General features: G+C 45.4%; 36 protein-coding genes and 1 other RNA gene (2 of these 37 running past the window's edge). 16 read left to right on the top strand and 21 right to left on the bottom strand.

Annotated elements, in window-relative coordinates; genetic code table 11:
* The 4 genes from ONT19_RS08110 to ONT19_RS08095 form a co-directional block, all read right to left on the bottom strand.
* Window positions 1-1,586, bottom strand: partial view of a DUF349 domain-containing protein gene (locus ONT19_RS08110; RefSeq protein ID WP_118078741.1) — the 5' portion only. 184 nt of this gene lie to the left of the window's left edge; only the first 1,586 of its 1,770 coding nucleotides appear in the window; it begins with the start codon at window positions 1,584-1,586; the stop codon falls past the left edge of the window.
* A gap of 235 nt (window positions 1,587-1,821) precedes the next feature.
* Complete coding sequence (locus ONT19_RS08105) at window positions 1,822-2,748, bottom strand: magnesium transporter CorA family protein (protein WP_022121433.1); 927 nt, start codon at window positions 2,746-2,748, stop codon at window positions 1,822-1,824.
* Window positions 2,749-3,066: 318 nt separating this feature from the next.
* A complete protein-coding gene (locus ONT19_RS08100; protein ID WP_264952762.1) occupies window positions 3,067-4,530 on the bottom strand; it encodes an aminoacyl-histidine dipeptidase in 1,464 nt (487 codons plus the stop codon).
* Window positions 4,531-4,625: 95 nt separating this feature from the next.
* A complete protein-coding gene (locus ONT19_RS08095; protein ID WP_006847157.1) occupies window positions 4,626-5,618 on the bottom strand; it encodes a lysylphosphatidylglycerol synthase transmembrane domain-containing protein in 993 nt (330 codons plus the stop codon).
* Between the two features lie 228 nt (window positions 5,619-5,846).
* On the opposite strand from ONT19_RS08095, the gene rsmA reads away from it, so the two are divergent.
* The 4 genes from rsmA to ONT19_RS08075 are packed head-to-tail and all read left to right on the top strand — an operon-like array spanning window position 5,847 to window position 9,159.
* Entirely contained in the window at window positions 5,847-6,656 is an 810-nt protein-coding gene (gene rsmA / locus ONT19_RS08090; RefSeq protein WP_264952763.1) for a 16S rRNA (adenine(1518)-N(6)/adenine(1519)-N(6))-dimethyltransferase RsmA, read from the top strand.
* A gap of 12 nt (window positions 6,657-6,668) precedes the next feature.
* Window positions 6,669-7,229 (top strand): ribosome recycling factor, encoded by a 561-nt coding sequence (gene frr, locus ONT19_RS08085; protein ID WP_006847159.1) that lies wholly within the window; start codon window positions 6,669-6,671, stop codon window positions 7,227-7,229.
* Window positions 7,230-7,263: 34 nt separating this feature from the next.
* Entirely contained in the window at window positions 7,264-8,196 is a 933-nt protein-coding gene (gene rsgA, locus ONT19_RS08080; RefSeq protein WP_264952764.1) for a ribosome small subunit-dependent GTPase A, read from the top strand.
* A 48-nt stretch (window positions 8,197-8,244) separates the two neighbouring features.
* Window positions 8,245-9,159, top strand: a complete 915-nt coding sequence (locus ONT19_RS08075) for a helix-turn-helix domain-containing protein (RefSeq protein ID WP_153092010.1) — start codon at window positions 8,245-8,247, stop codon at window positions 9,157-9,159.
* A 64-nt stretch (window positions 9,160-9,223) separates the two neighbouring features.
* Here ONT19_RS08075 and ssrA read toward each other — a convergent pair.
* Window positions 9,224-9,621: a transfer-messenger RNA gene (gene ssrA, locus ONT19_RS08070) on the bottom strand.
* A 171-nt stretch (window positions 9,622-9,792) separates the two neighbouring features.
* Here ssrA and ONT19_RS08065 point away from each other — a divergent pair.
* On the top strand, window positions 9,793-11,226 hold the full coding sequence (locus tag ONT19_RS08065; protein WP_264952765.1) for a PepSY domain-containing protein: 1,434 nt from the start codon (window positions 9,793-9,795) through the stop codon (window positions 11,224-11,226).
* Window positions 11,227-11,367: 141 nt separating this feature from the next.
* On the opposite strand, the gene ONT19_RS08060 is transcribed toward ONT19_RS08065, so the two are convergent.
* Window positions 11,368-13,197: a VapE domain-containing protein gene (locus ONT19_RS08060; RefSeq protein ID WP_228114621.1), complete on the bottom strand. Its 1,830-nt coding sequence runs from the start codon at window positions 13,195-13,197 to the stop codon at window positions 11,368-11,370.
* A 535-nt stretch (window positions 13,198-13,732) separates the two neighbouring features.
* On the opposite strand from ONT19_RS08060, the gene ONT19_RS08055 reads away from it, so the two are divergent.
* The 3 genes from ONT19_RS08055 (at window position 13,733) to ONT19_RS08045 (ending at window position 16,666) form a co-directional block, all read left to right on the top strand.
* On the top strand, window positions 13,733-14,461 hold the full coding sequence (locus tag ONT19_RS08055; protein WP_264952766.1) for a restriction endonuclease subunit S: 729 nt from the start codon (window positions 13,733-13,735) through the stop codon (window positions 14,459-14,461).
* A 45-nt stretch (window positions 14,462-14,506) separates the two neighbouring features.
* Window positions 14,507-15,499 carry a site-specific tyrosine recombinase/integron integrase gene (gene xerA, locus ONT19_RS08050; protein ID WP_228114619.1) on the top strand — a complete coding sequence of 331 codons (993 nt, stop codon included), beginning with the start codon at window positions 14,507-14,509 and terminating at the stop codon, window positions 15,497-15,499.
* 63 nt (window positions 15,500-15,562) lie between these two features.
* Window positions 15,563-16,666 carry a restriction endonuclease subunit S gene (locus ONT19_RS08045; RefSeq protein ID WP_264952767.1) on the top strand — a complete coding sequence of 368 codons (1,104 nt, stop codon included), beginning with the start codon at window positions 15,563-15,565 and terminating at the stop codon, window positions 16,664-16,666.
* On the opposite strand, the gene ONT19_RS08040 is transcribed toward ONT19_RS08045, so the two are convergent.
* The 9 genes from ONT19_RS08040 to ONT19_RS08000 all read right to left on the bottom strand — a co-directional run bounded on the left by ONT19_RS08040 (window position 16,590) and on the right by ONT19_RS08000 (window position 31,428).
* Complete coding sequence (locus ONT19_RS08040) at window positions 16,590-17,189, bottom strand: restriction endonuclease subunit S (RefSeq protein WP_217759420.1); 600 nt, start codon at window positions 17,187-17,189, stop codon at window positions 16,590-16,592. The two genes, ONT19_RS08045 and ONT19_RS08040, sit on opposite strands and share 77 nt — an antisense overlap.
* 10 nt (window positions 17,190-17,199) lie before the next feature.
* The gene (locus ONT19_RS08035) at window positions 17,200-18,318 is read right to left on the bottom strand and encodes a PDDEXK nuclease domain-containing protein (protein WP_153083475.1); all 1,119 of its coding nucleotides are present in this window, start codon (window positions 18,316-18,318) and stop codon (window positions 17,200-17,202) included.
* 4 nt (window positions 18,319-18,322) lie between these two features.
* A complete protein-coding gene (locus ONT19_RS08030) occupies window positions 18,323-19,987 on the bottom strand; it encodes an HsdM family class I SAM-dependent methyltransferase (RefSeq protein ID WP_153083474.1) in 1,665 nt (554 codons plus the stop codon).
* A 5-nt stretch (window positions 19,988-19,992) separates the two neighbouring features.
* Window positions 19,993-23,163 (bottom strand): HsdR family type I site-specific deoxyribonuclease, encoded by a 3,171-nt coding sequence (locus tag ONT19_RS08025; RefSeq protein WP_153083473.1) that lies wholly within the window; start codon window positions 23,161-23,163, stop codon window positions 19,993-19,995.
* Between the two features lie 11 nt (window positions 23,164-23,174).
* Window positions 23,175-23,372, bottom strand: coding sequence for a helix-turn-helix transcriptional regulator (locus ONT19_RS08020; RefSeq protein ID WP_119228285.1), 198 nt, complete (start codon window positions 23,370-23,372; stop codon window positions 23,175-23,177).
* Window positions 23,373-23,760: 388 nt separating this feature from the next.
* Entirely contained in the window at window positions 23,761-24,273 is a 513-nt protein-coding gene (locus tag ONT19_RS08015; RefSeq protein ID WP_264952768.1) for a TlpA family protein disulfide reductase, read from the bottom strand.
* A gap of 211 nt (window positions 24,274-24,484) precedes the next feature.
* Complete coding sequence (locus tag ONT19_RS08010; protein WP_264952771.1) at window positions 24,485-26,959, bottom strand: glycoside hydrolase family 127 protein; 2,475 nt, start codon at window positions 26,957-26,959, stop codon at window positions 24,485-24,487.
* 11 nt (window positions 26,960-26,970) lie between these two features.
* On the bottom strand, window positions 26,971-29,415 hold the full coding sequence (locus ONT19_RS08005; protein WP_264952772.1) for a family 43 glycosylhydrolase: 2,445 nt from the start codon (window positions 29,413-29,415) through the stop codon (window positions 26,971-26,973).
* A gap of 27 nt (window positions 29,416-29,442) precedes the next feature.
* Window positions 29,443-31,428, bottom strand: coding sequence for a glycoside hydrolase family 97 protein (locus ONT19_RS08000; RefSeq protein WP_264952773.1), 1,986 nt, complete (start codon window positions 31,426-31,428; stop codon window positions 29,443-29,445).
* Between the two features lie 278 nt (window positions 31,429-31,706).
* Here ONT19_RS08000 and ONT19_RS07995 point away from each other — a divergent pair, with 278 nt between their 5' ends.
* From ONT19_RS07995 to ONT19_RS07985, 3 genes are all read left to right on the top strand, one after another.
* The gene (locus tag ONT19_RS07995; protein WP_437183479.1) at window positions 31,707-34,607 is read left to right on the top strand and encodes a beta-L-arabinofuranosidase domain-containing protein; all 2,901 of its coding nucleotides are present in this window, start codon (window positions 31,707-31,709) and stop codon (window positions 34,605-34,607) included.
* Between the two features lie 292 nt (window positions 34,608-34,899).
* A complete protein-coding gene (locus ONT19_RS07990; RefSeq protein WP_264952774.1) occupies window positions 34,900-38,124 on the top strand; it encodes a SusC/RagA family TonB-linked outer membrane protein in 3,225 nt (1,074 codons plus the stop codon).
* 13 nt (window positions 38,125-38,137) lie between these two features.
* Window positions 38,138-40,189 (top strand): RagB/SusD family nutrient uptake outer membrane protein, encoded by a 2,052-nt coding sequence (locus tag ONT19_RS07985; protein ID WP_264952775.1) that lies wholly within the window; start codon window positions 38,138-38,140, stop codon window positions 40,187-40,189.
* Between the two features lie 107 nt (window positions 40,190-40,296).
* Here ONT19_RS07985 and ONT19_RS07980 read toward each other — a convergent pair whose 3' ends face one another.
* Complete coding sequence (locus tag ONT19_RS07980) at window positions 40,297-41,223, bottom strand: Rpn family recombination-promoting nuclease/putative transposase (RefSeq protein WP_118078725.1); 927 nt, start codon at window positions 41,221-41,223, stop codon at window positions 40,297-40,299.
* 237 nt (window positions 41,224-41,460) lie between these two features.
* Here ONT19_RS07980 and ONT19_RS16390 point away from each other — a divergent pair, with 237 nt between their 5' ends.
* From ONT19_RS16390 to ONT19_RS07965, 3 genes are all read left to right on the top strand, one after another.
* Window positions 41,461-41,715, top strand: a complete 255-nt coding sequence (locus ONT19_RS16390; protein WP_437183483.1) for a hypothetical protein — start codon at window positions 41,461-41,463, stop codon at window positions 41,713-41,715.
* Window positions 41,716-41,771: 56 nt separating this feature from the next.
* Complete coding sequence (locus ONT19_RS07970; RefSeq protein WP_437183480.1) at window positions 41,772-43,919, top strand: DPP IV N-terminal domain-containing protein; 2,148 nt, start codon at window positions 41,772-41,774, stop codon at window positions 43,917-43,919.
* Window positions 43,920-44,125: 206 nt separating this feature from the next.
* Entirely contained in the window at window positions 44,126-48,214 is a 4,089-nt protein-coding gene (locus ONT19_RS07965) for a hybrid sensor histidine kinase/response regulator transcription factor (protein WP_264952776.1), read from the top strand.
* 88 nt (window positions 48,215-48,302) lie between these two features.
* Here the strand turns inward: ONT19_RS07965 and ONT19_RS07960 are convergent, their stop codons facing one another.
* Window positions 48,303-50,282: an OPT family oligopeptide transporter gene (locus ONT19_RS07960; RefSeq protein WP_217759405.1), complete on the bottom strand. Its 1,980-nt coding sequence runs from the start codon at window positions 50,280-50,282 to the stop codon at window positions 48,303-48,305.
* Window positions 50,282-51,154, bottom strand: a complete 873-nt coding sequence (locus ONT19_RS07955; protein WP_022121584.1) for an aldose 1-epimerase family protein — start codon at window positions 51,152-51,154, stop codon at window positions 50,282-50,284. The genes ONT19_RS07960 and ONT19_RS07955 overlap by 1 nt, the downstream gene beginning before the upstream one ends.
* A 229-nt stretch (window positions 51,155-51,383) precedes the next feature.
* On the opposite strand from ONT19_RS07955, the gene ONT19_RS07950 reads away from it, so the two are divergent.
* A complete protein-coding gene (locus ONT19_RS07950) occupies window positions 51,384-52,265 on the top strand; it encodes a DMT family transporter (RefSeq protein WP_022121585.1) in 882 nt (293 codons plus the stop codon).
* 110 nt (window positions 52,266-52,375) lie between these two features.
* Here ONT19_RS07950 and ONT19_RS07945 read toward each other — a convergent pair whose 3' ends face one another.
* The 3 genes from ONT19_RS07945 to ONT19_RS07935 all read right to left on the bottom strand — a co-directional run bounded on the left by ONT19_RS07945 (window position 52,376) and on the right by ONT19_RS07935 (window position 56,612).
* On the bottom strand, window positions 52,376-53,287 hold the full coding sequence (locus tag ONT19_RS07945) for a LysR family transcriptional regulator (protein ID WP_117586008.1): 912 nt from the start codon (window positions 53,285-53,287) through the stop codon (window positions 52,376-52,378).
* 178 nt (window positions 53,288-53,465) lie between these two features.
* Window positions 53,466-54,917 carry a threonine/serine ThrE exporter family protein gene (locus tag ONT19_RS07940; RefSeq protein ID WP_264952777.1) on the bottom strand — a complete coding sequence of 484 codons (1,452 nt, stop codon included), beginning with the start codon at window positions 54,915-54,917 and terminating at the stop codon, window positions 53,466-53,468.
* Between the two features lie 6 nt (window positions 54,918-54,923).
* The gene (locus ONT19_RS07935) at window positions 54,924-56,612 is read right to left on the bottom strand and encodes a putative transporter (protein ID WP_118189829.1); all 1,689 of its coding nucleotides are present in this window, start codon (window positions 56,610-56,612) and stop codon (window positions 54,924-54,926) included.
* A 275-nt stretch (window positions 56,613-56,887) separates the two neighbouring features.
* On the opposite strand from ONT19_RS07935, the gene mnmA reads away from it, so the two are divergent.
* Window positions 56,888-57,671, top strand: the 5' portion of a protein-coding gene (gene mnmA, locus ONT19_RS07930; protein WP_040552972.1) for a tRNA 2-thiouridine(34) synthase MnmA. It continues 296 nt past the right edge of the window; the window shows 784 of its 1,080 coding nt (coding positions 1-784); its start codon is at window positions 56,888-56,890; the stop codon falls past the right edge of the window.

Raw genomic sequence — 57,671 nt, 5'->3', positions numbered from 1 at the left:
AAGAGTTTGCCACGCTCATTGCCGAGTGCATTGCCGCCTTCCTTGGCAACATTCTTCAAGTTGTTCTTGAAGTTGTCGAAGTGGCGCTTTGCGTTGGTGGCATGAAGTTTCTCGTAGGCTGCATCGATAGCCTCATGATACTCTTTATAGACCTTGTCTTTCTCTTTGAAAGGAACGTGTCCGATTGCACTGTATTGCTTGGCAAGATCTTTGAGTTTCTTCTGGAAATCGTTGTCTGAAATCTCTGCAACTACAAGTTCCTTGAGCTGGGCAATGATGTTGCGCTTCTTGTCCAGATTGGCATGTTCCTCGCTGCGTGAACCAGCATTCTGCTTGTTGCGGGCTTCAAAGAACTTGTTGCAGGTATCCAGAAATTCCTTCCAGAGCAATTCGCCTTGTTTATGAGGTACGGTACCCACCTTCTTCCATTCTTTCTGAAGAGCGATGAACTTGTCGCCAGTCTTCTTCCAGTCTGTACTGTCAGCCAGTTCCTTTGCCTTGTTTACGAGTTGCTGTTTCTTTTCGAGATTGGCAGAGTAGGTATCTTTCAATCCTTTGAAGAATTCTGCCTTCTTGTTGAAGAATTCATCGTTGGCGATGCGGAAACGCTCGAAAATCTTGACGTTCATCTTCTGAGGGGCAAAACCGATAGTGCGCCACTCTTTCTGAATCTCTATGATTTCCTGGGTAACCTTCTCCCAGTCCTTAGCAGTCTTGTATTCTCCTTGGTTGGCAGCCTCTACCTTTTCGCAGAGGGCAGTTTTCTTGGCGAGGTTTTCCTCTTCCTTGGCACGCAGGTCTTCGAAGTGCTGCTGGTGCTTCTTGTTGATAACAGTGCTGGCAGCCTTGAAACGCTCCCAAATCTGTTCTCTCAACTCCTTGGCAACAGGACCAATCTCACGATATTGCTGATGGAGGTCCTGAAGCTGGTGGAAGGCAGAAATAACATCCTCTTCCTCATTGAGTTTCTCTGCAGCCTCGCAGAGTTTGGTCTTGGCTTCAAGATTCTTCTTGAAATCATATTCGCGGGCTTCGCTGTTCAACTTGAGCATGTCGTAGAACTGCTCTACATAGAGCTGGTAGTTCTTCCATACCTCGTTTGCCTTGTCTGCAGGGATGTTCTTGATTTCCTTCCATTCCTGCTGCAAGGCCTTGAAGTCCTGATATGATTTGTTGGCCTCCTCCGGTGAGGTGGTCATGGCCTTTATCTTTTCGATAATTTCCTCTTTTTTGCGGAGATTATCTTGTTTTTCTTCTTCTTGTGCCAGGAAGATCTTGGCTCTTTTCTCCTTGATGAGTTGCATCTCAGCCTTGAAGGCTTCTTCGGTGTCATCCGGTAGAAGAATATACTTCTCTGGGTCACCGCCTTTTGCGAGATACTCTTTCATCTGTGCGTCTCTTTCTGCGAGATGAATCTTGTAGAAAGTAGTCTTGAGTAGGTCGAGTTCCTCCTTGTTTGGATTTTCGCTGCTATGAGCGATTTCCTTTACTCTTTCGAGCACTTCCTGCTTGGTGGCATAAGCCTTCTTGGCAGGGTCTTCCAGGGTGCTCTGCTGCAACAGAGCTTTTTCTTGAGAGTCCATCATGTCACTTTGTTTAGTTTATGATTCGAGTTTCTTGGGCCGGTAGTCGCTTATCCGCAATTCGACCCCATACAAAATTATATTATTAATAAGTTGCAAACTTAAAAAAAAAAATCGAATATCTTGCCATGATATTCGATTTTTTAATTTTTTTTGTATTTATAATTGCCTTTTTCTTGCTAATCATCGTTTTATGTGCTCTTTCAGGCTACTTAATGCATATCAGAGTGGTATATGCTTAGAGCAGGCGCTTGTATCTGAGGAAGCCCCATGAAAGTGCAGAAACGAGCACGGAGATAACCAGGGCAATGGCAAATCCGTAATGGCTGTCTTCCATACCGTTGATTAAGTTCATACCGAACAATGAGGAAATCAGCGTAGGCAACATCATGACGATACTGATACTAGTCAAGGTACGCATCGTGGTATTCATGTTGTTGTTGATGATGCTCGAATAGGTATCCATCGTCGACTCCAGAATGTCGGAGTAGATGCTTGTAGTTTCGCGTGCCTGTGTCATCTCGATGTTTACGTCTTCGATGAGGTCGGCATCAAGTTCGTCCACCTGCAGCTTGAACTTCAACTTAGACAGGAGATTCTCGTTGCCTCGGATAGAGGTGATGAAGTAGGTAAGGGAGTCCTGCAGGCGGCTCAGGCCAATCAGGCTCTCATTGTTCACACCATGATCGAGGTTTCGTTTTGCCTTTTCTATGAGCGAATTGATCTGTTTCAATCGCTTCAGATACCAAACCGCTGATGAAAGGAAGAGACGGAAGGTCATGTCTACATAGTCGGTGAACCCCTCGCTGCGCTTCTGCTGGTAGCTTACGAAATCAATCATCATATTGGTTTCATAATAGCATACGGTGATGGTAACATCGCGCTTATGGATGATACCCAGAGGCACGGTGGTGTATGGGGTACGGCTGCGTATTTCCTTGACATAAGGGATACGGAGGATGATGAGCATCCAGCCATCGTCATATTCATAGCGGGCACGCTCATCGGTATCGCTGATATCCGAGAGGAAATAATCAGGGATCTTGAATTCTTCTTCCAGCAAGCGCTGGTCTTCATCAGTTGGACATGTTACTTGTATCCAGCAGTTTGGCTGCCACTCATTGAGTACAGTCAGATTCTTGTCTATATTCCAATAAGTCTTCATAGTTTGCTAATCTCCACATAATAAAAGTTTGGGGTATGGAGACTAGCGCTTGGGTACGGCCTACTGAAAGGCTTCATCGTTGCTGAATCTCCACGCCTTACAATTCATTATTGTTCTCCGCGTGATAATCGTCCATTTTGGTGTTATTTTAATGAAACTTATGCAAGTGAATTTGTATGATCTGCTACAGAGATTTTACAAGACTTGCGAAATCGACTGCAAAGGTAATGATTTCTTTTGAAAACTGGAACAAAAAAGCCGAGAATTTTCACTCTCGGCTTTCTTTTTTAATCTTTTTGTAATTTCGTTCCCCGTTTTTTACTTTGCAGGAATCTCTGTCAGGAGCTGTTTGACGAGGTTCCAGAAAGGAGCTACGCAACTGATCTGGCAACGCTCATTGGCTGTGTGAGGGCTAAGAAGAGTAGGACCGAATGATACGACATCGAGGTTAGGATACTTGCTCAGGATGATAGAGCACTCCAGACCTGCGTGAACAGCCTGTACCTTACCGTCTGTGCCGTTCTGCTCTTTGTAAACCTTCAATACGTGTTCCAGAATGTCGCTCTTAGGGTTAGGGTTCCATCCCATGTAGCTGCCACTGAATTCAACCTTCATGCCTGCCATGTTGAAACAGCTTTCTATCATTGTGGCAAGATACATCTTGTAGTATTCGTGGCTAGAACGGGCCAGAATCTTGATAGCAGCCTTGCCGTCACCAATCTCAACGATTGCGAGGTTTGAAGAGGTCTCTACGATTTCAGGCATAGATGGAGCCATACGCAATACACCATCGTGGCAAGCGTAGATTGCATCTACAAGATTATCCTGGATTTCGGCAGGAACCTGCATCTTAGGAGTCTCTACATTCTCAGCGAAGAACTCGATGTTCTCAGTTGTTTCAATGCCTTCGAACTCATCACAGATTTCGTCCTTCCAGTCTGCTACCAGGTCATTCAAAGCTTCAATGTTCTCCTTAGGCAGGGTCAGAACAACCTCAGCCTGGAATGGGATGGCATTGCGCATGTTGCCGCCCTGCCATGAAGCTAGACGGGCATCGAGTTCTGAAATAGCTTCACGCACGAAACGAACCATGCACTTGTTGGCATTCGCTCTGCCTTCGTTGATTTCGATACCGGAGTGACCGCCTTTCAATCCCTTGAGGGTTACCTTAACGGCAGCATCTTCCTTGTCGGTTTCTACCTCTTTATAATCGAGAGTTGCTGTGATGTCGATACCGCCAGCGCTACCGATAACGAACTCGCCCCAAACCTCGGTATCGAAGTTCAAGAGAATGTCGCCGTTCAGTTCGCCTGCTGGGAGATCGTTGGCACCATACATGCCTGTCTCTTCGTCGGCGGTAATCAAGCCCTCGATAGGACCATGCTGCAAATCTTTTGATTCCATTACCGCCATGATGGTAGCTACGCCAAGTCCGTCGTCGCTACCGAGTGTTGTATGATTAGCACGTACCCAGTCGCCATCGATGATGGTTTCGATAGGGTCTGTTTCAAAATTATGCTTGCTGTCTGGTGCTTTCTGAGGAACCATGTCCATGTGCGCCTGCATAATAATGCCTTTGCGGTTCTCCATACCTGGAGTAGCAGGTTTGCGCATCACGATGTTGCCTGCTGGGTCTTGGAAAGCCTCTACACCTGCTTCTTTTGCCCAATCGAGCAAATAAGCCTGAATCTTTTCCAAATGTCCAGATGGACGTGGAACTTGTGTTAACTTGTCAAAGTTACGCCAGATTTCAACTGGGTTCAAATTCTTAATGTCAGCCATATTTATTTAATTTAAAATTTATAGTTAATAGTTTATAGGGCATTCGCGCTATACGGCGTAGCCGCTATCAACTATTAACTTTTAACTCTTAACTTTTATCTTTTAACTTTCCCGGTAAACGCCAGTGCTATCCAGGCATAGATTCCCAAAAGGACTACAAGCAGGGTTTGCACGGAGTGTACGATGAGAACGAAGAAGAGGGCATCGTTTGCCTGAATGCCATAGAGTATGAGCATTGTCTTGACGGCAAAATGCCAAGGTCCGGCTCCGTTTGGAGTAGGTACGATGACCGCTATGCTGCCCACGATGAATGTCACCAGACCGCACATCAGATTGAGATGGGAGGTTGCCTCGAAGCATTGGAAGGTAAGATAGTAGTGGAAGAAATAGCTCAACCAGATGCCCAGTGTAAGGGCGATGTAGAGCGGTACATTTCTGACACCTTTCAGCGAGATGATACCTTGCCAGAGTCCTCCCAGTGTTGCTTTCACCTTATTATATATAGCGAGTCGCTTGAGCAGATAGTGAGCCAGGATGAGTACTGCTATGCCACAGATAGCAGTCACAATGTAACCTGTGGCTGTAAACTGGCAGAGTAAACTGTCCATGCTCGTACCTGTTTTCTCAAAGAAATTGAGGAATACCGGAATCTGCATCACAAAGACCAGCGCCGTAATCAGCAGCACGAGGAGTGAATCAATGGCTCTTTCAGTAACGACGGTACCCAAGGCTTTCGGAAACGAAACATCATCCCATTTCTTCAATACGCCGCATCTGGCAAACTCGCCCGCACGAGGAATTACAAGACTCAGAGCATAGGACAGGAAGATGGAGTAGATGCTGATACTGGAGCGGGCCTTCTCGCCTAATGGCTCCAGCGACTGTTTCCATCTCCATCCTCTGAACACCTGGGCAGAGATGCCAAAAGGGAACGACAGCAGCATCCAGGTCCAACTCATCTTGTGAAGCAGAACATCTTCTACTTGCTTGAAGTCGAATCCGCGATACATCCAATAAAGGATGGCGCCACCCAGAATGAGCGACAAAGCCACCTTCCATATGTTGTTTGCTATCTTCTTTATATCCATAATTAGATGCAAAGATAATACTTTTATTGACAATATCGTTCGAATCTGCATATTTTTAGCATAAATAAACGCTTGGGCGCCATTTATGGCTAAAAGTATAGCCTTTTTTTTAAGAAACAAGTGGCTCTTTCCCTTTTTTACCCAAAAAGATAAAAAAAATCGCATACTTCGTGTGGATTCTCAAAAAATAATCGTATTTTTGCAAAATATATAATATAAAGATAAGATATGAAAGCTGTAAAGCCTAAGAAGAATCTCGGTCAGCACTTCTTGACCGACCTCAATATAGCAAAGCGCATCGCCGATACGGTGGATGCCTGCCCGGATATACCTGTTCTCGAAATCGGACCAGGTATGGGCGTTCTTACCCAATATCTCGTAGAGAAACCAAGACCCGTCAAGGCGGTGGAAATCGACTCGGAGTCGGTGGCGTATCTTCATGAGAATTTCCCGATACTCAAGGATAATATCATCGGTGAAGACTTCCTGAGAATGGATTTGAACCAGATATTCGATGGAAAGCAGTTTGTACTGACAGGTAATTATCCATACGATATCTCATCGCAGATATTCTTTAAGATGCTCGATTACAAGGATCTCATTCCTTGCTGTACCGGAATGATTCAGCGCGAGGTGGCATTGCGTATGGCATCAGAACCAGGCAACAAAGCCTATGGTATCCTCAGTGTGCTCATCCAGGCATGGTATGATGTGGAATATCTCTTTACGGTAGATGAGAATGTATTCAACCCACCACCAAAGGTAAAGAGTGCGGTAATCCGTATGACTCGTAACAAGGTGACTGACCTTGGCTGTGATGAAAAACTGTTTAAGCGTCTGGTAAAGACAGTCTTCAACCAGCGTCGCAAGATGCTCCGTGTAAGCCTCAAGCAGATGTTCCCGGGTGTAACCCCACGCGAGGATTTCTACACCACAGACATCATGACCAAGCGTCCTGAACAGCTCACTATCCAGCAGTTTGTAGAACTCACCAACTATGTGGGCGAAGAACTGAAAAGATTAGAATTAATAAAATAAAAACATATAATTATGATAGACGTTAAAGAAACTTTGAATTCTGCAGCAGAGCGTATGGAGATGGCAGCAATGTATCTCGCAGAGGAACTCTCTCATGTTCGTGCTGGTCGTGCTAATGTAGCCATCCTCGATGGTGTGCGCGTAAATAGTTATGGCAGTATGGTTCCTCTGAACCAGGTAGCTACAGTTACAACCCCTGATGCCCGTACTATCGCTATCCGCCCTTGGGACAAAAAAGCTATCAAGGATATCGAAAAGGCTATTATGGATAGTGGTGTAGGTATCACTCCTGAGAACAATGGCGAAATCGTACGTCTGGGTATTCCTCAGCCAACAGGTGAGCGCCGTAAGGAACTCGTAAAGCAGTGTAACAAGATTGCTGAGCGTGCTAAGATTGAGGTGCGCAACGTGCGCCAGGAAATCAAGGAGAAGTTGAAGAAAGCTATCAAGGATGGACTTTCTGAAGACTTGGAGAAGGATGCTGAGAACGATTTGCAGAAACTCCACGACAAGTACATCAAGCAGCTCGAAAACCTGATGGACGAGAAGGAAAAGGAAATCATGACAGTCTAAATCATTCTGGACTTACATTATTTAATAAGTGATAATGAGAGGACTCGTTATTAAAAATACAGGCAGCTGGTACACCGTCAAGACAGACGATGGCCAGCTGATAGAAAGTAAAATCAAGGGCAATTTCAGATTGAAGGGCATCCGCAGCACCAATCCTGTGGCTGTAGGTGATTATGTGCAGCTTATTACCAACCAGGAGGGTACGGCATTTATCTCTTCTATCGAAGACCGCCAAAACTATATCATTCGTAAATCACCTAACCTCAGTAAGCAGAGTCATATTCTGGCTGCTAATGTAGACCAGGCACTGCTTGTGGTAACGGTGAATTATCCGCAGACTTCTACTACCTTCATCGACCGATTTCTGGCTGGCGCTGAGGCCTATAGAGTGCCTGTTATCATCATCTTCAATAAAAGTGACATACTTTCAGAAGAAGAATTGCATTACGAGAAGATGATGTGTACGCTCTATGAAACCATCGGATATAAATGTATCGAATTGTCGGCAGCTACAGGCGAAGGTGTTGAACTGTTGCGACCTCTTATCAAGGATAAGAAATCTTTGTTGAGCGGCAACAGCGGGGTAGGAAAGTCAACCCTCATCAACCAGCTCATTCCTGATGCAGAGCAGCGTACCGCCGAAATCAGCGAGGTGCATAATAGCGGAATGCATACCACAACCTTCAGTGAGATGCTGGAACTGCCGGAAGGTGGTTATCTCATTGATACTCCGGGCATCAAGGGCTTTGGTACCTTTGATATCGAAAAGGAAGAGCTGACCAGCTATTTTAAGGAAATCTTCAAGTTCTCTCAGGATTGTAAGTTCTCTGACTGTACCCATACCCACGAACCGGGGTGCGCGGTAATCAAGGCGGTTGAGGAACATTATATTGCAGCTAGCCGCTATCAGAGTTATCTCTCTATGTTGGAGGATAAGGACGAAAATAAATACAGAGAGGCTTTTTGATAGGGAAGAGTGAAGAACGAAGAGTGAAGAAATTAAAAAAACATATTAATGAAAGAACAGAAGGACGTCAGGCAGCGTATCGAAGAAGGTGAGTTCGCACAGAGTGCAGAAATCAGTGCGAGCTATCTGGATGAGGACATCTTGATTATAGATAATGTCAAGGTGTTGCAGAACCCCGACCCTATGAGATTCCAGATGAACATGATTGCATCCTGTCAGAGAGGTAGCCTGAAAGCTGAACTCAATGGACGGGAAATCGTGGTAGAGAAGGGCGATATATTTATCAGTCCGCCTAACTCTATTCTCGACATCAAAGAGGTGTCGGAAGATTTTGCATGCACAGCCATGTGTGTCAGCAATCACGGCTTGCTTGGTATTCTTCGTTCTCATATCTCGGTATGGAACCGTGCCATGTATGTGAGCAAGGTTTCGGTGTTGAAGATGAATGAGGTGGATATGGTATTCTATTCTAAGTTTACCGACTTGGTGCGCCTCTGTCTGGATCCGAAGTTCAACGACCGCAGTTCGTGGAAACCTTATCGCCGTGAGATAGTGGAGACGCTCCTGAAGAGTGCTCTTCTTGCCGTGAGCAATCTTTTGCTGACAGATCTCCCGAAAGAAACTTTGGGAACCAGTGCCAGCGATTTTTTTGATAAGTTCCTGGAGATGTTGCAGCAGAGCGAAATCAAGCATCAGCCTGTAGAATATTTTGCGCAGCAGCTTTGCATCACGCCAAAATATCTCTCCATCATCTGCAAGCGCCATTCCGGCAAGACAGCCATCGAGTGGATTACGGAGTATACGCTTGCTGATATCACCTATTATCTCCGTTCTACAACGAAAACAATCAAGGAGATTTCAGGTATACTGGGCTTCTCCAATACTTCATTCTTCGGTAAATATGTAAGAGAGCATCTACACATGTCACCTCTGAAGTATCGTGAAAGTTTGAGAAAACAATAATAGCAAAATAAAAACTCGCAAATTCTAAAGAAAGAATCTGCGAGTTTTTTGTTTCTATCAAATAGGGTGGAGCTGGAGGGATTCGAACCCTCGTCCGCACAAGGAAACCATACGCTTTCTACATGCTTATTCCAGCCTTCGGTTTTCGAGGCATGACAGGACCTGGACCACCAATCATACCCTTATCCTCTAAAATTTCATCCATGCAACGAGGCGTACATGAACTATTTCCGATTTACCTGCACCGCTTGATCAACAAGATTCGGAACAACATCCGTTGAGCGATGTCTCGTTCCAGCACCCTGTGCTGGAATAAAGCTAGTTTACTATACTTCGACTAGGCAGCGAGAGCGTAGTTATTTTCGCCAATTAATTTTTTGTTCACTAGGATTAAGGAGGTAGCCAACGAGCCTCCGCATGCTTACGTACCATTTCATCTCGCCGTCAAATCCAGTCAACCCCGAGATTTTTCTGATATTGGGTGCAAAGATAAGGCGAAAATTTGAAATTACCAAATATTTTTAGAAAAAAAAACTGCCAGATCCTCATTATCATTATTTTTAGGTATTGCATACCTTCTTAGAAATATGTACCTTTGCAGCCTGATTCAAGATAGTAATAATGATTATGAATATGCTAAATAAGAAAATAACTTGGAGAAAACAACATAAATGGTTAGGCATCGGTATGAGCTTTTTCATGCTGATGTTCTGCTTGTCGGGTATTTTGCTCAACCACCGTTCGCTTATCAAAGATGTGGACGTGAGCAGGAAATATCTGCCAAGTCGCTATGAATTCAAGAATTGGAATGGCGGGTTGCTGAGAGGAACGCTTGCTTTGGATGATGCCATATTGCTGTATGGAAACGGGGGAATCTGGCAAACGGATTCTACAGCATCCACATTCAGGGACTTTAATAAGGGGATTCCGGCAGGAGCAGACTGCCGACAGATAAGAAATGTTATCAGAACGGATGATGGTTCTGTCTGGTCGGTATCTCCATTTGCACTTTACCGGTTGGGGAGTCACAAAATATGGAAAAGCGTAACTCTTCCAACAGAGCTGGAAGAGAAGTTGAGCGACATTTCTGCTCATGGAGATACGCTTTTGGTTCTCAGCCGCTCCTATGCTTATGTTTCCTTGCCACCTTATCAGAACTTCCACCGGATAGAATTGCCTATGCCAAAGGAGTATGATGGGAAAGTTACAGTCTTTCGTACGATATGGCTGCTTCACAGTGGAGAGTTGTTTGGCAGCATTGGTAAACTCATCGTAGATGGCATTGCCATCATCCTGGTGTTGCTCTGCATCTCAGGTCTTATCTTCTGGTTAAAGCCTAAACAGAAGAGGTTGCTTCGCTTTTCGCTACAATGGCATGACAAAATAGGCCGATATACCATCATGCTTACTTTGTTGATAGCCCTGACAGGTTGGTGCCTTCGTCCACCTGTGATGATAGCCTTGGTGTTGAACAAGATGCCGTCTATTCCTGGGACGACGCTTCATAGTAAGAACCCTTGGAATGACAAACTCCGTGTGGTACGTTATGATGAAAAGTTCGGTGACTGGCTCTTGTCAACCTCGGATGGTTTCTTTTCCGTGAATTTCCAGACCGGAAAGTTGGAGTCCATCTCCAATACTCCACCAGTCAGTGTTATGGGATTGAATGTCCTTCAGCAAAGCAAAGATGGTAAATGGTATTGCGGTTCGTTTAGTGGTCTCTTTGTTTGGGATAGAGTAAAGGGGACAACCGTTGATTATTCTACCGGGAAAGCTGCTTTAAAGAACGCTGGCGCACCATTCGGAAAAAAAGCGATAGCAGGTATGAGCCAGGATTTCTCTGATACGCCTGTCATTGCTGAGTATAATGAAGGAACCGACTTTGCGCCACAACCCGCTTATATGAACCAACTGCCCATGTCATTATGGAATGTGGCTCTGGAGGCTCATAGCGGTAGAATCTTCATAGGTAGTATTGCTACATATATATTTATCTTCGTAATGGGAATACTTGCCGTATGGTGCCTTTGGTCTGGATATGTCATTAGACTGGTGAAGAAAAAATAAAAAAAGTTTGAATGCGTTGTTTTAATTGCCATATTGCCATGTTGTATGTGCAAATGGTTGATACTCAGCGTAAAAGTACGTATGGCAATTCTCGGAAAAGCGCCGGGAATTGCCATATATTGTTATAGTGAGAATTTAATGCTATTTTCGCCTAATAACCAGATACTCAGTACCTTTCATCGTTCTTTTCCTCTTTAGTCCATCGATGTTCTTCAGGCATCGACCGAACGAAAGAAGGCTTTTTGCTTCCAATGATGCCCCATATTTCGCCTTTAACTCGCTAAAAATGGCGGCGGCAGTCATGAAAGTACCCTCATTTTCGTCTTCTGTTGGCGTAAAACTCTCGCTGAAGCATTGCATGACTGGATCTATTTGCTGGTATCGCCTGTTGTTCTCCATGATGAGAGCCGTCTGTTCTGCATCAAAATAGGTCTTTTCTCCATTCCAGATTGCCTTTTCTGCTTGGGCAAAGAGTTGCTGATAGTTGGGGCGCACGCTTACATCAATAGGACCCGTCAGTTCGATACCGATGAATCGGCGGTTGCCGGAAGGATCGGTCAGGATGTCGTCCATATTGCTTGTGGCGATGAAGGAGGCGGTGCGGGGGAACTCCTGTACATGGCTGCCATAGGGTGGCTTGTATTTCACGTTTGGCAACTGGATGAGATTTTTCAGGAATCCCTGTTGTACCTTGGCTGAAATCTGGTTGAATTCATCCAGATTGATAAGTAGGCACTGGCTCATAGCCTGCAACACCTGTCTCTTCTCAGAGAGAATCAGATTATCGGTGTAGCCCCATTGCAGCTGGGGTGGAATCAGACGGCGGCAGAAAGTACTCTTGTTGTAGCCCTGTTTGGATATGAGCAGGGGAGCCACGCTGTTGCCATACTGTCTGCCGGTGCGGTTGTGCCATTGCTCCACCATGGCTAGAAACCAGGTGTAGAACCAGTCTTCCCAGTGCGGGTTGTTGGTAGGCACGGTACGTGCCAAGGCACGTATATGGTCCTTGCCGTCCCAGTTGTCATAACAGATGAACAGAAATTCCTCTACGGGATTATAGTTCTTGATGAAATTGGATTCCAGGAAATTTCTAACGTCCTTGATGCTGACGTTGATACCTGCCAGTTGCACTTCTAGTGTCAGACTCTTCTGTACTCTCGGTTCCACGGCTTGAAATCCAATCCATTCCTTGTCCTTCGGTACATATTCGGTATATTTCATCACCATGTTGTATCTCAGGTCATACTTCTCGTTCAGATATTTCATCATCTTCTCGATGTTCTCTTTCGAGCCTTTCATGCCTTTTTCTTTCTTGTCAGTCGGGTCGCTTTTAGCCTCAGGTATGGATGGGGTTGGTTCCTGAAGCATCAGTTTCTCGTCTACTTTCAAGGCGACAGCCTGAGGATTATAATAGGGTTGGGTATCGAGCGTAAGGAGGAAATAGCTTCTTATCGAAGGCTTTTGGCTGGCTATCTCGGCATGGATGACAGACTGGTAGATGGGCAGGATGTGTCGGTATGCACTTTGGTAGAGTCGGTCGGCATGTTCTTCATCTGTAGGCAGTTCACCCTTTTCATCGGAGAATTTCACCAGTATTTCCACGCTTCTGCCATCGGCTCCGGTCACGGCAATGAGGGTGGAGGGGAGAAAGGCAGCTTGTTTCTTCACGAGCTGGACGTCTTCAGGTTTCAGTATATTCCTGAACGATAGGAGCAAGAGGCCGTTGAATGCCTTCATCCTGAGATTCCCGTTCTCATCTTTCTGAAACTCGGCGGCAGGGTATACCCGGTGCCAGGTGGGCATGTCTTTATACCCATCGTAACCGAAATTCATGGAAGGAACCATATCTCTGAATTTCTGGATGGTAAACTTGGAATCATCTTTGAGCATACGCTCCAAAAGGTGTCCGATACTTCTGTTGGTAACGCAAAGCTGGTGTTGCCGGTTGGTTCTGATGACTGTTATTTTCATCTGTCCTGTTATTAAAGTTATTTCTTTTTCGAGTGAGGCTTACGTAATGTTTGAGTAGGCTTACTTGGGGGTTCAAAAGAGGCTCACTTGGACTTCGGAAAGCATTACTTGCTAAGCCAGGATGTATCTGAAACTGCGTCGCGACGTATCTGATGCTGCGTCGTGACGCAGTTGTTGTTACGTCGCGATGTATCAGATGCTACGTCGGGACGTAATTTCTTCCGCATCGATGGCGAAGTTACGAAAAAAGATTGAAATCCCCAAGCATTGAACCGAAAAAATGCTTTTTTGCTCAATACTTTCTGTGTTTTTCTCAAAAAATGCCTCAAAAACGCCCGAATATGGCAGATAACCCCTAAAAATAAAGAATTGCCATACACCTAACAGCTTTGTAATCAGAGAGATTACTAGCTGATATGGCAATATGGCAATTCTTGAAAGAAAAATATTTAAAAAGAAGCAAATTGTGGAACCCTAATTTTCTTTAAAGTATCTGGCTTAATCTTTCTAATTCATAAATGATAATTTAGAGGCGATGGCAAAGCAACTCTACGACTATTGGTTTGTACAGTTTGACTTCCCGAATGAGGATGGCAAGCCGTATAAATCAAGTGGCGGAGCTATGACCTATAATGAACGCCTCAAAAGAGAAATTCCTATTGGTTGGGAAGTTGAAAATCTAATCGATTTTGCAGAAATAAAGAATGGTGCGACACCTTCAACAGCCGTCGAAGCAAATTATGGTGGTGATATAGTTTGGATAACTCAAAAGGATTTGTCTGACCAACAATCAAAGTTTGTGTATCAAGGTGAACGCAATATAACAAAGCAAGGTTTTGATTCTTGTAGTACAAGTATACTGCCAACAAATTCTGTACTTATGTCAAGTCGTGCTCCAATCGGTCTAGTTTCTATTGCAAAGCATGAAGTCTGTACAAATCAAGGTTTCAAGAGCTTTATTCCTAAGAGTATAAGTGATTCTATATATTTATACTACTACATAAACCACCATATCAAACAAATAGAACAATTAGGAACAGGTACGACTTTCAAAGAAGTTTCAAGGGATGATCTCTGCAAGTTTCCAATTCTTACTATTGGTGCAAAAAACATCTATGTGCAATGGATAGAATTACAAAATGGAATAGCAGACAAACAGCTTGCTCTTACAAAAGAAATTGCAGCTCTAACTAAGCAGCGAGACGAACTCTTGCCTCTCCTGATGAATGGTCAGGCAACGGTAAATTATCATTTATTGCAATAATCCGTCTATTACCTTATATTATATGTAGAAACAAGAAATAAAATTATGAAGAAAGAATTGATAAAAAATGTATTAGATGGTATGCGTAGTGTATTGTCTGAGGAGCACTTGAAGCTATTGCATGACACAATGGAAGTGGCTTTGGAGAATTTTGATGTTTGCCTGAAGTTGTCTGATGGTGAAAACCGTGAAAAGGAGAATGCGGAGTTGCTTGATGTGTTCATTTCTGCAAAGAAAATAGAGGGATGCTCTGACAAGACGATTCACTATTATAAGTCTTCTATAGAGAAGTTGATGGCGGCAGTAAGCAAAAAAGTGCAGGAAATAACGACTAATGATATTCGATGCTATCTTGCTGAACAACAAGAAAATCATCACCTTAGCAAGGTGACGATCGATAATTTGCGACGCATATTTTCCAGCTTCTTCTCATGGTTGGAGGATGAGGACTATATCGTGAAAAGTCCTGTGCGAAGAATACATAAGGTTCGTACTGATACTTTGGTAAAGGAGGTGCTTTCAGATGAAAGTATGGAAATACTACGTGATAGTTGCCAAGAATTGCGTGACATCGCTATGATAGATTTGCTTGCCAGTACAGGTATGCGTGTTGGTGAGTTGGTAAAGATGAATCGTGAGGATATTGATTTTCACGAACGTCAATGTGTTGTGTTTGGTAAAGGAAACAAAGAGCGAGAAGTTTATTTCAATGCTCGAACTAAGATTCACCTAAAGAAATACTTAGATGAGCGAACTGATGACAATCCTGCTTTGTTTGTAAGTCTTGCCAAGCCGCATACTCGTCTTACGATCAGTGGCGTAGAAGTTCGCTTGCGCAATTTAGGAAAGCGAGCTTCTCTTAGCAAGGTTCATCCCCACAAGTTTAGAAGAACATTGGCCACCATGGCCATAGATAAGGGTATGCCAATAGAGCAAGTACAAAAGTTACTTGGACATGTAAAAATAGACACGACCTTGCATTATGCAATGGTAAATCAGGCAAATGTGAAGATGGCACATCGAAAATATCTTAATTAAGGTTTAGAAAATCGATATCCTGCTTGATTTTGATTATCTTTGTAATCTAAATTGTAGCAGAATATGAAAGAATATAAGTTGTCTCAATTATTAGAGATAAAGAATGGTAAAGATCATAAGGAACTGCCAGATGGGGAATATCCTGTATTTGGTAGTGGGGGAGTTATGCGCTTTGTAAACGAGTATCTTTATGATAAACCAAGTATATTGTTACCTCGTAAAGGGTCTTTGGATAATATTCAGTATTGCGATGTTCCTTTTTGGACAGTTGATACATTATATTATACCGTTGTGAATGAAGAACTAGCTAATCCATATTTCTTGTATCGATACTTGAAACTATTGGATTTGAGCCGCTTGGATTCTGGTACTGGTGTCCCAAGCATGACTTTTGATAGTTACTATGGCATAAAAGTTATGTTGCCAAAAATCGAAGAACAAAAGCGTATAGCTTCTGTTCTTCAAAAACTTGATGCCAAAATTAAACTCAATTGTCAGATAAATGATAATTTAGAGGCGATGGCAAAGCAGCTCTACGACTACTGGTTCGTGCAGTTTGACTTTCCTAATGAGGAGGGCAAGCCGTATAAATCGAGTGGTGGAGCTATGGTGTGGAATGATAAGTTGAAACGTGAGATACCGAAAGAGTGGATGGCATCAAACTATACTGATTTGTTTACCATAGGTAATGGGCAAACAATGCCACAAAATGAAGGATTGGTTCCTGCATATGGTGGTAATGGTATAGTTAAAATGGTAGAGATAAGCAATTATCCAGCTTGCATAATAATTGGTCGTGTTGGTGCAAATTGTGGAAGCATACATTATAGTAAAGTTCCTTGTTGGGTGAGTGACAATGCGATATCTATATGTTCTAAAAATGATGATTGGCAACCTTTCTTATTTTATTCATTGAAATTATACAACTTGTCAAAAAATAAAGGAGGGTCATCCCAACCTCTGATAACACATGAGGCATTAAAACATTTGTACTTTCCTATGTCGGAAAAACATATCAATCAGTTTTGTCATATAGTTAATGAATTACAAGATTTAATATATTCTAACCAACAAGAGATATTAAAACTTACTAAGCAGCGCGACGAACTCTTGCCTCTCTTAATGAATGGTCAGGCAACGGTAAATTATCATTTATCAGATGATTAGTTTCAATTTTTTTATCAATCAGTTGCAGGGCATGAGAAATTTTTCTCTGCTCTGTAATTGAAGGAAGGCTTATTTGTATGTTGCATATGTCAAATATGTTTATACTAGACTGGTTGATGGCATCTTTACGAATGCTATCAATTGCTTTTTTGAAATGTGATGTTTTGAATAAATAAGATGCAAAAACAGGATCTAAAAATTGTTCATTCGTCTTAATCCTCAAGACATTCATTCCATGAATAATTTGTTCATTTCCTTTCTTTCTATAAAGCACGGTTCTTCCAAGAAAGGCACGGCTATTGATGTGTGACATAATCAAGTCCTTGTCTTCTAAGATATATCGTTTGTAAGGTGTTGTGTCGAAAATGTCAGCATGGCCTAACTTGTCACGATTAAATTTGCCATGAGATAAGGTTTCTATGCGAGTTATAGGGAAACCTTTGGCTTCTTTTCTTTGTTTGATGATAGCGCCATTTTCTATTAAAGAAAAGCAGGTGCCAAGTTTGTATGTTTTATATTCCATTATATTCTTGTTATACGTTATCAATATTTCTTTCTAACTCTTCTATTTGTGGCAGTGCAGAAGCAACATCAGCAAACAGTTTCTCTGTCTCATATTGGGCAATGCCCATTGGTTGGGTAATTCCACGAAGTGAGAATTCTGCTTTCTTGTCACTTTTACTACGGCAGAGGAGAAGACCGATAGTTGGCTTGTCTTCTGGCGACTTGACAGAATCATCTACAGCTGAGATGTAGAAGTTGAGTTTGCTGACAAATTCTGGCTTAAACTCTACGGCTTTCAATTCTACAACTACGTAGCAATGGAGCTTTAGATGGTACATCAACAAGTCTATGTAGTAATCATCACCATCAACGGTAATGTGATATTGCCTACCTATATATGCAAAGCCACGCCCCATCTCAAGTAGAAAGTCTGTTATCTTACTAGTCAAGGACTTCTCTATATCGAGTTCATTCTGTAGGGCAACCGTCCCCAAGAAACTAAAATTATACGGATCCTTGAAAATGTACTTTGCTAAATCAGATTGTGGTGGAGGTAATGTCTGTTCAAAGTTGTTGATAGCATGCCCTTTTGCATAGATGTAACCATTGTCAATCTGCATGAGCATGACATCACGGCTCCAGCCATTTTGTGCCGTTTCTGTAATATAATAGGCGCGCTCCGTATCGTCTTTCACTTTTGAAAGAAGCGAAATATGGTGATACCAGGTAATTTGTGCAAGTGGCACTTGCACAAATTCTTTGTTGGCTTTTTCTAATTTGGCAAGTGCCACTTGCCAAATTGTTGATTCCTTAAATTTTGCAAGTGGCACTTGTAAAAAAGGAAAGTCTGGGTATTCTGAGGCAAATCTTTTCATATTTCGTAGATTGCGCTCTGAGTATCCTCTGTCACCAGGGTAGCATAAGCTTAAATCTTTTGATAATTGGGAAATGATCTGCTTTCCCCAACCCAGTTTCTCCTGTTTGTCAAGAATTTGCTTGCCAATACTCCAGTACAGCGACAACATACCTTGATTTACATTGATTGCTGTTTGCAGTTTTGCTGTGTCAATCAATGCCTCAATGTCTTTGCGCCATAGGTCATAGCCATTAGGCAACAATCCGTTGTTCTGTTTTGTTGTCTCATTCATAATGTTATTCTTTTCCAATTTGACTATTGAAGCTAAGGTTACCCAATTGCTCCAGAATCTCTTTCTCTAAACGATGGCTTTCCTCAAATTGTTGTACAAGAGTACTCTTATAATTGCTCATTCGCTTATTAAACTCCTCCTCTGTAATGTCAACATAATCAATCTTGATATCGAAATATTGACCTGCAGAGAGGCTGTAACCTTTTTCCTTTATTTCATCATAAGTTACTGAAACAGAAAAATCATCTACAGTTTCCTTGTTTTGGAATGTATTGACAATCTTGTCTATCTCAAAGTCACGTAAGCGTCTTTTCTGATTGTTTCCCTCTTTGTATTCTTCACCAAGTTTGCTGGCATCAATTAAGATAACCTTGTCTGAACTTGCAGACTTATCAAAGAAGATGACAGATACATTAGTACCTGTTGTCGCAAAGACATTGCTTGGCATGGAAACAACGCCATAAACCCATTTCTCGTCAACGATACGCTGTAAGATTCGTTTTTCTACACCACTCTTGGAGGTGATGAATCCTGTTGGAATAACAATAGCTGCTTTTCCTGTAGTTTTTAGAGAGTTGAGTACATGCTGGATAAAGCAGGTGTATATAGCCATCTTTGGTTTCATCGGATCTACTTTCTTCACAGAATTTGGCACACCTGCCCAAAAACGAATGGTGTCGGATGCCAATGTGTCTCGATACTCAGGAAAATCAAGCTTGAAAGGAGGATTGCTGACGATGAAATCAAACTTCTTTAACGTACCATTGTTCTCTTTGTGAGACGGCTCTGTGAGTGTGTTTCCTTGTACAACATTTGGTAAAGATGCCGCAAAGTTGTTGAGGATGAGATTGAGGCGAAGCATCTCTGAGGACTTTTCAGAGATGTCTTGTGAGAAAATAGAACATCTATCTTCACCGATTTGATGGGCAAGTGCCATAAGTAAAGTTCCTGTACCCGCTGATGGATCGTAACAAGTCATACCACGCAAGTCCGAATTGTCGCCAACTAATAGACGAGCCATGACTTGTGCTATGGCACGAGGTGTGTAGTATTCGGCATACTTTCCACCACCTGCATTGTTGAAGCCTTTTAGTAAGTGCTCAAAAATGCGAGAGAAGAAATCATACTTTTCATCGAATACATCCTCAAAATTGAAAGATGCCACGTTACGCATCAATGACTTTGCAAACTCGTCACGTTTCTGCGTGTCAGTTACAAAAGTTGTCAGTGGAAAGAATATATTAACTTTGCTCTTTCCTGAAGTCGTTACAGAGAATGTATCAGCATTAAGAGAGGCTATATCTACTAATGTCGCATCGAGTATAGTCGAGAAATCTCCTTTTGTCGCAGAGTTATACAAGTGTGAGAGTGTGTGCTCCGGTTTCAAAAGAGGAACTGAAGCTGGCAAGTAGCTGAAAAGATCTTCAACTTCTTCTTCTGTGAATTTGTCATATTCTGCATCCCATTTCTCTGCCTTGGACAAACGTTCTCCATATATTTGGTCACGTTTAGCCTCGTAACCAAATTTGTCATTGAAAAACTTATAAAGGAACATTTCTGTGACGATTTTATACTCGCTACCTGTTCCTGCCAAACCGAAAGCACCAGTAGTACTTTTCAGTGAGTCGATGAGGGCTATGGTTGCCTCTGATATATTGATATTGCTCATGCTCGTTAATATGCGTAATTATGTTGTTGTAAATATTCTGATGTAATCAGATTGTTAATATATTTTCTGTCCTTGATGTCTGCTCGAATATTCATACTAAGCAGTTCTTTGCCAATGATTGCCAATACATCTTTTTGGAAAGCTGGCTCGTTGTCAAGAATGTTGATGTCAAGATATAGCATTCTATCTATACCATCTTTCATCTTGGAGAGATTCTCTGCTATTTCGTATTCTTGGGCAGAAATGATAGGACGTTCACGTTTCTTGTTTTGCTCTTCTATACGTTTGTGGATACGTACAAATCGTTCGTCACCTTTATATTTTCTTTTTAGCATATTATTGCGACGGTTGATTTCACGTATTTTCTTCATCACTTCGTCCATGTATTGAATACTGGCTTTAGCCTCTTCTGTGCTTTGTGGCACAAAACCTTTCTTGCGAAAATACTCTCGAAACTCGTCTGCGAGAATAACGTATTTTTCTTCTTTTGTATCGAAGTTTGCTTCAAACTCTGCTTGTACACGTTCGCATCGTTCACGAATGTCGTTCACAATAATACGCAATTCCTCAGAGACACCTTTCTTAAATTCAAATTCCAATTCAGACAATGCAACGTTGATAATACCTGCTACATCAGACTTGTGTTCAGTGTTTTCTAACAAGTTAATGCGTTCGATGCGATGACTCACCTCTGTTATGAGAGTAGAAATGGTTCCCATAGGCAATGATTCCAACTTCTTCTTGGTCTCTTCATCGCCAAATGAGCGCACTTGGTTGACTATAGCTTTTGCTTCAGATAGTGTGTTGCGCAATTCATACAAGCTATCCTTGTTGTCAATTTCGTCTATCTCCTTTCGGAACTCTTCCATATTGTCAGTTGTAAAGTTGAAGAGGACATTCTTTACTTGCTTGATTTTTGATTCCACTTCATCCTTGCTTACCAATATCTCATTACCAATGTTTCTGGTACGAGTATTCCCTGAGTCATCAGTTGTACGATTTAATTCTCTCAGATAGCGATCGTTTGTTGCATCGAAATTCTCTTTGATGTTGACGAAGTCAACGACATATCCATATTTGAAGTCTCTATATGGTCGATTGACACGTGTCAGTGCTTGCAACAAGTCATGACCGTCTAATGAACGGCCAAGATAGAGCTTTTTTAATCTTGGTGCATCGAATCCTGTAAGCAACATCTTGTTAACAATGAGGACATCTACTTCTTGTAGTTTTTTGAATCCCTCAATATATTCTTTACGTTCTTCCTTGTCGCCTTCATCATGTAAAATCAAGGATGCGGAAAGAGGCTTGTAGTCGTTGCGGAATTGCATAGGGTCTGCAGCTATGCCAAGCATCTCTTCATTTTGCTTGTTGATTTTTAATGCGAATCCAAATCGTTCTTGCCAAAGACGATATAGCTCTCTGGCTTGTGGATTGGTCTTGCAGACAATCATTGCACCAACGGAGTAGTCGTTTTGCTCTTTGCGGAATCTACGGAAGTCGGAAATGATATAGTCGAGTAGCGCATTCAGATAACTATCATCCTCAATTATCTTATTTCTGTCAATATCGGATTTTTTGACCTGAATATCTCCTGCTAATTTGTCGAGAATATTTTCAATTTTCTCCTTGTAGATAGTTTCCACAGGTTCACGCATCAGCTTGCATGTGTAACCATCTGCAATAGACTTGTCATAATAATAGGTATGTATGTAATCACCAAAGACTCTCCAAGACTCTCGCTCTTCTTTTAATAATGGTGTTCCCGTTAGAGCAATCTTAACCGCATTCTTGTCGGCTTCCAAGAGATTAGCCAAGAAGCTACCTTGTGGATTATAGCCACGATGAGCCTCGTCAATGAAGAAAATACGCTGCAGCTGGGTGCTGTAGCTATCATCGACATTGACTTTTGTCTTATCTTCTTTGAATTTTTGGATGTTGACAACCATTATCTCTAATTTTCCCTCATTGTTATGGGTTATGGAACGACTGGATATGTCTTTCATCAACTCATCACGGCTCTTAGCGTTATGAACGACAAGACCACGAGCCGCAAATTCGTCTGTGGCTTGTTCCATCAAATCAATTCTATCAACTATAAAGTAGAATTTAGCTACAACATCACGTTTGGCGAAATAGTCGGTGAGACTTTTAACGCTGTAATATGCAAGTGCCGTTTTTCCACTTCCTTGTGTATGCCATATAATGCCGCTTTTCACTCCATTTGTTAGAGTTCTGCGTATGGCGAATGAAGCAAACAATTGCTGATAGCGCATGACATGCTTTTGAAGTTCGGTTCCTTGTGTGTTGTCGTCAAGCTCTATCTTTCGCTCAACATAGGCAAATCCATAGCGAAGTAAGAAAAGAAAGCGTTCCTTGCTTAACATAGAAGTTAATATGCGATTAGTTGGGGTATCAATAGCTTTGTTGGTCTGATACTCTTGTAGGTTCTTGATTACAATACAGTTACGATGCTTTAGTACTTTGTATTCTGTATCGTCATCAAGATCTTTATATGGATAACTACTTACATATTGCTTATCTTCCTCGCGAAAGACGTTGAAGAACGCTTTTGTCTTTGCTGTACAGCAATAGAATGCACCTTGGATAGGTACTCTGCTCTCATTATCGTATTCTTGGTTGTTGGAGAATATCATCAATTGAGTAAGATTGAAGAAACGGCGAAAGCATGATTTGCTCATCCTTTTGTTTATTCGTTCTCTTTCTGCCAATATTCCTTCATGGTTGTTTGGCTTTTTAACCTCTATAAAAGCAAGTGGAAGTCCGTTTACGAAGCAAGTGATGTCTGGGCGAAATTCATCCTCTGTGTCTTCATTCTCACATGTGAATTCTGTAGTAACATGCCAATCATTATTGTCGGGATTCTCAAAATCAATTAGTTTGATGCCGCTATTGGCAGATAGCAATTGGTAGAATTCTCGTCCTAAATCATCATTGTTTGACATGTTGACAATCTTTGAAAATAGCATGGATGCATCAGAACTGGACATATTGGGATTTAGACGTTTTACTGCATTGAGAAAAACGTCTATCAAAATGTTTGTTTTTGTGTCATAAGCACAGATGTTGTCCAAGTATATATATCCCAATTTGCATAGATGAAGTGCTGCTGGAACTTGTACTCTTGTATTTTCATTAAAGTTAGAATTGCCCATATTCTTCTAATTTAGTCGAAATTAATAATTTCACTGACACTCACGTTTAATAACTCTGAAATCTTTTTCAGAGTCAGCAAGTCTGGTTGTGTGGTGTTTGTACACCACTTAGAGACAGTAGTTTGGTTTACCCCCAATTGTTCTGCCAACCATTTGTTGGTCTTTTTGTTTTTGACTAAGACCAATTTCAATTGATTTAAATCTTCCATTTCATCAATTTATTGATTTTAATGCAAATATAATGATTTATTTTGAGAAAGATGTCGTGTTTGATGATTCTTTAACAAGATATAACTAATTGACGATACTATAGATGAGTAAGAATGCACTTCTGTAAATAAAATTACTAAAGGATGATGTTCCAGTCCTAAAGGGACGGAAGAATACAATTACAAATAATGAACGCTTTATGATTCAGTACGTATTAACAGAGAACAGCACTGAGCACCACGACATAGCATTGCTCGAATAGAAACAGTTCTAGGTAGTAAACTCATCGAGGGCGCATCATGGACTTGTGACACACCCTCTCATAAAAAAGCTTGACGCATTGAAACTGTGCCTCAAACTTTTTCTGTATACCAGATTCTTATGACTTTACTTCTTTGGGAAGATTTCCGCCAGCTTCTTTGCTATGCGCTCAGCGAGTATGGTGGTATAAACTACCTTGCCCTCTGGGTTGATGAGATACATGGTAGGGAGCCATGAAATCTTGTAATCCTTGGAAATCTGGGTTTCTTTCCACTTCTTGAACTCGCTGTACTGCTTCCATTCCACACCGTTTGCCTGAGTGTAGTTGTTGAGCTTCTGCTTGTCGGTATCCATTGATATGCCGATAAACTTAACACGAGTGCCGTACTTCTGATACATCTCCTTGACGGTAGGAATCTCTCTGCGGCAGTCAGGACACCAGGTAGCCCAGAAGTCCAATACCGTCCATGTTCCCTTTTTCAGGGCAGGGAATGCTGGAGCCTCGGTTCCTATAGCTAGGAGATTTTTGGCATAGAGTACATCCACATCCTGTGGGTTCTGGGCTGTTGCGTTGCCCTGAGCACTGGATCCGATGACCGACGCTGCCATAAGGAGCAAAGAGAATATTGCCTTTTTCATTTTTCTTTGTATTTTAAAATTCCGAATGCAAAGATACGGATATTTTTCGAAAAATGATATTAGAAGGATGAAAAAATGCCGGGCGCATCTTGAAAAAGATGGCTCGGCATTTTTTTTGAGGGAAGGTCTCCAGCTCTTGGTGGGGTTCAAGCGATGGAATCGCTTGGAATGGGGGCTGGCTTTCTTCTTAGTTTCTTAGCTTTTTGCTTTCTTATTTTACGCTCCACTCGAAAAGACCGCAGGAATGGGTTTCTGGCTGCTTCAGCTCGAGCTTCACAGCCTTGGTCTTCACTGGGTCGAAATTCACGATGCAGGCTACACCTCGCTTGCATGGATAAGCATCGGCTCCTGGAACTTCCTTCCAGTTGCCTGCCTCGTCCTGATAGTAGAGCTTCCAGCTGTCTGGCACCTTGCAACCGCCCCATGGCTGGTCGTCGTACCAATATACGGTGCTGGTCTTGATTTCCTTGCTCTCAGGGAAGGTGTAGGTAATCCACTCTGTGGTGTTCTTCTTTGGCCACCAGTGGATGTATGGGATAGAACGGTCGTTCTCATCGGCAGGAACCAGTCCGTCGGTAATGCTGCTCTTTGCTGGCACTGGAGAAGAGAATTCTACCTTAGCCTGTGCGGCGAGAGTTGCAGGAGCTGATGGCTTGGCTGCCTTGACATCCTGTGGCAACCATACCTTCATGTTGCCGTTGCCACGATGAGCCCAGGCGAAGTATGGGATGAGGGTCAGGGTCTGGTCCTTGGTACTCAGCTTGCCGCTCTTGTCGTAGGCGAGAGTCTGCACATTCTCGGTCAAGGTCTCCATGTTCTGACCCTTGTAGAGTGTCAGTACATTCTTATATTTTGGGTCGATGAAACCATCGTACGAGAGCTTGCCCTCAGCGAACTGAGGTTCGCGGTTCTCCAGAATGCTCATGATATCGAAGCCCTGGTTGTCTGGCCACTCTGCGCAATATACGATAGGACCACGCTCGATGCTGATGCAGCCACGGTCTGCCTCTACCTTGTTGTTGGCACGTACGGTGCGTGCCTCCATATCGAAGTGAACGCGAACCACATCGCCCTTCTTCCACTTGCGGTTGATGGTATAATAGCCATCCTCTGTTACCTTAGCCTCTACCTTCTTTCCGTTTACGGTGATGGTATAGCCCAGTCGCTTGCCGTCGCTGTAGTAGTAAAGGTCTGATGGTACTGGCTGACCCTTTACCCAGCCCGGGATGCGGATCTTCATACCGAACTGACCTGCCTTGTTGTCATCCACCTTGATGGCGATGTCGCCGTTCCAAGGGTACTGTGTATCCTGACTCAAAGCCACCTTCTTGCCAGCTACTTTCAGAGAAGAAGAGTTGCTGAGGAAGAGGTTGACATATACATTCTTATCCTTTACGGCATATACATAGCCCGGGAGGGATGGCAGGAAACGGCAGATGTTGCTAGGGCAGCAGGCACAGCCGAACCAAGCCTGTCGCTGATGCTGACCCATACTCTCCAATGGGTTAGGGTAGAAGAAGCCGCCGCCGTCCATGCTCACACCACTGATGAGACCATTGTAGAGGGTGCGCTCCAATACATCATAATACTTGCTTTCGCCATGGAGGAGGAAGAGTCGGTAGTTGACATAAACATTACCGATAGCTGCGCAGGTTTCGCAGTAGGCACTCATGTTAGGCAACTCGTAGTTCTTGCCGAAAGCCTCGCCGTTGTTGGTGGCTCCGATACCTCCGGTGATGTAGAGCTTCTTGCTCACGATGTTGTCCCAGATGCGGTCGATGGCGTGGATATAGGCAGTATCGCCGGTGAGGGCTGCTACATCTGCCATGCCGGCATACATATAGGTGGCACGAACGGCATGACCTACAGCCTCGTCCTGTTCCAAAACCGGTTTGTGGCTCTGAGAGTATTCCTGTTTGATAGATGTCTTGCCACGATAGTCGAGGAAGAACTTAGCCTCTTCGAGATATTTCTTGTTGCCGGTAGCGAGATAGAGCTTGCAGAGCGCCATTTCGGCAATCTGATGTCCCGGTACCACGCAAGCCTGTCCTGGGTTAGGACCTACTTCGCGAACCACGCAGTCGGCATAGCGGATAGCGATGTCGAGGAACTTGCGGCTACCTGTAGCCTGCCAGTGAGCCACGGCACCTTCTACCATGTGACCGAGGTTGTAGAGCTCGTGGCTCAGATCCTCTTCCTTGCTCCAGCGCTTGTCGCCAGCCCAGAAATGAGGATGCTTCGGATTCTGTGTACGTGCGGTATAGAGATATCCGTCAGCCTCCTGAGCCGGAGCGATGATATCGAGCACGCTATCGATATAAGCCTTGAGTTTCTTGTCTGGATAGGTCTGTAGCACGTAGCTGGCACCCTCGATGGTCTTGTATGGGTCGGTGTCGTCGAAGCTGTAGGGCATCAGTTTGCCCACATCATAGGTGTCGCTGGGATGAGCTGCGCGTTCAAAGTTCTTGTATCTTCCCTCTGATTCGCATTTGCTGAAAGCCAGCGGGATGGTTACCTTGCGAGAGGTCTCGATACGCTGTCCCCAGAACGTATTGTTCCAAACCTTTACTGATGTGAAAGGCACCGGAGTGATAGGATAACCACTCGAGCTCTTGTTCACTTTCTGTGCCGAGGCAGGCATCAATGCCAATGCTGCCAAGGCTGATGTTACTAAAATCTTCTTCATGTATTGCTAGTTTATTTTTTGTAAGGAATGTATTCATCCCAGAGTTTCAATGAGTGCAGATAGCCTGAGAAAGGCCATGCCTCTTCGGCATTCTTGCCCAGAAGCATAAACTGCGATGGCTTGACGAGGAGCTGGATATCCTTCTGGCTGATGAGCTTGTCGTTGATGTAGATGCTTTCGATTCTGCCATCGAAGCAGACATATACGTGCTGCCACTTGCCTTCCAGGGTCTTCATCTCCTTGTAGCCGGCATCCTCATACCATCCGTAGTGGTTCATCACACCGCAGCGTGGTTCTGTGCCGTTTACCAGCATCAGCTTTTCCAGTTCATCGTGAGAAGAGGTGAAATCGGCTACGCATTCATTCTCGGCAATCTCCGGATTCAGAATCCATGCCTCGATGGTATATGGAGCGTTGTCGCGGATAGTGGCTGGGAGCATGAAGTTGCTTCTGTAACTCTCCTTGCCGGTAAAGGCGAATGCCTTTTTGCCCTCTATGGTCTTGATGATGGCTGCTGTATCGTGCTGCGTCTCGAACTCGCCCTTGAGGTGAATATTCAGCGGGCTGCCGTTCTTGATGTAAGGCACGGTATCGCCCTCGTTGTAGTAGTCAGCGCTGATATCTACCACCAGTCCCTGACTATTCTTGTCGGTTACTGCCTCACGCACGATGCAGCTCTGGGCATCGAAAGCCTTTTCTGCCGCCTCCTGTTCCCAGTTATAATAACGGAGATTGGTGAGGGTAAATTGCTTTTCGCCTGCACTAATTTCCAGTTTTCCTTCAGAAAGATTCAGTCGAGGATCGTTTTCATCTATCTGATGCCAGCTTCCGTTGTCGAAAGCTTGGGCGGTGAGGGTATGCTTGCGTGTCTTGCCGAGCTGTGGATGAGTCATCACTAGCTGGGCACCCGGTTGCAGGGTGATGGCATCTTTGCCTGCCATGCGCTCTCTGAGGGCGGTGCCCTGAAGGAGCGAGAACTTGCCGGCAAGCATTCCCTCGTTGTTATGCCAGATTGTGCCATCGAAGTCGGCTGCTGTCAGACCGAGCCACTGCTGTGGGGCTGAATCTTCTACGGAACCGTAAACCTTGATGTTCCAGATGGCGCCACCGAAACCATTCTTCTGACCGCCGGTATAGGTGAGGCGGATGTACTGTGCCTTGGCATTTCCAAAATCTACCATCGGCGAACCTGCCAGACGGTTCTGTCGCTTGTCGGAGAAGGTCTGCCAGTGCTTGCCGTCATTGGATGTCTCGATGAGATACTGATAGAACTGTGTTCCGTATTCAAACTGAGTCCAGATGCTCTTGATGCTCTGCTTCTTGCCCAGGTCGAGCTGGATCCAGGCTGGTCCGGTGGTGCGAGGGCGCCAGAGTGTGCCGTTGTTGTCATCAACCGCATATTCCGGACGGAAATCGTTGTCGTAGTAGGAAGAGGCGGTAACCTTGGCGCCGAATGCGAGGTTCTTTGCCACCTTCATTTCCGGTTTCAGATCGAGACCTTCGTGGGTTGGAATGACCTCCTTGATGGTACCGTCTGTATTGAATTCGAGTTTATCGATTGCCACCTGACGATGGAATCCACGGTTGGAATGTGGATTGTCGTGGCGATGATATACGATGTAGTAGTTGTCGCCTTCCTGCAGTACGCTGTTGTGTCCCGGACCATGAACGGTTCCGTCGGCATTGGTCTTGAGGATAGTGCCATGGTAGGTATAAGGACCGAGCGGACTCTTGGCTGTAGCGTAATCTACGCGGTAGCTGGCATCTTCGCAATGCTCGCAGGAGTAGAGGAAGTAGTAGATGCCGTTGCGCTTGAAGACGAAAGGAGCCTCAAAGAAGTGAGTAACCTCGGTATTCGGGATGAGCTTGGTTTCGCTGAATGATTTCATGTCAGGATTCAGCTTGCCTGCTCCGCAACCGAAGCCCTTGTAGATGCCCCAGGTGCCCCAATACATATAGACCGAACCATCATCATCTCGGAAGGTCTGACCATCCAGGGTGATGGCATTCTTTACGAATCTATCCGGTACGAGCACGGCTTCGCTCTCGTCCAGCACATTCTTCCAAGGACCGCGAGGTGTATCGCCCACACCCAGATGGAGCTTGCAAGGCTGGCAGTAGAGATAGTAATACTTGCCGTCGGCTTCGTTCTGCATTACATCCGGTGCCCAGATCCAGTGGCTGTCCGGCCAGTTCATCGGCATCAGGGTCCAGTTCTTGAAATCCTTGCTACACCAGAGCTGTGCCGGTCCGAAACCGGCTCCGCTACCATCGGTAGTAGCATATATATAATAGGTGTCACCAAACTTCTTGATGGTTGGGTCGGCAAAATAACCAGGCAGGATAGGGTTGCCGGCTCCCGGAGTGTTGTAAGCAGCTTTCTGGGCAGCCCCCGTTTGAGGTACTGCCGCAGCTGCTGTTACGAATAGTGTTACAATTATATTTTTACTAACCATATGAACTTCTTTTTTCTAAATGCTTTTTTATTTCTTGATAACCTTGATGACGAATCCACCGCCCGAAGCAAGATGGATTTTCATTTCAGAATTTTGATGGATGTCGTATTTCTCTATTTTGTAATCCTCGGCATCGTGGTTGGCATTGATGCCATCCTTCAATACGATTGCTTCGTAATCTCCATCCGCGAGGAAATCAAACTTCAGGGTGAGCGTGCGCTCATCCCAGTTGCTCTGACCGCCAACATACCAGTCGTTGCCCTTCTTTCTGGCGGTAACGATATACTTTCCGATTTCGCCCTGTGGCACGATGGTCTTGTCGAAGACTACAGGCAATGAAGCAATGTATCGGGTGTATGGCTCATCAGCCTCATAGTTGGTAGGGGTGTCGGCGAGCATCGTAAACGGACTGTCCTGTACGATGTAGCAGGCAGCCTGGTGGCATCGGGTTCCCATCGAAATCGGTTTGGTGTAGATAGCCTTCCAGTTGTCTCGGGTTCCGTTTCTCGTCGCTCCCGGTGTGAAATCCACCTGTCCTGCCATCATTCTGATGTATGGGAAGGTGACATCATAGAGTGGCATATCATTCTTGGCTTCCGTCCAGCGGCACTCTTCCATACCAAAAACACTCTCGTAGTTGAGGATGTTAGGATAGGTGCGGTTCAGACCTACCGGTTTGTAGATGCCGTGCAGGTCGAGGATGAGATGATGCTTGGCTGTGCAGGCAGCCAGGCGTTCCACCATTTCGATGGCAGTCTGGTCGTCGCGGTCCATAAAATCCACCTTGAATCCCTTGATGCCCATATCAGCATAGGTCTTGCAGATGGTTTCCAGGTTCTCGTCCATCACGTTGAAGACTGCCCAAAGCACGATATCCACGCCCTTGCTCTTACCATATTCTATGAGCTTAGGCAACTGGATATCGTCTATTGGTTTCAGAATGCTTCCCTCTTTCGAGTTGTACCATCCTTCATCAAGGATGATGTATTCCAAGCCGTGATTATGAGCAAAATCTATGTAATATTTGTAAGTATCGAAATTGATGCCTGCCTTGAAATCCACACCTTTCAGATTCCAGTCGTTCCACCAGTCCCAGGCCACCTTGCCCGGTTTGATCCAGGAAGTATCGCCTATTTTGTTGGGAGCAGCCAGGGCGTACACCAGATTGTTGGTTGGCATCTGAGTATCGTGCTCTGTGATGGCGAAGATGCGCCAAGGATAATTGCGTTTGCCGGTGCTGGTTGCGATGTAATCGCAGGTGCTCTTTACGTGGCTCATGTGTCGCCAAGGGTAGTAAGCCATCTCCTTAGGGTAGGGAGCAAAGGCGGCTCTCAGAATTCCCTTCTCTTTATCTTGTTCGCTGCTGTTAGCCTTCAGCCACATGCCCGGATACTTCTCCAGGTCGCTCTCCAGGATAGTGACTTTCGCCTTTCCGCAATCTATGGTAGCTGGCAGGAAGGCTAAATCCTGCTTAGCGGTATCGAGCCGTGTTTCGTGATAGATATTCTGGAAAGCCATGGCAAAAGGCTTTTCTGGAGTCGTGGTGTATGGCAACCATGCCTTCTTGTCCTTGCCAAACTGGTAGGCGGCGGTTTCATTCAGTATGATGGTCTTGCCTTTTCGCTGGGTATAGAATCGGTAAGCCACTCCCTCATCGTAAGCTCTCAGGATGATGCCGAAACCATTCTTCAGTTTCAGATTCAGTTCCTGATATGCTGTTTCAAAGTTTTGCTGACGATAGAATGGAGCATGGATGGTTTCCTTATGGTTGCTAAGCTTGTGGCTTGCTACCTTAGGATTCTTACCCATGTCCGTTCCATCGTTCAGCGTTACACCTATTGAAGACTCCTGTAAAAGAATGGAGCCATTGTATTTAAATTGAAGAGAGAGAGACTTGTTGGTGTTGAGTTCTGCTACGATTTTACCATCTGGTGATTTCACCAGATAGTTCTCTGCCGATACTGTTGCCCCTATATATAATAAGGTGGCGATGAAAAAGAGTTTCTTAACCATAACTTTCTAGGTTTATTGTTGTTTTGTCCGTTTTGTTGTTCGCTTGGTGGCAATGCCTGTATTACCGGATTACCACAAGTTTTTATTTCTGCTGCAAATTTACGAATAGAATTGTTTATGTAATGCAAAGAAAGTCCAAAATGATGAAAATATCGTATCACAAGTATCCTGTTAGACGATAATTGTATCTTTATGTACGATAATTTTAGGACTTCGTTGATTTTTTCTGTTATTTTGCAGCCAGAAAAATAAATGAAACAATAATAAACCTAGAAGATATGGATTTAAAGCAGTTTACATTATTGATAGGTGTAGCCAGTTTGCCATCCATGACAACGGCAGCCACTGTTTATCGCACCATCTCTAAGGTGGAGGCAATATCAGTAGATTGTCCGGTGGGCACAGTTCCCCGACTTCCTAATCTCGTATGGGTAACCTATTCTGATGGTTATTCAGAGTATCGCCAGGTGCGCTGGGCTAACGCTCCGCTTGCTGATGAGCAGGCTGAGGCTGATGCGCAGAAACATCCTGTCGGGAGCCAATATGAGATAGGTGGTTTTGTGATTGGTGATGAGACTACCGACAATGGTTATCCTGTCAAGGCACAAATCAAGGTGGTGGCTGAAGGCTATCAGACTCCAGGAAAGGAAGTGGCTCATACCTTCTCGCTCGCTGATGTGAGCATAGATGGTGACAACCGACTCACCCACAACCGCGATGAGGCTATCCGTGAGATTTGTTCCTGGGATGTTACCCAACAACTCTACAATTATCGCGATACCTACGGACTCAGTACCGAGGGCTATACTAAGAGCGATGGCTGGGATTCGCCGGATACCAAGCTCAAGGGTCATGGTTCTGGTCACTATATGTCGGCAATCGCACAGGCATACGCTGTGGCAACCAATCCTGAACAGAAGGCAATCCTCCGCAAGAACATCACCCGAATGGTGAATGAGTTGCGGGAGTGTCAGGAGAAGACCTTCGTATATAATAAGGAACTGAAGCGCAACTGGGAGGCTCGTGATTTCGCTCCTGAGGCAGAACTCAGAGAGATGAAGGGCACCTGGGCTGCTTTTGATGAGTATAAGAAGCACCCTGAACTTTATGGCTACGGCTATATCAACGCCATTCCGGCTCAGCATTGTGCTCTGATTGAAATGTATCGTGCTTACAACAACTCCGATTGGGTTTGGGCACCTTATTATAGTGTACACAAGCAACTTGCCGGTCTGATAGATATCGCTACCTACTTTGATGATAAGGAAATCTGCGATAAGGCTCTCCTCATCGCCAAGGATATGGGACTCTGGGTATGGAACCGCATGCACTACCGCACTTATGTAAAGCAGGACGGCACTCAGGATGAACGCAGAGCCAAGCCGGGCAACCGCTACGAGATGTGGGACATGTACATAGCCGGTGAGGTGGGAGGTATGAGCGAATCGCTCTCCCGTCTTTCAGAGATGGTTTCCAATCTGGATGAAAAGGCAAAACTCCTCGAGGCAGCCAACTGTTTCGACGCACCTAAGTTCTATGATCCGCTGAGTAAGAACATCGATGATATCCGTACCCGCCATGCTAACCAGCATATTCCGATGATTATCGGAGCGCTGCGCAGCTACAAGAGCAATCAAAAGCCATACTATTACAATCTGGCTGAGAACTTCTGGAGACTGGTGCAGGGGAGATACATGTATGCGATGGGTGGTGTAGGAAATGGAGAGATGTTCCGCCAGCCATATACCCAGATTCTGAGTATGGCAACCAATGGACTGCAGGAAGGCGAATCGGAGGCTTATCCGGATATCAACGAAACCTGCTGCGCGTATAACCTCGTCAAGTTGAGCAAGGATTTGAACTGTTATAACCCTGATAATGCGCAGTATCTCGACTATATCGAGCGTACGCTGTACAATCAGATTATCGGTTCGCTCAATCCGGACCAGTATCAGACCTGCTATCAGTATGCGGTAGGATTGAATGCCACCAAGCCGTTCGGCAACGAGACTCCTCAGAGCACCTGCTGTGGCGGTACAGGTTCTGAAAACCATACCAAGTACCAGCAGTCGGCTTATTTTGCCAACAATCATACCCTCTGGGTAGGTCTCTATATGCCAACCACCCTCCACTGGAAGGAGAAGGGGGTGACCATCAAGCAGGATTGCCTATGGCCGGCACAGCATTCAGCCATCAAGATTACGGAAGGCGAGGGCGATTTCACCCTGAAACTCCGTGTGCCATATTGGGCTACGCAAGGTTTCTCCATCAAGGTGAACGGCAAGGAGGTGGCAAAGAGCTATCAGCCTAGCACCTATGTAGAACTGGAGCAGAAGCATTGGAAGGCGGGCGATGTCGTAGAAATCGACATGCCATTCAGCAAGCATATCGAATATGGTGCCGACAAGCTTTCGAGTGATGTGGCAAGTCTGGACGGTACTCCGCTGAAGACATCCTGGGTAGGAACCCTGATGTACGGACCATTGGTGATGGCGGGCACAGGCGCACAGACCTGGAATCAGGCTACGCTGAACATCGACTCCCGATTAAGTAATATCACCGTGGGCGAATCGAACGGCGTGACCACAGGCGCAGGAGCCAATCTCCTTACCCTGAAACTGGATGGCAAGGAATTCCAGCCCGATTATTACCGCAACGCTAACAGTACCCACTACTACCGCATCAACTTGACCGATGCCAAGAGCAAGAAGAGCAAGAAGGTGAAGATAGATTTCACCGAATTGAATTCTCTCCTGAATCTTGCCGCAGAGCGTAAGGCTGACCAGGAGAAGTGGAATGCCCTCTCTCAGAAGGTTCCGGAGTATGCTCCATGGGCACCGTTCGGCTACGAGCGCATGCAGAAGGTAATGGCTCAGGCACAGGAGCTGGTGGCAAAGGGCAAGAAGAAGGTAACCCAGGATGAACTGGAAGGTACTACTGCCATTCTGAACCGTGCCATCAACACGATGCGCCCTGGCAATCTTGCCGAGATGGAAGACCTCCGGGAACTCTCCGGTCTGCTTCGACGTGCCGGCTGGCCTGATGAAAATACCAGCGCAGAACTAAAAGATGCCATCAGTTATGGCAGAATGGTTCAGAAATACGTAACCGACGGAAGTGGAACCCACGACATGATTCATGCCGCTGTGGAAAAACTGAAGAAGGCGATGAAACAATAAAGACATAGAAACAACAAAACAATAAAACATTAAAGACAACAAAGACATCATTTAGAATAAACAACATTTAAGTGTAACAAAATCGGCTTAAAAGACGAAAATATCGTCTAAATCGCCAGATTTGGACGATTTTTTCACTTTTTTAGACGATAATGTAGCATAATATGCAAAATATTGTGTTACTTTGCAATCGAAATTTAAACAATAATAAACCTAACAAAAAATAGAAAATGAGACAGACACAAAAAATCTCAGGCTTTGTACATAGTCAAGCTTATGTAAAAGCCATCGCGTGTTTGGTCCTTGCATGTGGGGGGGGGCATTACCTACTCTAGCAGCAAGTGAGACCTCATCAACCCCTAAGGTAGAGGAAGCTCAGCAGAGCGAAGTCACCGTAAAGGGTACAGTTGTGGACGATGCCGGTGAGCCAGTCATCGGAGCTACCATTATGGAAAAAGGAACCCGTAATGGTACGGTTACCGATATTGATGGTAACTATGTTATTAAGGTAAAGCGTAATGCTCAGTTGGCTATTTCTTACTTGGGATATGCAACACAGGTAGTTCCTGCCGGAACATCTAAAGTGGTTTTGAAATCTAACGATACCAAGCTGAATGAAGTGGTGGTCGTAGGTTTCGGTACCCAGAAAAAGGTAAACCTTACGGGTGCGGTGACCGCAGTATCGGGTGAGGAATTGGATAGCCGTCCTGTAAGCAATGCCACCCAGGCTCTGCAGGGTATGGTGGCAGGTTTACAGATTACCCAGGCTGCAGGTAGTTTGGATGATACTCCAAGCTTGAATGTACGTGGTACAACTACAATCGGACAGGGTTCCAGTGGTAGTCCGTTGGTCTTGATCGATGGTATGGAGGGTGATATCAATACCATCAATCCTCAGGATATTGCCAGCGTATCTGTATTGAAGGATGCAGCTGCATCATCTATTTATGGTTCTCGTGCACCTTTCGGTGTTATCTTGATTACTACCAAGAGTGGTGGTAAGCGTGACAAGGTAAGTATAAACTACAACAATAATTTCCGCTTCAGTACCCCAATTCGTATGAAGCATACTATGAATTCTGTCGATTTTGCTTGTATGCAGAATGATGCGAATACGAATATTGGTGGTGGTCAGATTTTTACACCAGACCATGTTCAACGTATGAAGGATTGGATAGAGGGCGAATATGTTAATGCTGGTACCCGTAAGGATAAAAATGGCAATTTGATTTATTCTTTGGATGCGGATGCTAATGGCTATTGGTTGAGTGGATTTACCGATGGTTATGCTTCTACCGATTTCTATGATACAATATACAAAAAACATACATTCTCTCAGGAGCACAATGTAAGTGCAACCGGTGGTGATGACAAACTCAACTACTATGCTTCATTTGGCTATTTAGGTCAGGATGGTTTGATCAAGGTTGCTGATGAAGGTAGTAGCCGATATACTGCTACTGCCAAGATTTCTTCACAGTGGACGAATTGGATGAAGTTTAACTACTCTCTCCGTTTTGTTCGCAAGGATTATCATCGTCCTCAGTCTTTGGGTTCTGGTGTATATGAATATCTTGGTGGACAGTGGCCATGTGTTCCTTTGTATGATAGAAATGGCAATCTCTATAATGAGATGGTAAACACCATGACGAATGGTGGTACTTATCGTTATCAGAATGATGAGTATAATCATCAGGTAGGTTTGGACATCGAACCAATCAAGAATTGGGTTACCCATGCTATCTTCAACTATCGTACATCCCATAATGAGAGTCATACAGATATGCAGCATACTTATCTGTATAATCTGAATGGTGAGGCTTACGACCAGAATAATTTTACCTATGTAGGTGAAGATTACTATAAGGAAAATTATACAAATTTCCAACTCTATTCTGAGTATTTGTTCAATTTGCAGAAGAAGCATAACTTCCATATTATGGCTGGTTTCCAGTCTGAGGATGAGCGTATGAAGTACAAATATGCAGATAGAGCTGGTCTTATCGTAGGTAATAAGCCTCAAATTGATGGTACAACTGGTATTGATGCTTATGGTAATCCTGTGGATCCATCTGTGTCTGGCAACATGAGCCGTTGGACAACTTGTGGTTTCTTTGGTCGTTTGAATTATGATTATCAGGGCAAGTATCTCTTTGAGGTTAATGGCCGATATGATGGTTCTTCAAGATTCCGCCCGGGAAATCAGTGGAAGTTCTTCCCATCAGTATCTGCAGGTTGGAATATTGCACAAGAGAACTTCATGCAGCCAATCAATGATTGGATTGGTCAGTTGAAGCTTCGTGTATCTTATGGTAACTTGGGTAACCAGAATGTTGGTACTTACCAGACTTATCAGACGATTGGTGTATATGCCAACAATGGTACATGGCTGCAGGATGGTTTGAAACCGATGACAGCTTGGGCACCAGGCCTGGTTTCTCAGAATTTGACATGGGAAACCATCCAGAGTTTTAATGTCGGTCTTGACTTTGCATTTTTGAAGGATCGCTTGCATGGATCATTTGACTGGTATGTGCGTAAGACAAAAAATATGATAGGTAATGCCCCTGAGCTTCCAAGCATCTTGGGTACAGCTGTACCTGTTACTAACAATACCGACTTGCGTACCAATGGTTGGGAGTTGACTATCGGTTGGAACGACCGCTTGTCTAATGGTTTACAGTATGGAATCAACTTCAATCTCTCTGATGCCTATGCTACTATCACAAGGTATCCTAATAACCCTTCTCATTCATTGGGTAACTATATTGAGGGACAGCGTATTGGTGATATCTACGGTTATGAGACCATCGGTATAGCTAAGAGCCAAGAAGAGATGGATGCTCATATAGCAAAGGTTGATCAGAGTACTATTGACAATAACAAGTGGGGTGCTGGTGATATCATGTATCGTGACCTCAATAATGATGGTAAGATTTCCCCGGGTGCCAATACGTTGGAAGATCATGGAGATCTTAAGAAGATAGGTAATTCCACACCACGTTATCTCTTCGGTATCGACTTGAATGCTGCTTGGAAAGGCTTCGATGTACGTTGTTTCTTCCAGGGAGTCATGAAACGTGAGTATTGGGCTAGTACACGTTACTTCTTTGGTACTTTCGAATATGGTCGTTGGTATCAGGTCTGCCTGGATGGTTTGCAAGACTATTATCGTGACGAGAACTCTTGGTCTGTTGTCAATGGCTTCCAGGAGCCAAACAAGGACGCTTACTTGCCACGTGCAGCCTATAGCGCCAAGAATGAGCAGATTCAGACAAAGTATCTGCAGGATGCTTCTTACATTCGTTTGAAGAACCTTCAGATTGGTTATACCTTGCCACAGGATTTGACACGTAAGATTTCTATTGAGAAACTTCGTGTTTACTTCTCGGGTGAGAATCTCTGGACAGGAACATCTCTCCGCAAGCAGTATGACCCAGAGACCATTGGTACATGGTATGGCAATGGATATCCATTGAACACAACCTTCTCTTTTGGTTTAAGTTTAACATTATAAATATTAGAATGATATGAAATTCAATATATCTTTAAAGGTACTTCCTTTGTTGGCATGCGGTATGTTGATGGCTTCTTGTAATGATTTCCTGAAGCAAGAGCCTCTTACAGATATTACTCCTACCGACTATTACAAGGATGCTACTCAGCTTCAAGCTGTAGCTAATGCTTTTTATCAGACTGTATTGCCATATCATAGTGGTGCAGGCTATGGTACATTCGCATACGATAATGGTACAGATAATCAGACCGGTTCTAATGGCGATTCTAAGTATAAGAAAGGTAGTTGGAAGACTAGTAACGACAACTCTTCATGGAGCTGGAACAATATTCGTGATATCAACTATCAGTTGAATATAGCACAGTCTAACTATGAGAATGGATTGATTGCGGGTAATGAAAATAAGATTCGTCAATATATCGGCGAGTTACACTTCTTCCGTGCCTATGCTTATTTCAGCTTGTACAAGAGTTTTGGTGACTTACCTATTGTGACAGAGGCCATGCCTGAAAATGAGGCTATCCTTGTAGCAGCTAATAAGCGTAGTCCTCGCAACGAGGTTGCTCGTTTTATTCTTGCCGACCTGGATTCTGCTGTAACCTATATGGAGCCTGATGGTTGGGAAGCAACCACACGTATCTCTCCTGCTGTTGCTCATCTGTTTGCATCCCGTGTAGCCTTGTTTGAGGGTTCTTGGTTGACCAATTTTGCTGGTACTCCATTCGTTCCTAATGGTGAGGGATGGCCAGGAAAGTCAAAGGACTATAATGCCAATTATCAGTATCCTACAGGTAGCGTTGAGGCTGAAGCTAAGTATTTCTTCCAGAAGGCGGTTGATGAGGCTGCCATTGTAGGTGATGCTTATGTAGGCAAATTGGATAAGAATACAGGTATCGTACCTCAGTCTTTATCTGATACCAATCCTTATTTCTATAAGTTTGGTAATACCGATATGTCTGCCTATCCTGAGGTTCTTCTCTGGAAGGCCTATAATAAGGGTAAAGGTGTGACTGATAACATTGAGGTAGCTGTAAACCGTGGTAATACCTATACTGGTTTTACCCGTGGTATGATTGATGCCTTTCTGATGAAGGATGGTAAGCCTACTTATGCACACCATGATGGATATGTATATGAAGATACAACGACTCATGCAGTAGTTCGCAATCGTGACCCACGTTTGTTTATCTTCTTGAAGCGTCCTGGTCAGAAGAACGTTCTTCAGGGTGAGGATAATAATATTGCTGCTGAGCAGGTTCGACCAATAGAGCCAGTTCCTCAAGTGTTTACTCGCTCATTTGACGTAACTTATACTACTGGTTATGCTATTCGAAAGGGTGGTACGTTTAATCAGAACCTGGCCGAAAACCAGGCTGGTTATACTGCATCTATCACCTTCCGTGCCACAGAGGCTTTGCTCAACTATATTGAAGCTCAATATATGCTCGACCACAATTTAAATGCGAAGAGCATTTCATATTGGAAGGCAATCCGTGAGGCTGCTGGCTTTACAGGTGAGGCTGCTGACCCTCAGACAACTATTGCTGCCACAGATATGGCACAGGAGTTAAAGGGTTATACCGATGGTTCTGGTACACAATATGATTGGGGCGCATTTTCTGCTGGCAAGGCATTGACTGATCCTACTTTGTATAGTATTCGTCGTGAACGTCGTACAGAGTTGATGGCTGAAGGTCTTCGTTGGATGGATTTGATTCGCTGGCGTTCACTCGATCAGTTGATGAAACAGCCTTATCAGCTTGAGGGCTTCCATCTTTGGAATACTCCAATGGAAAAATGGTATACAGAAGACCAGTTGGTAGATGATGGTTCTGTTACAGCTACAGTATCTTCTCGTAAGTTGACTGAGTATTTCCGTCCTTACCAGATTGTTTCTACCAATATGCTTTACAATGGTATGACCTGGTCTATGGCTCAGTACCTACAGCCAATGCCTTTGCGTCAGTTTATGCTTACAGCTCCTGACCATAAGACCTATGCAGACTCTCCATTGTACCAGAATCCATACTGGCCTATGGAACCAGATGAGGCTGCCGAGCAGTAAATCTTGAATTTCAATTTCCCTTGAGGTCTTTAGAGATAAGACAAGGGGATATATATAAAAGCCCCCGATAGTAACAATGCTATCGGGGGCTTTGTTTTCTTTTAAACCTAAATAAGTTTTTCAATCTCTTTAATAGAAAGACCTGTACCTTTGGCAACTTGTTCTTGTGTGAGCCCCATGCCGAGAAGACGCTTTGCGGTGGCCAACTTTTCTTTGGCAACACCTTCTTCTCTGCCTTCTTCTCTGCCTTCTTTTCTGCCTTCTTCTCTACCTTCTTTTCTGCCTTCTTTTCTGCCTTCTTCCTTCGCAGTATCGATTGAATTTTTTATGTCTCGATAGGCCTTAAGACTATCCTCGTATTCTCGTAATTCTTGTTGACTGAATTTAGCGATTTCAGCTTCTTCAAACAATTTCGTGAAAATTCTCTCTTTTAAAGCTTTCGGTCGTTTGTCAAGCTTGGGTAAATTCTTGAGAACATAGAGCCATTTGTCATACAGAGTTTCTAGCTCAGTCTCGCTTTTGTTGAATTTGGCAATCTCAATATACTTGAAAGAAAGCTTGTCGTTAAAGACCTTGAATGTCTTTTTGTCTAGCAGGCCAACATCGTGATTGATTTCTTTTTGGTCGAAAGCTTCTTCCTTAAAATCAAAGTTGAGCAATGCTACTGTATAAACGTGGTCTAGCTTGAAATTCCAATCCTGTCCTTTTGGGGCTTGCTCTCTGATAGGAAATGTAGAATAGAAGAGAGAACGGTCTTTGAAGTATTTCTGAAAGGCGTTCTGCATTTCAACGATGAACTTTTCTCCTTTCTCATTTTCACAATACACGTCAAAGATAGCTTTGCGCTCAGCGAAAACATCACCAACGTGCTCGCTATTAAGGTAGCGAACATCCTTAATGACTTGCTCTCCATCAAAAAGTGAATTCAGAAAGTTGATGAGCAAGTCTTTGTTTGGCTTTGTTCCAAATATACGTTTGAAACCAAAGTCGGTAAGTAAGCTAATATATCGTTCTTCTGATAATCTCATAATCATTTCTTTTTATAGATTTCTTTTGGCAAAGATACGACTTTTTATAATATCTCCCAAGTTTTTTTGCACAAATCTATCGTTTTGATGTAATTTTTGACAAATCTCTAAGATGTTCTTTGAGAAGATACGATATTTATATCATTTTAGACGATATTGTGAGCGTTTTTGCAAGATTATCAGTACTTTTGTGGCGAAATATCAATAACGAAAAGAATAAATAACGCAAAAATCATAACCGAAATGAAACGAATCTTCTTATCGCTGATACTCACAGCGGCAACCTTGCCTTGGGCTACTACGGCTCTGGCACAGAAGTTTGAAGACAACTTCGAAGACAAGACGCTGCGATTGGATTACATCGTGGCGGGCAACCAGAGCAGGGGATGTTACCGTCCGGCGCAGGTTTGCCGTATGCGAATCAACGAAGTGGATGATTTCTGTCCGGTTTGCCAGCGTGCCATCCGACGCATCACAGATTTCTATACTGGGAAATAATATTTTCCTAACTGGAAAAAAAACTTAAGAAGTTAACAAGTAAAATATCAAGCATAATGAAGAATCAGATTTTAGCTCTTTCGCTGTTGAGCGCAGCTTTGGCGATGCCGGCAGCTACAGCTTCAGCACAGGGCACATTAGAAGATTACAACAGAGCCTATGCGCTGCGTCATCAGTTTTCTGCCGATTCCGTGTTCCATTGGGCACGTTCATCGGCTTGGTGCGATTCCACCCACGTACTGCATTATCAGATTTCTACTCCTCAGGGCAAGAAGTTTGTATCCTATGATGCCGACAAGGATGAGATGAAGACTTATGATTCGCAGGAAGCGTTGGAGAAGGCGCTGGGCATCAAGCCTCGTCCTGCCTACAAGCCTCAGTTCGGCAGACGCCATGAGCGCCATTGGATGGAGGTAGATGAGGAGAAGGAGGCTTATCCGGTACTTTCGCCCGACGGCAAGATGGAAGCCTACATCGAAGGTTACAACGTGGTGGTTCATGAGGCAGGAAAACCTTATACCGAAGCCAAGCGAATCCTCACCCAGGATGGTACCATCGGATGCTATTACAGCAACCGCATCCAATGGAGCCCAGACGGCAAGCACATCTTCGTATGCAAGCGTGTTCCGGTAGAGAAGCGCTATGCCTACTACGTGGAATCTTCGCCTGCCGACCAGCTGCAGCCTATCCTCCACAAGCAGGAGTATGCTAAGCCGGGCGATGCCCTGCCACAGCATTATCCGGTCATCATCGATGTGGCTACCGGAAAGAAGGTGGAGGCTGACAAGCATCAGATAGAAAACCAGTATGAACTGGAGTGGATGCAATGGACACCAGACAGCAAGGAGGTGACGATGGAGTACAACCAGCGTGGGCATCATCTCTATCAGATGCTGGCGATGAATGCCGAAACCGGCAAGCTTCGTACCGTGGTAGAGGAGCGTGCCAATACTTTCGTGAACTATGGTCGTCTGTGGCGTCAGTTTATCAAGGATGGCAAGCAACTGCTCTGGATGAGCGAGCGCGACAACTGGAACCATCTCTATCTCTACGATGTGCAGAAGTCGAAGGTTATCCGACAGATTACAAAGGGCGACTGGTTTGTTCGCGGCATCCAGCGTGTGGATGAAGAGAAGGGAGAAATCTATTTCTCGGCTAGTGGCGTGAACAGGAATGAGGACCCATATCTGGTACATTATTATAAAATAGGTATCGACGGCAAGAATATGGTGGCGCTCACTCCTGAAGAGGGAAATCATAGTGCCCAATATACCTATGATTACCGTTATCTCCTGGATACCTATTCTAAGGTGGATGCCGCTCCTGTTACCGTGCTCAGAGATGCGCAGACCGGTAAGCTCGTCAAGACCCTGGAGACGGCTGATATTGCTACTTTGAAGAAGCACGGATGGGTAGCTCCTGAGGTGTTTGTGGCTAAGGGGCGTGATGGCAAGACTGATATGTGGGGCATCATCCAGCGCCCTACCAATTTCGATCCGAACAAGAAATATCCAGTTATCGAGTATATCTATTCGGGTCCGGGCGATGCCTATACTCCGAAGAGTTTCATGCCATACAACTGGTACACCACTTCGCTTGCCGAACTCGGTTTCATCGTAGTCCAGCTCGATGCGATGGGAACTTCCTATCGCGGCAAGAAGTTTGAGGAGGTTTGCTACAAGAATCTGAAGGATGCCGGATTCCCAGACCGTGAACTTTGGATAAAGGCTGCAGCCAAGAAGTATCCTTATATGGATGCTGATAATGTGGCAATCTATGGCTGTTCGGCAGGCGGACAGGAGAGTACCACCGCCGTATTGCTGCATGGCGATTTCTACAAGGCAGCCTATAGTGCCTGCGGCTGTCACGACAACCGGATGGATAAAATCTGGTGGAACGAGCAATGGATGAGCTGGCCTGTCGATTCCAGCTACGTAGAGTGCAGCAACGTGGAGAACGCCCATAAGCTGGAGCGCCCGTTGATGCTGGTGGTAGGCGAGATAGATGACAACGTAGATCCATCGAGCACCTATCAGGTGGTGAATGCCCTGGAAAAGGCGAACAAGGATTTCGAACTCGTGGTGATTCCTGGAGCCCATCATACCATGGGCGAACTCTATGGCGAGCACAAACGCTACGATTTCTTCGTGAAGAATCTGCTGGGTGTGAAACCGCCTAAATGGAGCGATGTAAAGAGCAAGTAATTCTGGTTTCAATCTGTTGATAGTGAAACTTCTCACTTGAATCATTATTTAAGTTTTGCCCTGAAGCAAACGGATAGTCTTACTTTTAAAAAGTAGCTATTTGCTTGTTTCGGGGCTTTTTTTGTTCTTTTTGTTGTATTTCTCGTTATATTTTTGTAATTTTGCGGCATTAAATTATCTAACAACAGAAAATAAAGACTCATATAATGAGAAAGATATCTACTCTAATGGTTTCTGTGCTCTGCATGATGATGCCTGTAGGGGCTGAGGCGCAGGTACCGACAGCCTTCGTCTCGAAAGGGGCTACGGATATTCAGGCGCAGCCACATTCGGTAACGCAAACCAACTCGGGTGCACAATTGGCTGCTATCGACCCTATGGTGCGCTCTATCACGATGGATAATGGTTTGCCGAGTAATGCTGTGCGTAGCGTGGTTCAAGGTTCCAAGGGATACATGTGGTTTGGTACAGACAACGGATTGTGCCGTTTTGACGGATACGATGTCAGAACCTATTATAATCCCTTTACGACTGTAGACCAGTTTGTGAGCGCCCTTACTGCTTGCGAAGAAGGACTGCTGGTAGGTTGCAATAATGGAGCCTATCTGTTCTCTAATGCAACCGACCAATTCCAGAAACTGAGTGATAAGATTACGGCGCCTGTCCTAAATTTCTCGCTTGACGGCGATCAGAATGTTTGGATTTCTACTAGCGGACAGGGCGTGTTCAGATACAATCGGACTACTCACGAACTGCATCAGTATCCGATGAAGAATATTCAGGGTAAAGTGAAAAGTACGCTGGTTGATGCCAACAACCAGGTATGGATGCTCTGTAACCAGGGTGAAGCCAGCATCTATCATCTCAACAAGTCGACCGACCAGTTTGAAGCATTCCCTCTGAAGGGCGATGCAACCATGTTTCACGGCATGGCGATGCTGGCTACTCCCGATGGCAATGTTTATGTCGGAACCTGGGAAAACGGACTTTACAAGCTCAACGCCGATGGTAGTGCCGAACAGCTCATCAGCGGAACCTTGAGTAATGCTGTTCATCATATTCATCAGCTTTACTGCAACGACAACAAGTCTCTTCTCATAGCCAGCGATGATGGATTGGTGCAGTATGACATCCAGAACCGTATCTGGCACATGTTGTCGGAAGTCAACAATCCGAGCCGGAGTACGAGCGAGCGCTTTGTTTATGGTATTGCGGATGATAATGAAGGTGGCACTTGGGTATCTACTTACTATGGTGGTGTGAATTATCTTCCTTCTACGAGTTTTGAAGAGCGTTTCCATGCTTATTCAGCCCGTCTGGGCGGATTGCGCGGTAATGTGGTAGGAAGATTCTTCGAAGACCAACAGCATCGCATCTGGATAGCTACGGATGATGCGGGACTCGACTGCTTTAATCCCCAGACCAACAGTTTTGTTTCTTATCCGGGCAAGGCGGCTATGGGCAAGTATAATGTTCATGCGCTCTTTGCTGATGAAAATAATCTGTGGGTAGGAACCTATGGTAATGGTGTCATCAGAATGAATATGGCTACCGGAGCGCAGCAGGTTTTCCTGACCGATGGAATGGCTTCGGGCGGTAATGCCTATTGTATTTATCGCGACCGGAAAAAACGGCTCTGGGCGGCTACGATGGATGGTGCCAACCTCTTCGATGAAGGACAGCAGAAGTTCTGCAAAATCAAGTCGTTCAAGTCGCTTACCATCGATATCAAGGAAGATCCTCAGGGCAACGTATGGTTTGCTACCCAGGGAGGCGGCTTGTGGCGCTTGGACAAGAATAATGCCTGGAAACAGTATAAATATGTAGAGAATGATTCTACTTCGCTGGTGAGTGATCAGATAAACTGTCTGGCTATCGGCGAAAAGGGGCAGCTCTATGTCGCAACCAGCGAAGGACTTTGCGAATTTCTGCCTTCAAAAGGTATATTCCACCGAATCTCCATCGATGCGCCAAGTCAGGATTTCACGAGTCTTGTCATTTCGCAGGGAGTAATGTGGATTTCTACCAGCAAGGGTATTGTGAAATATACGCCGGGTGAACCTGTCCAGCTGTTCAATAAATATGACGGACTCACTTGCGACCAGTTTATGCCAAATGCCGGACTCCTGGCTTCTGATGGCAGAATCTATTTCGGTTCTACAAGAGGTTTCAACTGCTTCTATCCATATCTCGTCAAGATCAACCAGGTAGCTCCTCCTGTAGCAATCACCTCGGTAGAACTCTTCGGACAGCCGATAGAGGCGGGGAGCGACCAGTTGGAGAAATCTCTGAGTCATGCAGCAGAACTCAATCTGTCTCATAACGAGAATACCATCAATATCTCGTTTGCCGCCCTGAGCTATGTATCGCCTGAGAAGAACCAGTATGCTTATAAACTTGAGGGAGTAGACAAGGATTGGATTTATACCCACGAGCATCGTGCCAACTATACCAATCTTCCTGCCGGAACCTATACCTTCCTGGTTAAGGCAACCAATAATGATGGTGTATGGTCGAAGAATGAGGCAAAACTGAAGATTGTGGTTCATCCGCCGTTCTGGTGGTCTTTGCCAGCCAAGATTCTGTATCTTCTGCTCATCGGTTACGCAATCTACTGGTTCATGCAGAGCCGGTTGAAACGTGAGAAACTCCGTCATCAGGAAGAACTCGATCAGTTGGAACTCAAGCAGGATCAGGAGATGAGAGATGCCCGCCTGCAGTTCTTCACGATGATTGCCCATGAAATCCGTACGCCGGTAACGCTTATCATCGGACCTTTGGAGAGTCTGAAAGAGCATTGGAAACAGGTTTCCGGAAAACTTTCCGATGGTGAGACTATCACGCAGACGCTTTCTGTTATTGACCGTAACGCCCAGCGTTTGCTCTTGCTCGTCAATCAGCTGCTCGATTTCAACAAAGTGCAGCAGAAGGGCATGCAGGTTCATTTCCGTTTGAACAACATTTCGAAGCTGATGCATGCTGTGGCAGAGCGCTTTGCTCCTACCTTCGAGCAGAAAAGCATCCGTTTTGTGGTAGATTATCCAGCCGATGAACTCGTGGCGATGATTGACCAGGAGGCCATTACCAAGGTTATCAGCAATCTGATGAGCAACGCCTTGAAATATACCGAGGATTATGTACGCTTGTCCTGCCGCCTGCTGGAGAATGGAACCCATTTCCGCATAGAGGTGGAAGACAACGGATTGGGAATCAGTCCTGACGAAAAGGAGAAAATCTTCGGAGCCTTCTATCAGGCACGCGACAACAAACCGGGAACCGGAATCGGTCTCAACATCGTGAAGAATCTCGTTGAGGCTCATCATGGTATGGTTGAAGTAGAATCTGCAGTAGGTAAGGGATCTACCTTTATCGTAACCTTGCCGCTCAACCAGATGGATGCTGTGGTAGAGAAGGCGGATGAAATGGTGAAGGAAGAAGAAACTGTTGCTGGGGAAAATCTGCTGACAGATGAAACTCCAGTTGAGCAAGGTTCTCAAAAGGCAGGCGTTGCTGTTGCCAGTCCGCTTCGTGAACCGGCAAAACCGGTGATGCTGATTGTGGATGATGATGAAGACATGCGCCAGTTTGTGAAGGCTCATTTCGAAAAGATGTATACTGTTTATACCGCCGACAACGGAAAGGATGCGCTCCGTAAACTGGAGAAACATCCGGTTTCGCTCATCATAAGCGACTGGATGATGCCAGAGATGGACGGTCCGGAGTTCTGCCGTAGGGTGCGTGAAAATTCAGAATATTCTCATCTCCCGTTCGTGATGCTCACGGCAAAGACCGATGATGCGGCGAAGACGGAGAGTATGAACTGTGGAGCCGATGTCTACATAGAAAAGCCGTTCTCGATGAAGTATCTTGAGGCAAGCGTAAGACAGCTTCTTGAGATGCGCCGTCTGTTGAGGAGTAAGTTCTCTCATACTCCGCTTGAGCCGATAGCAGAGATAGCTCAAACTCAGGTTGATAATGCGTTCCTGGAACGAATGTCTCGCATCATCGAAGAGAATGTGGCGAATCCGGAACTCAACGTGGCGTTCCTTGCCGAAAAGATGGGCATAAGCCGCTCTTCGCTCTTTAATAAGATTCGCGGTCTTGCCGATGTTACGCCAAACGAGATGATCCAGCTCGTGAAACTGAAGAAGGGCGCAAAGCTCTTGAAAGAAGGAAACTACCGCATCAGCGAAATCAGCTATATGGTAGGTTTCAGCAGTCCTAGCTATTTTGCCAAGTGCTTCCAGAAGCAGTTTGGCGTCAAGCCGATGGATTTCGTAGCTGCGGAATCGTAGGATAGAAAAACTATTCGGATAGAATAAAAAATCGCCTGGGTGCTCAGATGCATCCAGGCGATTGTCTTATTTGTAAAAAGCCTATTCTTTATTTCTTTGTGGCTCTGATAAAGAAACCGATGAGGCAGATGTAAGCCAGGAGCGAACAAACCTCAGACATCGGATTAACCCACCAGCTGTCGGCGATACTTACCTCGATGCCGCCAAACTTCAGAAGGGCGCTAACCACACCCATCAGGGCTCCACCGGCGATGAAGCCGCTGGCGATGAGCGTTCCCTTCTCACCACGTTCGCTGTTCACCTTGGCATCCTTGCTGCGCGAAGTAACATACCAGTTGATGACTCCACCCACGAGCAGAGGAACGTTCAGTTCCAGCGGAATAAACATACCCAGAGCGAAAGCCAGGGCAGGAATCTTGAAATAAGTCAGCACGATGGCTATCACGGCTCCGATGCCATAGAGCACCCAAGGAGCTCCCACGCCATTCATCAAAGGGTCGATAACCGCAGCCATCGCATTAGCCTGAGGAGCTGCAAGCGAACCCGATGCGAACCCATAAGTCTCGTTGAGCAGCATCATCACGCCGCCCACGGTAGCCGCACTCACCAGGGTACCGAGGAATTTCCATCCCTCCTGTTTCTTAGGAGTTGTTCCCAGCCAGTAACCAATCTTCAGGTCGGTAATAAACGAACCTGCTACCGAGAGGGCTGTACAAACCACACCACCCATAATCAGGGCAGCCAGCATGCCGCCAGGACCTTTCAGGCCTACAGCCACCATCACCACAGAGGCGAAGATGAGCGTCATCAGGGTCATTCCCGAAACAGGGTTTGAACCCACGATAGCGATGGCATTAGCCGCTACGGTAGTAAAGAGGAAGGCGATGGCAGCCACGAGCAGAATGGCGATAATGGCGAAGAGAAGGTTGCCATCCATCACGCCAAACCAGAAGAAGAGGAAGGTTACGAGGATGGTAACAAGCGAACCGATAGCGATAATCTTGAAAGAGATGTCGCGCTGGGTGCGCTTCACGTTCTCATCCACATCGCTCTTGCCCTTCAGCTCCTTGGCAGCCAGACCTACGGCACTCTTGATGATGCCCCAGCTCTTGATGATGCCGATGATACCTGCCATGGCGATACCGCCGATACCGATGCTGCGGGCGTAGGCACGGAAGATTTCCTCCGGACTCATCGCACCCACGGTCTTCACGATGCTAGGATCCCAGGCGCTCAGCACGCTATCATGGAAAATAACGCTCATGCCCGGAACAATCAGCCACCATACTACGAGCGAACCCAGACAGGTGAAGAAGGCATACTTCAGACCGATGATGTAACCCAGACCTAATACGGCAGCACCTGTGTTTACCTTGAATACGAGTTTAGCCTTGTCAGCCAGGTCGCATCCCAGACTTACCACACGCGATGTGAAATTCTCGTTCCACCATCCCAGGCTGGCTACGATAAAGTCGTAAAGACCACCCACCAGTCCGGCTATGAGCAGCGGCTTAGCCTGGTCGCCTCCCTTGGCTCCGCTCACCAGTACCTGCGTGGTAGCCGTAGCCTCAGGGAACGGATACTTGCCGTGCATATCGCTTACGAAGTACTTGCGGAAAGGAATAAGGAAAAGGATTCCCAAGACTCCTCCCAAGGCCGAAGCCATGAAGATCTTCATAAACGAAGTAGTCATCTCCGGATATTTAGCCTGCAGGATGTAGATGGCTGGCAGGGTAAAGATGGCTCCTGCCACCACAGCACCCGAACAGGCTCCGATGCTCTGGATGATGACATTCTCGCCCAGCGCCTTGCTACGCTTGGTAGCGGTACTTACGCCCACGGCGATGATGGCGATAGGGATGGCTGCTTCGAACACCTGCCCCACCTTCAAGCCCAGATAAGCTGCGGCGGCAGAGAAGATGACTGCCATCACGATTCCCCATGTAACTGACCATCCGTTCACCTCAGGATAAACCTTGTCAGGCGACATCAGCGGCTTATATTCCTCCCCGTCTTTCAGTTCGCGGAATGCGTTCTCGGGGAGTTGCAAATTGTCTTTTTCTTCCATTATTTCTCAATTCTGATGATATACTCACTCATGAAACTTGCACCTGGCTGTAGACGGTTCATCAGATACTTGTCCTTAAACTCGCCATCATATTCAGCCCAGTCGCTCAAACCATACCATGGCTCGATGCAGATGAATGGAGCGTGCTTGCCTGTTGGGTTCCAGATACCTACGGCTGGAGTCTTGAACTCGAGGGTTACATGAGGTTCGCCCTGCTCGTTGAGAATGCTTACCTGCTTAACCTGACTCTTGTCGAAGATAACAGCATCTTCTGCGAAAGTCTCCTCGTTTACTTCCCAGATACCCTTGTCGGTTTCTACGGTTTCCTTAGCCTGACGGTCGATGCATCCGCCTACGTTACCATAGAGACGAACAGGAGCCTCGTTGTCGAGTTTCAGGGTCGCCTTCATTTCTTCGCCCTTCTTGCAGCCAGGAACCATGAATGCTGGGTGACCGCCAATCTGGAAGAAGATTTCCTTGTCGTCGGTATTCTCTACGTGCCAGATGACATGAATCTCGTTGCCCTGCAGGCGGTAAGAGATGGCAAGGTTGAAGTGGTAAGGATAGTTCTTCTGAGTCTCTTCGTTGTCGATGAGCGCGAAGGTGAGGCGGTCGGCAGTCTTGCCAACGAGTTTGAACTCTGTATCGCGTGCGAAACCATGGCGAGGAAGGTGATACTCCTTGCCCTCTGTGCGATAAGTGTCTTTCCACAATCCGCATACGATAGGGAAGAGGATAGGAGAGTGGCGGTTCCAGTATTTCTCGTCGCCATCCCAGAGATATTCATTACCATTAGCATCCTTGATGCTCTGAAGTTCTGCTCCGAGAGATGAAATCTCAAGTGTGAGCTGATCATTCTTAATCTGTTCCATTGTTATTAATTCTTTTGTTTAGTTTTTAATGTTTCATCTGATTATCTTTTTTCAAAGATATTGCAAAGGTACAATTTATTTTCGTAAAGCACAAGAAAAGAGCGTTTTTTCTCAGATATTACAATATATTTATACGATTTTGTTAGCTTATCTCGAATATTTGCTGTAACTTTGTAGCCCGAAATAGATAGATAACAAGAAGTATAAGAAAAAAATAGTATTTAATCTAATGACAAGCAGTAATAAAGTTAAAGGCTTTGCGGCGGGTATTGTTGCCGCAGTATGTTATGGTACCAATCCTTTGGGCACGCTCGAACTCTATGGCGACGGATTCAATTCCAGTTCTGTACTCATCTATCGTTATCTCTTGGCGGTACTGATGTTTGCCGTGGTGATGCTGTTCCGCAAGGAGAGTTTCAAGGTGAAGTGGGGACATCTGATTCGTCTTGGCGTGCTGGGCTGCATGTTTTCGCTCTCATCAGCTACGCTTTATGTCAGTTTCCATTATATGGCGGCAGGTATTGCCAGCACCATCCTCTTCGTTTATCCTATTATGACAGCCATCCTGATGACGGTCTTCTTCCACGAGAAGGTAACGTGGTCTACCTCGCTTGCCATTCTTCTGGCGGTATCGGGAGTAGGATTGCTCTATCAGGGCGATGGAAACGATAAGTTGAGCACGGCGGGTTTTGCCCTCGTCATGTGTTCATCCCTGCTCTATGCCCTTTACATCATCTCCATCAACCAATGGAAGAATCCGGGCATGTCGAACATCAAGTTTACCTTTTATATATTAGTCTTCGGACTGCTTACGATGTTTGTCTATTCGTTTATTGCAGGCGAGCCGATACAGATGCTTCAAACGCCTAAACAATGGCTCTGTGCTGCCCAGCTGGCTTTGTTGCCAACGGTATTGTCGCTCTTCTTCATGACCATCTCCATCAATCTCATCGGCAGCACGCCAGCCGCCATCATGGGAGCCCTGGAGCCTGTAACGGCGGTAATCATCGGCGTATGCGTCTTCGGCGAGAGTTTCTCTCTGCAGTTGGCGATAGGCATCCTCGCTATCCTGGCTGGCGTAACGATTATCATCGCAAGAAAGAAAGGGTAAAAGGGTAAAAAGAAGAAAAAATCCTCGCTCGAAAAAGAACTCGAACGAGGATTTTTTTTCTGTTCTAGCCGCGAGCAAATAGGCTCGCAAGCCGCCAGACGTTAAGATGATTATCTCAGGATATCCTTCAGCGCAAAGTTGGCGAGGATGCTGGTGCTCTGGCTCAGCATGCGGATGAACTCCTGGGCTGAGTTTTTCATGTAAGCATCTTTCAGAATGTGGATGCAGCCATCCATTTCGTTGTCGGCAGCATCGATAGGAATCGCCTTCATGCCGTTCTGCAGAATGGTGGTCGATTCGGAGAGAATGGTCACCAGATTGCTGCGGCTCAGAAGGTCGAAGATGATGTTTACATTATTCACCTCTACCATAATCTTGTAGTTCAAATCTTTGCCCTCTACCATGTGATCAAAGGCGTTGCGTGCCTGCAGACCCTTGCAAGGAAGGATGAGGTCGTAACGCTCCAGATCGGAAAGCTTGACCGATGAAAGGCGCGCCAGCGGATGATTCACGTTCACGATGGCGGCAAGACGGTTGCTGAAAATAGCTCGGCTGTCTACTGCTTTCTCGTTCTTCAGAGGCTTGAAAGCCAGAACGAGGTCGAGTTCGCGCTTCTTCAGTCCGTCCATCAGTTCCTGCATGGTGCGGTATTGGATGTTGAGCTTTACATGAGGATAGGCGTGGAGAAAGGCGATGAGCGTCTCGGACATGATGTTGCTGAAGGAGAACGTTACGCCGATGTTCAGTTCGCCTGTAAGCATTTCCTTCAGATCGTTCATGTGGTCTACACAGGCTTCGGCAGAATTGACCGCGTTTTGGGCGTAAGGCCTCAATTCCTTGCCCGCCTCTGTGAGGTAAACCTCATGAGAATTACGCTCGAAGAGAGGCAGACCTATCTCCTGTTCCAGATGCGAAATCTGCTGTGAGAGGGTGCTCTGGGTGATGTATAACTTGCGCGAAGCTTCTGAGAAGTTGAGCGTCTCGGCTACCTTCAAGAAATATTTCAGTTGTCGTATTTCCATATTGTTCCTTTATTGAAGCTATCGGCTATAGAAATAACCGATAGCTAAATTTGGGTGCAAAGATAAAACATTTATTTTAATATCCTCTTTTTTTGAAGAATAAAATGATGTTTTATCGCATCTCTACTTCTTTTTTTCCGGTTATCATCCGATGAAAATCAGATTTCCAACCAGATGATTATTTGATTTCTACTTCGTGCAAATCTACGAATTCGCCATTCTTCTTCTTTCTTTCTACCAGCATGGCAAGCAGCTTGCGCTTGCGGTTGTCGGCGATGAAGCGGCGGAAGAATACGTTTGGAATTGCCACACCCAGGGCGATGCAGATGATGGCGAGCGAAGCCTTGATGAGGTTGTTCATACCCACGGTTACTTCGCCTACCATGCCGTGCATGTCGATGAAGGCGAACAGGGCACGATACATCAGAACTCCCGGTACCATTGGGATAACGCTAGGAATGGTGATGCATTGGTGAGGGGTATGGAACCAATGGCGCGCCTTGATCACGATGATGCTGATGAGCGCAGAACCGGCAAGCGAACCGATGCTCAGACCCATGTCGAGACCGATGTTGCCGTTAGATGGACCCAGATTGACGAAATTGCGGAAGCAAACGGCGATGATACCGCCCACAGCTACAACCGGCAACAGACGGCGAGGTATGCTGAAGATGGTAGAGAAACCCATGGCCGATACGGCAGCTGCTATGGCAAACTCCCAGTATTCGTGATGAGGAGTCATCGTAAGATCCTTCACGAAGTTGTCGATATGGCAAACCTGGATAGCGAAGGCGATACCGAAAGCCATCGCGAAGAGCATCAGCAGGGTGTTCAGGGCACGAACCATTCCCACCTCAATATATCCGTCAAGCATATCGCACACAAAGTTGATGAGTGGAACTCCCGGCACGATGAAGAGGGCACACGCCATCAGCGGATGCCAAGGGGTATCTGAATGCATGAAGGCTGGAAGCGCTTCGGCAATAGATGGGTTGAGCGAAAGGAATGAGGTCAACCAGGCTATCAGAGTGGCTACGAAAGCCGAAATGCCGATGGCTACATAGTTGTTGCAGCCCTTGGTTGGCAAGAACATTCTCAGGCGGAAACCCAGAATGGCTGCAAGCGAACAGAAGAAGAAGGCTGGCCAGTCGCAACCGAACTGGATGCAGAATCCGCCGCAGGCAAAACCGCCGCCGATGGCTACCTGCCAAGGGGTGAAGCTGCGTGGGGTGGCCTTGATGTCGTTCAGAGCCTGCTCATACTGTTCGAGTGAATAGTTTTCCTTGATGGCCTTCCAGGTGAGCTTACTTACCTGGGAAATAGAGGTGAGGTTGATACCGTGCTTCTCGCATCTCTGGAACTTGGAGAAGGAATGCTCCTCGTCGCTATAGTTTACCATCAGCACGTTCCAGTTGATGTAAAGGTGCATGTATCGCTCGTCAAGACCGAGGAAAGCTGCTGCACGCTTCATGGTTCGCATGATGCGGGATGTGTCGGCAGCACTCTCCATGAGAATGCTACCGGTACGTAATAATAAGTCGAGTTTTCTTCTGAGTTCTGATTCTGCTATTTCCTTGCAGTTGCAGTTGTCCTCTACGCAAGCGCAGGTTTTCAATTCTTTTTCTGTCATATATGTTTATCCAAATACAAAAATAATAATCTGAATGGTTACAATTCTGAGGAACATGGCGAATGGATATACATTCGCATAGCCTACTGTTGGCGCATCTGCCGAAGTCTGCTCACGTACGTAAGCCAGGGCAGAAGGGTTGGTGTTGGCACCTGCCAATACGCCGAGTAATGTATAATAATTGATGTGGAACACGAGCTTGCCGATGATGCCGCCCAGAATGATTGGTATCATGGTGATGGCGATGCCGTAGAGAATCCAGGTCAGTCCGCTTTCTGATGCTACGGTCTGGATAAACTGTTCGCCTGTGCCGAGACCCACGCAAGCCAGGAAGATGCAGATTCCGATTTCGCGAAGCATCAGGTTGGCTGAAATGGTATTGTAGGTAACGAGGTTGTATTTCGGTCCGAAATAACCTATCAGAATGGCTACTACCAATGGGCCGCCGGTAAGTCCGAGACGCAGATTCTCGTTGATGCCTGGGATGAAGAACGGAATGTTGGCTACGATACAACCCAGCATGATGCCCAGGAAGATAGGGATGAGGTTAGGGTAGTTCAGACGCTTCATCTGGTTACCCAGCACCTTCTCGGTATGAGCGATGGCGAGCTCCTTGCCCACTACGGTTACGCGGTCGCCCAACTGGAGTTTCAGGTCTGGGGTTGCGATGAGGTCTACACCATTTCTGTTTACGCGGGTAATGTTGGCGCCAAGGTTGCTTCTAATCTGCAACTGGCTGATGCTCTTGCCGTTGATGCCCGGTTTGGTAATCAGAATTCGGCGGTTGATGAGTTCGCTGCTGAATTCCTCGTCCTTTACGTCAACCTTCTCGCCGAGCAGGGCGATGATAGGTTCTTCTACGGTAGGATGAGCCACAATCTGCAGAATGTCGCCCTCTTCTATCACGGTCTGTCCGTTAACTACCTCGTTCTGGCGTTCGCCGTTGTTACGGATAATCTTGGAAACCATGAAGTCGCGCTTCAGCAGATAGCGAATCTGCTTGACGGTATCTTTGAAAACCATCTGGTTAGAAACCTTTACGGCGAAGGTGTTCAGGGTCATCGCTTCAAGATGTCCCTTGCCTCGCTTAGCTTCATCCTCTTCCTTCTGCTTGTCTACGCGTAGTGCGAACCTTAATATAATGAAGCTGAGGATAACGCCGAGCACACCCATAGGATAGGCGATGGCATAGCCGGCTGCGATGGATGGGGCGTCGATGTGGCGCAGGTCGCTGAATGCCTGCTGGGCTGCACCCAATCCTGGAGTGTTGGTTACGGCACCCGAAAGGATACCTGCCATAGAGGTGATGGATGTTCCCGAAAATGAGAAGATGACTAAGGTAGTAATGATACTCAGGGCCACAACGATCATGCTGAGCAGGTTGAGACTCTTGCCGCCGTTCTTGAACGAAGCGAAGAAGCCCGGACCTACCTCCAGACCGATAGAGTAGACAAAGAGGATCAAGCCAAACTCCTTGAGAAAGTGGAGCAGATGCTCGTCAAGGTTGAGAGAGAAATGTCCAAAGATAAGACCGATGAACAGAATCCAAGCCAAGCCCAGGGAAACACCTTTTACTCTGAGCTTACCTAAACACAAACCCAAGGCGATGACCAGCGAAAGAATCATCACAGAGTGGGCTACTCCGCCTCCCCAAAGGTCTGGGAAGCCATAAAATAGATTTTTTAAAATCTCCATTTTTCTTTATCTATTAATGTAAATACTGAATTTTCAAAAACATTCTTTCTTATCGATTTCTGAAATCGATTGCAAAGGTATAGATAAAAACGAAAGCAAAACTCGTTTTATGTTTAAAAGCTACGAATGCGGCTATAAGAGTTTTCTATAGCGAAAATAGGCTTTGCGGGCTTTTCTTTTCTCTTTCTTATGCATTTCTAGCCCTTTCTATGCTCATTATATCAGTTTTTTTTCGTAATTTTGCAACCGGATTATTATAAACAGGAAAGAATATGCTGAATATTGATGAAATAAAAGATAAGAGAATTGCCGTGCTCCTTTCGGGAGGCGTCGACAGTTCGGTTGTGGTTTGGGAGTTTGCCCAGCTGGGCCTGCATCCTGATTGCTTCTACATCAAGATTGGTCCTGAGGAGAAAGAGGAGTGGGACTGCTCTTCGGAGGAGGACCTGGAGATGGCTACGGCTGTGGCTAGAAAGTATGGGTGCAAACTGCAAGTGGTTGACTGCCATCATGAATATTGGAACGAGGTAACCCGTTATACGATGGAGAAGGTGAAGGCTGGTTTTACGCCTAATCCGGACGTGATGTGCAACCGCCTGATTAAGTTTGGCGCCTTCGATGAGAAGATGGGTCACAACTACGACCTCATCGCCACGGGGCATTATGCGCAGACCGAAACGGATGAAAATGGCGACAAATGGCTTGTCACGAGTCCTGATCCTGTAAAAGACCAGACCGATTTCCTGGCTCAGATAGAGAGCTGGCAATTGAAAAAAGCGATTTTCCCTATCGGCCATCATATCAAGAATGAGGTTCGCGAGATAGCCGAGGAGGAGCATCTGATAAATGCCAAGCGCAAGGACAGTCAGGGAATCTGCTTCCTGGGACAGATAAATTATAATGATTATATCCGCCGTTATCTGGGCGAGAAACCGGGCGATGTCATAGAGATGGAAACGGGCAAGCGCATAGGCGAGCACAAGGGTTTGTGGTTTCATACCATCGGCCAGCGCAAGGGCTTGGGCTTTGGCGGCGGTCCCTGGTTCGTGATTAAGAAGG

The sequence above is a fragment of the Segatella copri genome, from assembly GCF_026015625.1.
Lineage (GTDB): Bacteria > Bacteroidota > Bacteroidia > Bacteroidales > Bacteroidaceae > Prevotella > Prevotella copri_H.
The sequence above is the reverse complement of the archived record's forward strand: the minus strand, read 5'-3'. Positions and strand labels throughout refer to the sequence as shown.

What these genes read in the sequence shown, in the direction of transcription:
- ONT19_RS08015 (WP_264952768.1), bottom strand. Translation starts at nt 24,273, where the DNA reads ATGAAAAAGGCAATATTCTCTTTGCTCCTTATGGCAGCGTCGGTCATC.
- ONT19_RS07965 (WP_264952776.1), top strand. Translation starts at nt 44,126, where the DNA reads ATGAGAAAGATATCTACTCTAATGGTTTCTGTGCTCTGCATGATGATG.
- ONT19_RS08095 (WP_006847157.1), bottom strand. Translation starts at nt 5,618, where the DNA reads ATGGATATAAAGAAGATAGCAAACAACATATGGAAGGTGGCTTTGTCG.
- ONT19_RS07995 (WP_437183479.1), top strand. Translation starts at nt 31,707, where the DNA reads ATGGATTTAAAGCAGTTTACATTATTGATAGGTGTAGCCAGTTTGCCA.
- ONT19_RS07950 (WP_022121585.1), top strand. Translation starts at nt 51,384, where the DNA reads ATGACAAGCAGTAATAAAGTTAAAGGCTTTGCGGCGGGTATTGTTGCC.
- ONT19_RS08030 (WP_153083474.1), bottom strand. Translation starts at nt 19,987, where the DNA reads ATGAGCAATATCAATATATCAGAGGCAACCATAGCCCTCATCGACTCA.
- ONT19_RS07940 (WP_264952777.1), bottom strand. Translation starts at nt 54,917, where the DNA reads ATGACAGAAAAAGAATTGAAAACCTGCGCTTGCGTAGAGGACAACTGC.
- ONT19_RS07985 (WP_264952775.1), top strand. Translation starts at nt 38,138, where the DNA reads ATGAAATTCAATATATCTTTAAAGGTACTTCCTTTGTTGGCATGCGGT.
- ONT19_RS16390 (WP_437183483.1), top strand. Translation starts at nt 41,461, where the DNA reads ATGAAACGAATCTTCTTATCGCTGATACTCACAGCGGCAACCTTGCCT.
- ONT19_RS08100 (WP_264952762.1), bottom strand. Translation starts at nt 4,530, where the DNA reads ATGGCTGACATTAAGAATTTGAACCCAGTTGAAATCTGGCGTAACTTT.
- ONT19_RS07945 (WP_117586008.1), bottom strand. Translation starts at nt 53,287, where the DNA reads ATGGAAATACGACAACTGAAATATTTCTTGAAGGTAGCCGAGACGCTC.
- rsgA (WP_264952764.1), top strand. Translation starts at nt 7,264, where the DNA reads ATGAGAGGACTCGTTATTAAAAATACAGGCAGCTGGTACACCGTCAAG.
- frr (WP_006847159.1), top strand. Translation starts at nt 6,669, where the DNA reads ATGATAGACGTTAAAGAAACTTTGAATTCTGCAGCAGAGCGTATGGAG.
- xerA (WP_228114619.1), top strand. Translation starts at nt 14,507, where the DNA reads ATGAAGAAAGAATTGATAAAAAATGTATTAGATGGTATGCGTAGTGTA.
- ONT19_RS08000 (WP_264952773.1), bottom strand. Translation starts at nt 31,428, where the DNA reads ATGGTTAAGAAACTCTTTTTCATCGCCACCTTATTATATATAGGGGCA.
- ONT19_RS08055 (WP_264952766.1), top strand. Translation starts at nt 13,733, where the DNA reads ATGGCAAAGCAACTCTACGACTATTGGTTTGTACAGTTTGACTTCCCG.
- ONT19_RS08025 (WP_153083473.1), bottom strand. Translation starts at nt 23,163, where the DNA reads ATGGGCAATTCTAACTTTAATGAAAATACAAGAGTACAAGTTCCAGCA.
- ONT19_RS08020 (WP_119228285.1), bottom strand. Translation starts at nt 23,372, where the DNA reads ATGGAAGATTTAAATCAATTGAAATTGGTCTTAGTCAAAAACAAAAAG.
- ONT19_RS08040 (WP_217759420.1), bottom strand. Translation starts at nt 17,189, where the DNA reads ATGGAATATAAAACATACAAACTTGGCACCTGCTTTTCTTTAATAGAA.
- ONT19_RS08005 (WP_264952772.1), bottom strand. Translation starts at nt 29,415, where the DNA reads ATGGTTAGTAAAAATATAATTGTAACACTATTCGTAACAGCAGCTGCG.
- rsmA (WP_264952763.1), top strand. Translation starts at nt 5,847, where the DNA reads ATGAAAGCTGTAAAGCCTAAGAAGAATCTCGGTCAGCACTTCTTGACC.
- ONT19_RS08010 (WP_264952771.1), bottom strand. Translation starts at nt 26,959, where the DNA reads ATGAAGAAGATTTTAGTAACATCAGCCTTGGCAGCATTGGCATTGATG.
- ONT19_RS08060 (WP_228114621.1), bottom strand. Translation starts at nt 13,197, where the DNA reads ATGAAAATAACAGTCATCAGAACCAACCGGCAACACCAGCTTTGCGTT.
- ONT19_RS08065 (WP_264952765.1), top strand. Translation starts at nt 9,793, where the DNA reads ATGCTAAATAAGAAAATAACTTGGAGAAAACAACATAAATGGTTAGGC.
- ONT19_RS07980 (WP_118078725.1), bottom strand. Translation starts at nt 41,223, where the DNA reads ATGATTATGAGATTATCAGAAGAACGATATATTAGCTTACTTACCGAC.
- ONT19_RS08075 (WP_153092010.1), top strand. Translation starts at nt 8,245, where the DNA reads ATGAAAGAACAGAAGGACGTCAGGCAGCGTATCGAAGAAGGTGAGTTC.
- ONT19_RS08045 (WP_264952767.1), top strand. Translation starts at nt 15,563, where the DNA reads ATGAAAGAATATAAGTTGTCTCAATTATTAGAGATAAAGAATGGTAAA.
- ONT19_RS07955 (WP_022121584.1), bottom strand. Translation starts at nt 51,154, where the DNA reads ATGGAACAGATTAAGAATGATCAGCTCACACTTGAGATTTCATCTCTC.
- ONT19_RS08105 (WP_022121433.1), bottom strand. Translation starts at nt 2,748, where the DNA reads ATGAAGACTTATTGGAATATAGACAAGAATCTGACTGTACTCAATGAG.
- ONT19_RS08035 (WP_153083475.1), bottom strand. Translation starts at nt 18,318, where the DNA reads ATGAATGAGACAACAAAACAGAACAACGGATTGTTGCCTAATGGCTAT.
- ONT19_RS07935 (WP_118189829.1), bottom strand. Translation starts at nt 56,612, where the DNA reads ATGGAGATTTTAAAAAATCTATTTTATGGCTTCCCAGACCTTTGGGGA.
- ONT19_RS07970 (WP_437183480.1), top strand. Translation starts at nt 41,772, where the DNA reads ATGAAGAATCAGATTTTAGCTCTTTCGCTGTTGAGCGCAGCTTTGGCG.
- ONT19_RS07960 (WP_217759405.1), bottom strand. Translation starts at nt 50,282, where the DNA reads ATGGAAGAAAAAGACAATTTGCAACTCCCCGAGAACGCATTCCGCGAA.